The sequence below is a fragment of the Luteirhabdus pelagi genome (genome assembly GCF_016827595.1).
GTDB lineage: Bacteria > Bacteroidota > Bacteroidia > Flavobacteriales > Flavobacteriaceae > Luteirhabdus > Luteirhabdus pelagi.
Genome location: NZ_JAECMS010000001.1, coordinates 801,377 through 857,554, shown reverse-complemented (window position 1 = coordinate 857,554; position 56,178 = coordinate 801,377). Strand labels below are relative to the sequence as shown.

Annotated in this window: 43 protein-coding genes, 1 tRNA gene and 1 pseudogene (1 of these 45 running past the window's edge); 37 read left to right on the top strand and 8 right to left on the bottom strand. The window is 39.5% G+C overall.

Going from position 1 to position 56,178, the window contains the following annotated elements; genetic code table 11:
• The first annotated feature begins 72 nt into the window (after positions 1 to 72).
• Together I4Q58_RS03925 and I4Q58_RS03920 are read left to right on the top strand one after the other, a co-directional pair.
• Positions 73 to 146, top strand: a tRNA-Arg gene (locus tag I4Q58_RS03925).
• Between the two features lie 222 nt (positions 147 to 368).
• Positions 369 to 1,613 (top strand): site-specific integrase, encoded by a 1,245-nt coding sequence (locus I4Q58_RS03920; RefSeq protein ID WP_203293900.1) that lies wholly within the window; start codon positions 369 to 371, stop codon positions 1,611 to 1,613.
• A 156-nt stretch (positions 1,614 to 1,769) separates the two neighbouring features.
• Here I4Q58_RS03920 and I4Q58_RS03915 read toward each other — a convergent pair whose 3' ends face one another.
• Complete coding sequence (locus I4Q58_RS03915; protein WP_203293898.1) at positions 1,770 to 1,937, bottom strand: hypothetical protein; 168 nt, start codon at positions 1,935 to 1,937, stop codon at positions 1,770 to 1,772.
• 151 nt (positions 1,938 to 2,088) lie between these two features.
• On the opposite strand from I4Q58_RS03915, the gene I4Q58_RS03910 reads away from it, so the two are divergent.
• The 5 genes from I4Q58_RS03910 (at position 2,089) to I4Q58_RS03890 (ending at position 9,109) form a co-directional block, all read left to right on the top strand.
• Complete coding sequence (locus I4Q58_RS03910) at positions 2,089 to 2,487, top strand: helix-turn-helix domain-containing protein (protein ID WP_203293896.1); 399 nt, start codon at positions 2,089 to 2,091, stop codon at positions 2,485 to 2,487.
• Positions 2,488 to 2,914: 427 nt separating this feature from the next.
• Positions 2,915 to 4,183: a GTPase-associated system all-helical protein GASH gene (locus I4Q58_RS03905; RefSeq protein ID WP_203293894.1), complete on the top strand. Its 1,269-nt coding sequence runs from the start codon at positions 2,915 to 2,917 to the stop codon at positions 4,181 to 4,183.
• Between the two features lies 1 nt (position 4,184).
• Positions 4,185 to 5,156, top strand: a complete 972-nt coding sequence (locus I4Q58_RS03900) for a TRAFAC clade GTPase domain-containing protein (RefSeq protein ID WP_203293892.1) — start codon at positions 4,185 to 4,187, stop codon at positions 5,154 to 5,156.
• Positions 5,149 to 6,006, top strand: a complete 858-nt coding sequence (locus I4Q58_RS03895; RefSeq protein WP_203293891.1) for a TRAFAC clade GTPase domain-containing protein — start codon at positions 5,149 to 5,151, stop codon at positions 6,004 to 6,006. The genes I4Q58_RS03900 and I4Q58_RS03895 overlap by 8 nt, the downstream gene beginning before the upstream one ends.
• Positions 5,999 to 9,109 carry a GAP1-N1 domain-containing protein gene (locus I4Q58_RS03890; protein WP_203293889.1) on the top strand — a complete coding sequence of 1,037 codons (3,111 nt, stop codon included), beginning with the start codon at positions 5,999 to 6,001 and terminating at the stop codon, positions 9,107 to 9,109. Before I4Q58_RS03895 ends, I4Q58_RS03890 begins: the two co-directional genes overlap by 8 nt.
• A 213-nt stretch (positions 9,110 to 9,322) precedes the next feature.
• Here the strand turns inward: I4Q58_RS03890 and I4Q58_RS03885 are convergent.
• Positions 9,323 to 9,937, bottom strand: a pseudogene (locus I4Q58_RS03885) (IS110 family transposase); the annotation flags it as partial.
• 416 nt (positions 9,938 to 10,353) lie between these two features.
• On the opposite strand from I4Q58_RS03885, the gene I4Q58_RS03880 reads away from it, so the two are divergent.
• The 29 genes from I4Q58_RS03880 to I4Q58_RS03740 all read left to right on the top strand — a co-directional run bounded on the left by I4Q58_RS03880 (position 10,354) and on the right by I4Q58_RS03740 (position 45,931).
• Complete coding sequence (locus I4Q58_RS03880) at positions 10,354 to 10,827, top strand: hypothetical protein (RefSeq protein ID WP_203293887.1); 474 nt, start codon at positions 10,354 to 10,356, stop codon at positions 10,825 to 10,827.
• Positions 10,828 to 10,834: 7 nt separating this feature from the next.
• On the top strand, positions 10,835 to 11,032 hold the full coding sequence (locus I4Q58_RS03875) for a YodC family protein (protein WP_203293885.1): 198 nt from the start codon (positions 10,835 to 10,837) through the stop codon (positions 11,030 to 11,032).
• Positions 11,033 to 11,208: 176 nt separating this feature from the next.
• Entirely contained in the window at positions 11,209 to 16,089 is a 4,881-nt protein-coding gene (locus I4Q58_RS03870; protein ID WP_203293883.1) for an NACHT domain-containing protein, read from the top strand.
• 134 nt (positions 16,090 to 16,223) lie between these two features.
• Complete coding sequence (locus I4Q58_RS03865; RefSeq protein ID WP_203293881.1) at positions 16,224 to 16,799, top strand: hypothetical protein; 576 nt, start codon at positions 16,224 to 16,226, stop codon at positions 16,797 to 16,799.
• Positions 16,800 to 17,631: 832 nt separating this feature from the next.
• Positions 17,632 to 18,618 carry a type IV toxin-antitoxin system AbiEi family antitoxin gene (locus I4Q58_RS03860; protein ID WP_203293879.1) on the top strand — a complete coding sequence of 329 codons (987 nt, stop codon included), beginning with the start codon at positions 17,632 to 17,634 and terminating at the stop codon, positions 18,616 to 18,618.
• Positions 18,593 to 19,435: a nucleotidyl transferase AbiEii/AbiGii toxin family protein gene (locus tag I4Q58_RS03855; RefSeq protein WP_203293877.1), complete on the top strand. Its 843-nt coding sequence runs from the start codon at positions 18,593 to 18,595 to the stop codon at positions 19,433 to 19,435. The genes I4Q58_RS03860 and I4Q58_RS03855 overlap by 26 nt, the downstream gene beginning before the upstream one ends.
• Before the next feature lie 647 nt (positions 19,436 to 20,082).
• Positions 20,083 to 21,423: an efflux transporter outer membrane subunit gene (locus I4Q58_RS03850; RefSeq protein WP_203293875.1), complete on the top strand. Its 1,341-nt coding sequence runs from the start codon at positions 20,083 to 20,085 to the stop codon at positions 21,421 to 21,423.
• 7 nt (positions 21,424 to 21,430) lie between these two features.
• On the top strand, positions 21,431 to 22,630 hold the full coding sequence (locus I4Q58_RS03845; protein WP_203293873.1) for an efflux RND transporter periplasmic adaptor subunit: 1,200 nt from the start codon (positions 21,431 to 21,433) through the stop codon (positions 22,628 to 22,630).
• Complete coding sequence (locus tag I4Q58_RS03840) at positions 22,630 to 25,755, top strand: efflux RND transporter permease subunit (RefSeq protein ID WP_203293871.1); 3,126 nt, start codon at positions 22,630 to 22,632, stop codon at positions 25,753 to 25,755. Before I4Q58_RS03845 ends, I4Q58_RS03840 begins: the two co-directional genes overlap by 1 nt.
• A gap of 75 nt (positions 25,756 to 25,830) precedes the next feature.
• Positions 25,831 to 26,904 carry a 1,2-phenylacetyl-CoA epoxidase subunit PaaE gene (gene paaE / locus I4Q58_RS03835; RefSeq protein WP_203293869.1) on the top strand — a complete coding sequence of 358 codons (1,074 nt, stop codon included), beginning with the start codon at positions 25,831 to 25,833 and terminating at the stop codon, positions 26,902 to 26,904.
• A 98-nt stretch (positions 26,905 to 27,002) separates the two neighbouring features.
• On the top strand, positions 27,003 to 27,965 hold the full coding sequence (gene paaA, locus I4Q58_RS03830) for a 1,2-phenylacetyl-CoA epoxidase subunit PaaA (protein WP_203293867.1): 963 nt from the start codon (positions 27,003 to 27,005) through the stop codon (positions 27,963 to 27,965).
• A gap of 1 nt (position 27,966) precedes the next feature.
• Entirely contained in the window at positions 27,967 to 28,260 is a 294-nt protein-coding gene (gene paaB, locus I4Q58_RS03825) for a 1,2-phenylacetyl-CoA epoxidase subunit PaaB (protein ID WP_203293865.1), read from the top strand.
• Between the two features lie 44 nt (positions 28,261 to 28,304).
• A complete protein-coding gene (locus I4Q58_RS03820) occupies positions 28,305 to 28,658 on the top strand; it encodes a four helix bundle protein (protein ID WP_203293863.1) in 354 nt (117 codons plus the stop codon).
• Between the two features lie 33 nt (positions 28,659 to 28,691).
• Entirely contained in the window at positions 28,692 to 29,447 is a 756-nt protein-coding gene (paaC, locus tag I4Q58_RS03815; RefSeq protein ID WP_317194044.1) for a 1,2-phenylacetyl-CoA epoxidase subunit PaaC, read from the top strand.
• A 37-nt stretch (positions 29,448 to 29,484) separates the two neighbouring features.
• Positions 29,485 to 29,985 (top strand): 1,2-phenylacetyl-CoA epoxidase subunit PaaD, encoded by a 501-nt coding sequence (paaD, locus tag I4Q58_RS03810; RefSeq protein ID WP_203293859.1) that lies wholly within the window; start codon positions 29,485 to 29,487, stop codon positions 29,983 to 29,985.
• 197 nt (positions 29,986 to 30,182) lie between these two features.
• A complete protein-coding gene (locus tag I4Q58_RS03805) occupies positions 30,183 to 30,965 on the top strand; it encodes an enoyl-CoA hydratase-related protein (protein WP_203293857.1) in 783 nt (260 codons plus the stop codon).
• Between the two features lie 24 nt (positions 30,966 to 30,989).
• Entirely contained in the window at positions 30,990 to 32,189 is a 1,200-nt protein-coding gene (locus tag I4Q58_RS03800; RefSeq protein ID WP_203293855.1) for a 3-hydroxyacyl-CoA dehydrogenase NAD-binding domain-containing protein, read from the top strand.
• A 4-nt stretch (positions 32,190 to 32,193) separates the two neighbouring features.
• Entirely contained in the window at positions 32,194 to 32,571 is a 378-nt protein-coding gene (locus I4Q58_RS03795; protein ID WP_203293853.1) for a four helix bundle protein, read from the top strand.
• Between the two features lie 41 nt (positions 32,572 to 32,612).
• A complete protein-coding gene (locus I4Q58_RS03790) occupies positions 32,613 to 32,993 on the top strand; it encodes a PaaI family thioesterase (protein WP_203294370.1) in 381 nt (126 codons plus the stop codon).
• An 85-nt stretch (positions 32,994 to 33,078) separates the two neighbouring features.
• Entirely contained in the window at positions 33,079 to 34,284 is a 1,206-nt protein-coding gene (pcaF, locus tag I4Q58_RS03785; protein WP_203293851.1) for a 3-oxoadipyl-CoA thiolase, read from the top strand.
• A gap of 3 nt (positions 34,285 to 34,287) precedes the next feature.
• Entirely contained in the window at positions 34,288 to 36,798 is a 2,511-nt protein-coding gene (paaZ, locus tag I4Q58_RS03780; RefSeq protein WP_203293849.1) for a phenylacetic acid degradation bifunctional protein PaaZ, read from the top strand.
• A 113-nt stretch (positions 36,799 to 36,911) separates the two neighbouring features.
• Positions 36,912 to 37,223 (top strand): GIY-YIG nuclease family protein, encoded by a 312-nt coding sequence (locus tag I4Q58_RS03775; RefSeq protein WP_203293847.1) that lies wholly within the window; start codon positions 36,912 to 36,914, stop codon positions 37,221 to 37,223.
• A 165-nt stretch (positions 37,224 to 37,388) separates the two neighbouring features.
• Complete coding sequence (locus tag I4Q58_RS03770; protein WP_203293845.1) at positions 37,389 to 38,141, top strand: enoyl-CoA hydratase/isomerase family protein; 753 nt, start codon at positions 37,389 to 37,391, stop codon at positions 38,139 to 38,141.
• Positions 38,142 to 38,318: 177 nt separating this feature from the next.
• A complete protein-coding gene (locus I4Q58_RS03765) occupies positions 38,319 to 38,915 on the top strand; it encodes an acyltransferase (RefSeq protein ID WP_203293843.1) in 597 nt (198 codons plus the stop codon).
• Positions 38,916 to 38,946: 31 nt separating this feature from the next.
• Complete coding sequence (locus tag I4Q58_RS03760; protein ID WP_236002813.1) at positions 38,947 to 40,212, top strand: dihydrolipoamide acetyltransferase family protein; 1,266 nt, start codon at positions 38,947 to 38,949, stop codon at positions 40,210 to 40,212.
• 89 nt (positions 40,213 to 40,301) lie between these two features.
• A complete protein-coding gene (locus I4Q58_RS03755; protein WP_317194041.1) occupies positions 40,302 to 42,365 on the top strand; it encodes an alpha-ketoacid dehydrogenase subunit alpha/beta in 2,064 nt (687 codons plus the stop codon).
• Between the two features lie 21 nt (positions 42,366 to 42,386).
• The gene (locus I4Q58_RS03750; RefSeq protein WP_203293839.1) at positions 42,387 to 44,003 is read left to right on the top strand and encodes a tetratricopeptide repeat protein; all 1,617 of its coding nucleotides are present in this window, start codon (positions 42,387 to 42,389) and stop codon (positions 44,001 to 44,003) included.
• Positions 44,004 to 44,166: 163 nt separating this feature from the next.
• Complete coding sequence (locus I4Q58_RS03745; protein ID WP_203293837.1) at positions 44,167 to 44,316, top strand: hypothetical protein; 150 nt, start codon at positions 44,167 to 44,169, stop codon at positions 44,314 to 44,316.
• Between the two features lies 1 nt (position 44,317).
• Positions 44,318 to 45,931 (top strand): T9SS type A sorting domain-containing protein, encoded by a 1,614-nt coding sequence (locus I4Q58_RS03740; protein WP_203293835.1) that lies wholly within the window; start codon positions 44,318 to 44,320, stop codon positions 45,929 to 45,931.
• 72 nt (positions 45,932 to 46,003) lie between these two features.
• Here the strand turns inward: I4Q58_RS03740 and I4Q58_RS03735 are convergent, their stop codons facing one another.
• Positions 46,004 to 47,095, bottom strand: coding sequence for a T9SS type A sorting domain-containing protein (locus tag I4Q58_RS03735; protein WP_203293833.1), 1,092 nt, complete (start codon positions 47,093 to 47,095; stop codon positions 46,004 to 46,006).
• Between the two features lie 355 nt (positions 47,096 to 47,450).
• On the opposite strand from I4Q58_RS03735, the gene I4Q58_RS03730 reads away from it, so the two are divergent.
• Positions 47,451 to 50,834, top strand: coding sequence for a S8 family serine peptidase (locus tag I4Q58_RS03730; protein WP_203293831.1), 3,384 nt, complete (start codon positions 47,451 to 47,453; stop codon positions 50,832 to 50,834).
• A 55-nt stretch (positions 50,835 to 50,889) separates the two neighbouring features.
• On the opposite strand, the gene I4Q58_RS03725 is transcribed toward I4Q58_RS03730, so the two are convergent.
• The 5 genes from I4Q58_RS03725 to I4Q58_RS15715 form a co-directional block, all read right to left on the bottom strand.
• Entirely contained in the window at positions 50,890 to 51,429 is a 540-nt protein-coding gene (locus I4Q58_RS03725) for a DUF4136 domain-containing protein (protein ID WP_203293829.1), read from the bottom strand.
• Between the two features lie 12 nt (positions 51,430 to 51,441).
• Complete coding sequence (locus I4Q58_RS03720; protein WP_203293827.1) at positions 51,442 to 53,421, bottom strand: urocanate hydratase; 1,980 nt, start codon at positions 53,419 to 53,421, stop codon at positions 51,442 to 51,444.
• Between the two features lie 4 nt (positions 53,422 to 53,425).
• Entirely contained in the window at positions 53,426 to 53,608 is a 183-nt protein-coding gene (locus I4Q58_RS03715) for a DUF5522 domain-containing protein (RefSeq protein WP_203293826.1), read from the bottom strand.
• A gap of 360 nt (positions 53,609 to 53,968) precedes the next feature.
• Positions 53,969 to 55,165, bottom strand: coding sequence for a tail fiber domain-containing protein (locus I4Q58_RS03710; RefSeq protein WP_203293824.1), 1,197 nt, complete (start codon positions 55,163 to 55,165; stop codon positions 53,969 to 53,971).
• 195 nt (positions 55,166 to 55,360) lie between these two features.
• On the bottom strand, positions 55,361 to 56,178 hold the end of the coding sequence (locus I4Q58_RS15715) for a choice-of-anchor B family protein (protein WP_203293822.1). Its footprint extends 2,269 nt past the window's final position; only the last 818 of its 3,087 coding nucleotides appear in the window; the start codon falls outside the window, past its right edge — the gene reads right to left on this strand; it ends in the stop codon at positions 55,361 to 55,363.

The following is a 56,178-nucleotide window of genomic DNA, read 5'->3' as shown; positions in this document are numbered from 1 at the left end:
AAAAGAAGAAGCGATCCAACGCGAGAGATTTTTGAAATCAGGTGTTGGTAGAGAGTTCTTAAAGAAAATATTGGCCGTGTAGTTCAACTGGATAGAATATCAGATTTCGGCTCTGAGGGTTGGGGGTTCGAATCCTCCCGCGGTCACTTTTACTACCACAAAGTAGTACTAAAACCAAGCAATTTTTATTAACTGCTTGGTTTTTTGGTATTTAGGAGTTTCACGGTATCTGATATAATTTCATATTAAATGGTAGCTAATTGGTAGCTTTTCTTAAAATGGTAGCTCAGCTACCAAATAAAGAATTAACTTACCATTATTGTATTTGACTTTCGTCTTAAAGATTGTTTCATTTAAAGACGAAAATTATGCGTACTTCGAAAACATTTTCCATTCGCTTTTGGGCAGATGCGAAAAAAGCCCAAAACAACAGAGCGTTAATTTACTTAAGATTAACCGTGAATCAAAAACGATTAAGCCTTAGCTTAAAGAGAAGGATACCTCTCGATATTTGGGATTCTAAGATTCAACGCCTTCGGGGAAATTCCAATGAGGCTAGACAAATAAATCATTATTTGGAAGAAGTACACTCACAACTTTTTCAAACATACCAGGATTTAAAATTCAAAGGAGAATTAATCACTGCGCAAAAAATCAAGGCAAGCTATTTTGGTGAGGATGAAAGTTCAAGGACATTGTTAGAACTTATTGAATATCATTCTAAAAAAATAGAGAAAACTCACGCTTCTGGTTCTATCAGGAATTTTGCGGTTAGTGAAAATTACATCCATAAGTTTTTGAAAAATGAAAAGAAAACTTCCAATATTTATCTTAAACATCTCGACTATAAGTTCCTGTGCGATTTTGAACGATTTCTCCATGCATATTACCCAAAGGGTCATATTAGGGAAATGAGCCATAATACAGTTATGAAACACATTCAAAGATTACGAAAGATAGTTACACTAGCGTATCACTTGGAATGGATAGATAAAGACCCCTTTAGGCGATGGAAAATGACTTTCGAGAAAAAAGAACGAGATTTTTTGACTGCTAACGAACTTTCCAATATTGAAACGTATGAATTCCCTATAGAACGTTTGGAGCGGGTACGGGATCTTTTCCTTTTTAGCTGCTATACTGGAATAAGCTATGCTGATATTGTGAAGCTTACAGAGCAAAATATATTCAAAGGAATGGATGGAAATGACTGGATTATTACACATCGCCAAAAAACAAAAACTAAGGTAAAAATTCCATTATTGGAAACGGCCCAGAGACTTGTTGAAAAATATAAAGATCATCCAATGGCTTCACTTTCGGAAACATTGTTTCCAGTTATTACAAATGTAAAAGTAAATTTATATTTGAAAGAAATAGCTGACGCTGTGGGAATAAAAAAGAATCTTACTTTTCATATGGCGCGGCACACGTTTGCAACTACTGTAACTTTAAGTAATGGAGTTCCAATAGAGACAGTCTCAAAATTATTGGGTCACACAAAATTAGCAACAACTCAGATTTATGCCCGTGTATTGGAAGAAAAATTGAGTCAAGATATGAATGCCCTACAAGGAATTTTAAGAGCAAAAAAAGAATGTAATCACCTATAGATTTTGATGTGAAAATAGTGTTTAAAATAAGGGGTATTCATTTGACTTCTAAAGGAAAAATGAATAGCAAGAGGGTAACACGCGCTGCGGTGTTACGTGGACTCAAATTATCTGCCAAAGACAAGTAAGCAAAGGGATAAGGCAGTTTTAGGGTATTTAGCGATTTTGGGCCAATTCTTTCTTTTTTAACGTAAATGTGCTGCCAGCCCAGTAAAAACGTCCCATATTTAACGTAAAAATTAATTCGTGCCAGCCAGCCTTGCCGTTTTTCTCTATTTGTGCATCTTTGGTTTTTTGCTCCCTTGTCGTTTCCAAGAGCTCCAAGATTCCATGAATAAATCCGCGTTCCTCGATGGGGATGATCTATAGGGCAAGGACCAGAAGGTAGAAATAACAGTGTGACCGATACCGGATTATTTTTTACCCTAGAGGGTGAGCCGCCCCCTAAATTAAAAAAAATACGTACTTTTGAGATATGAGCACAACAGCAAAGACCAACCATATCGGAAGAAAGATCAGCCGTATCCGAGAGCTGCGTGGTATGAAACAAGAGACCCTTGCCGAGGAGCTGGGAATTAGCCAACAGGGCGTTTCGCAGTTGGAGAACAGTGAGACGGTGGAGGATGAGAAGTTGGAACAAGTTGCGAAGGCGTTGGGCGTGACGAAGGAGGCCATTGAAAACTTTTCGGATGAAAATGTGGTTAATTATTTCAATAGCTTTTACGATAACAGTTCTCCCAAAGGGAATAGTTTTAACCAAGGCTGGAATGCTACCTTCAATCCTTTGGACAAGGTGGTTGAGCTTTATGAGCGCCTGGTTGATGCTGAGAAAGACAAAGTAAAATATCTAGAAGAGCTTTTAAAAAATAAATAAGCGTAGCCCTTGCGCACTAATACATGTTAGCCCTATTCCCCAATTTTGGCTTGGATAGGGCTATTTTTACTGCGCGTAGTCAATCTTGGGTAGGGAAGTGGCATTTCACAAATAGTACCGTTTATTCGGTTGAAAGTAGCGAAAAATGGTAACTTTAAACATGAATATATTACGAGTCGCCATTAATTATTGAAAAAGTCAATTGGAGGAAACTGGATTAATAAGATGAACCGAATTGAAATAAAAGTAACAAACAAATACGGACCAATTAATCTGAATGCCCCCTATTCCACATTTTCATAATTTTTCTGTCAACCCGCATTTGGCATATTTACAAAGCCACATATGCCAACGCACAACCAAAGCTTTGCAAAAACAAATTTTGCCAAAAGATTAAACAGGATAACAACATTCAAAGAATATAATTATGGACGATAATTTCTTGCAGTCAACCCTCAAATCTGGCCTTTTTGATATTGGCGACAGTGATGAACGATTAAAATGGCTTAAACAATCGGTAGCCGCTTTGGTAAAGCTTTTGAAAAAGGATTACTCTCTATTACCAAATTATTCTTTGGTGGCGTTGGACCCAAATATTTCGGACAAAGAACCAATTCTAAATGATGTTGAAGAAATCGTGACTAAATATTGGAAAGCACTAAGAGGTAAATATCCGGATATGCCTAGGAATATTCATAGGGGTGTAATTCTAAATGCATTGATGGAATTGGGAAATGAAGATCCCATTGCCGCTAGAATAATATACTTAACATCAACGAATTTCTATCCTTATACAAAACTTGGCAAGGAAAAGGATATTGTCTCTACGCTCTTAACTGAGTTGGGGGAAATAGCTGAAGATCATGCTGTTGAAGAGTGGTCTTTAATTGAAGAAGAACCCAAATTAAGGCTTGGGAAATTAAAAATTGATAATCTCCAATTTGGGAAAATAGAGTTAGATGATGAGATCGTAAGAAGTAAGTTAAATGAAGCTTTGTCTAATGCACCTAGCGGTCATGGCCCTAATCATGGGTTACATAATCCTCAGTATAAAGAGCACTTTAAAGGAAAAACAACTGAGGCAATAACACAATCTTTTGATTCTGCATTTAGTGATTTGAATAAGGCTCTTAACTCTTCAGCTATTGAAGATCCGATAAACAAATTTTTAGCTACATTCAAAAAGTCATTGGATGAGAACTTAAAATCTTCATTTGATTCAATTTTAGCCGTTGAACGTAGAAGCAAGCTGCTTTGGTGGAAAGAAACCCTTTACTCTCCATCATTAAAGAAAAGCTACCGGGAAGTTTCAAAACCTATTCTTCCAATTTTGATGGGAAGTGATCTTAACGAGCAGGTTACTGAAATAACTCCAATAAGTGTAGACTATTTATTAAGAGATACCTTGTTAATTCTGAATGAAAACAAAGGTGAAAAAATAAAGTTTAAAGACTTCTTTGACTCATTAACTAAAGATTCAACTAAATCTGAGGTAACCAGCCTTTTACCCGAAATAATTGAATCAGAAGGAAGAATTAGTGTAACTGATTTTATCGTCCTGTTCCTAAATGATAAGGCTAAACTTAAAGACTTCACCGATAGAACTGGAATTAAACTAAATGATGAAGTTTTTATTGAAGATTTGTCTGTCACTATTTTCCATGATTTACTCACCAAAAGATTAAGCTCGAAGTAATATGGCTGGAAATTGCTCACAACCTAAATGTTACCCCGAGGACAGTGGATGCAATATTGAAGGATGTATAAATCTTTCAGAATGCAAATACTATGGCAAAAAGGATACTCCTAAAAAGGAAAACAAACAAGAGTTAGGAAATGAAGGACATAGAATCTCTTGGACAGGAAATACAATGGGGCTCTATGACCTCAATTTCTTAACAGCATCAAGGAAGCCAATTTTTATAGGAGTTACGGGAGTTGCAAGTGCGGGAAAAACTACGTTTTTAGCCACACTATACTGTCTTATTAGACAGGGTGCTAAAATAGGTGAATATAGTTTTGCTGGTTCTCTTACTCTTAATGGATGGGAAGACATTGCATGGTATCTCAGTTGGAAGAGCAATGCAGAAATTCAGTTCCCAGACCATACCACAAATAACTCAGGGAGAGTTCCAGGATTACTCCATTTAACTTTAAAAAATAAGGCAGGTTCGAATATTGACCTAATTCTCACGGATGCACCAGGTGAATGGTTTGATCACTGGAGCAATAATATCAATAGTGAAAATGCGATTGGTGCTCAATGGATATATGATAACTGTGATGGTTTTTTACTTTTTGCAGACAGTGATATGCTTTCTGGTAGCCAAAGAGGAAATGCTAAACGACAGCTCAAACAAGTCGCAGATCGGCTAATTGAAAACATCAATGATCGACCAATTGGCCTAATATGGTCTAAATCAGATTTAAAGTTACCACCTCAGACTAAACAACAAATTATTACACATATAAAAGCTACTCCATTTAAACACTTCAAACAATTTGAAACCAGCGTTCAAGAGGGTGCTAAGGGTAAATTTCATAACGCAATTTTGGGGTCAATTAACTGGATAATTGAAGTATTGAGCCAAAATTGTAATACTCTTCCAAAGATCTCAGTAGCCAAACCTGAAGATATGTTTCTTTCAAAACGATCGATCAATGAATGATATGGAAAAACATAATATTTTGATAATTGGAGGTCCAAATACAGGGAAAACTCATTTTGGTATTCAATTGTACGAACGTATAAACAGTCGTCAATTCGAATTTAAAATCGATCCTAAAAACCGACCCTCTGATTTGTCAATTTTTGAAGACGGATTAAAAAGTATTTACAATGGTAAAAGGGCCGCACATACAGAAACAGGAGCTAATCGAAGTATTGAACTGATAATAACGGATGAAAATAACTCTGAGGTCAAATTTGCCTTCCCAGACTATGCAGGTGAACAAATCACCTCAATTGTAGATAATAGAAAGGTTAATGATTTATGGAAGGATTATATTGAAAATAGCACATCATGGGTATTGTTCATTCGACTAAATGAACTAACTCAACTAGAGGATATTGTAAATAAGGGAATTCCAAGTGCCGAAGAAATTCAAAAAAGGAATAGTAAGCCGCCCCCTGTAAAGGTGTCGGAAGCGGCCTTCTATGTAGAATTACTTCAAACATTAGCATATATAAAAGGACTTTCAACATTCTCTCCAATTGGCCAACCTAGCTTAACCGTGGTTTTATCCTGCTGGGATGAACTAGAAATACCTGAAGGTCAAGTTCCATCAACCTTACTTCAAGAAAGACTACCTATGTTTTTTGATTTCTTGAATAATAACTGGCAAAATGAATCTTTTTCAGTTATAGGCTTATCAACAATAGAGAAATCTCTTACAGATGAGCCGGATGATGAATTCATCGATAAAGAACCAATCAATTTCGGTTATTACATAAATAAAAAGGGTGATTCTCATCGAGACTTAACTCTTTCCATTAAGTATTTCATCGGACATGAGTAAAATTGTCATCCATCAAGCATATTATGGTGAAGTCAATAAGTCTCACTCTAAAATTTATCAAACTTTAGATGATTCAGAATTGACGTCATTTTTAATACAGTTCACAGATCGACCAGGCCCACTTCCTCCTGGAGTTTTACTCAAACCATATTTATCAGGCTCTGCTTTTAAAAACTATTACGTGTTCTCTAAAACCTTTCCAGACCTACAAGCTAGTCGTTCTGGCATGGTAATAACACATGTTTTAATAGCGGACCTATCAACACTTGAAAACATTGACGACTTACAAGACATCCTAAAACTATTGATATTAGAAGTTCCAGTTGAAAGAACCAATTTGGAGCCTATTGAACTTAACATTAAGCATTCTGACCACTCCTATGAATTAACACAGCCAGTTTTTATTCAAAAATCTCTTTCATCACTTATTAAAGGAGATTTACCTATTCTGTTTACAGGTGATTTAGGCTCTTTTGAGGAGATCCTTAAAAAATTATGGAATTCTCCAATTGGTGGTTTTAGAAAACAACTTAAGTATAGAGCTAGTTTTTCACCAAACGACATTGAAGATTCGTATGATATAACCTTAGTATTTATTCAAAATGAATTATTGTCAAAGTGGAATACTAATAAGATGATCAGTGGGGTGGAGAATGACGTAATTGAAATCACATCCCCTACAGAAGCCATGTTTCTAGGTAGGCAAAAAGAAAACCCATTATATGATTTTCTTAAAACCATTGGTGCCAATCTTGACGATCTAAATACATATACACAAGGTGATATATTATTTGAAGATTATGCTGATTTGGACAACCTGAATGATCCGGACCTTATTAGGCGTGACTTAAGGATTCTTTCAAAACTTTCACCAAAAAAGAACCTAGGCGCTTCCGTTAAAGAAGAGTTTGTTGAAAAGTACAATGGCCTAATCAAGAGTGGTTTAGAGTCTAATGTTAAAGGGCTAAGGAATATTTCTTGGAACGCCTATACTAATGGAGTAGAAAAAGGTAAAAAACTTGTAAATGCCATTCTAGAAGAGGCAATCAAAGATTCAAAATTTAAGCATATTGAAATGCTTTCAGAAGTATCCTCTACGGCTGTAAATGAAACAAATAAAACGTGGTGGCATAAAGCAATAGTTGAATCATTTAAAAAGAATGTCTTAGAGAATGAAGAGGCCATTCAGCAATCAATTTGGAGGCTATTACTTTTTTCAAAGGATTGCTCCAAATCCATCTTTTCAGTTATATCTTCTCGCAAAGACTCAGAATCACTTCTAATTCAACATTTGCCTAAAGAAGTTCCAACTGAAATTGGGAAGACTGTCTTGGTCGAACTACAAAAAAGAAAATGGTATTCGTTGCATGCGGAAATATTGTTAAAACTCTACAAACCATTAGAAGCAGTTAAAAAGCAATTGTCTTTTGAGGATTCAATAAGTTATGATGGATCAATAGGATTGAAATTGATTCTTAAAACACTTTCTGATAATGAGGTCTTAGCAATAACCTTAAAACTGTGTAATGATAAATTGATTCAAGGATTAATCAAAAGAGCAGTAAAAAATGAGACTATACTTATGTCTATTGATCTTCAAGTTTCCTGTTGGTTGAATATTTGGGCAGCATTACTCGATGAAGAAATGCCTTTTAATTATGGGATTAAAGGCAAAGAACGAGCCCTCGTTTTCAGTGTGTTTGATTTGACACTACAGGGTAAGCAAATTGATAACGTAATATTTGAAAAAATTGCTAACACGACTTACTCTAACATTTCAGGCTATAAAAATCGTCAGAAAGTTTGGGGTCATATTCCTGAAAGTCATCAAGCCAAGTTTGTTAAATCAACAGCAGATGCAATATTAGAAATGATTGTGAGAGACGAAATTGATGGCTCCTCAACTGAAAAAATCTTAGCTGATCATATCAGCTCAAAATCTGGCATGACTTCATTTCTAAGTAAATACAGAAGTGATATAGGGCCTGTATTAAAGATATTTGAAAGCTTCCCTTCTCTCTCTGATAAATTTCTTAGTGATTACACTTCTCACTATCAATCTCAAATTACTGAAAATCAATCAAGGCGTCTCGGCACACTCATTTTGTCAAGAAATTACACAAACTCTGCGAGGGCTGTCTATGATAAATCTCGTTACTATAAATCATTTACATTGGCATATGACGTTTGTAAATCTCTAGTAAAATTGAATTGGTGGGAATCCTCATGGCTAAGCCCATTTAAGAAACCAATGCAACAATATTCTTCTATGGAGCAACCTAAGAATAATTCAAAAAACCATTTTGAATCTCTTCCAACTATTGTCATTTTAACCGCGATTGAGGAAGAGTATAATGCCGTTAGACAATTCTTGAAAGAAGTGGTTGAAGTTGATCGAGATGATACAACATATGAGGCTGGAATTTTCTCATTGTATGACAAAAATGTTGCTAAGGTAATCATTAGAGAATGTGGGGCTAAAAACACAATTGCTGCTCAAGAAACCGAAAGAGCCATCAGTCATTTCAAACCTGATGCAATCTTTTTCGTTGGAATCGCAGGATCTCGTAAGCCCAATGATTTCTCAATAGGAGATGTAATTTTCCTAAGAGAAATTTACTCCTATGAATCAGGTAAAGCGGAAAAAGACAAGTTTATGGCTAGACCAGACTTAGCATCTTCAACGTATGCGCTTGCAGAAATTGCAAAAAAAGAAAGAAGAAAAGATGAATGGAAGATATTAATAAAGAATGGTTGGGATACAAAAGTGAAAGCGAATTTGGGCATAATTGCTTCAGGTGAACAACTTATTGAAGATTATGAATCTGAAGTAGGAAAAATTCTCACCGAACATTATAATGATACCTCAGCTGTTGAAATGGAAGGCTTTGGATTTGCGAAAGCGGCTGTGAGGCAAGGAAGGAGTTCTGGTAGTATGATGATAGGCGTAGTAAGAGGTATTTCTGATATACTTAAGCAACCTGGAATAAAGAAAAATCAATCCTCTAGTGATAGTGATAGAAGACCGGATAATACTAAACAATTAGCATCTGATACAGCCGCAGCTTTTGCATACTGGTTGATATTTAAAGCGTTTCCATAATCAACGCACACTTGTAAGCACATTTGCAGGTCGCTGAACGTCAACGCTTGTCCAAAACCTGCAAAAGTGTTTCCAAATCCCTGCCAGTGAAAAGAGAAATTTAAAAAACGCACTATCATACAAGTGAATATGAAAATTATAATAAATACGAAAGAAATTAAAGCACGAAAGCACGAAAACACAACAAAGAACTGAGTTAAAAAACAAGTCTTTTTAGGCTAATTTTGATCTATAGTCCTCATCGTATGGTCTTCCAGATTTTGCAATTGTAAAAGCCTGTTTTAAGAGCTTGTTTGCAACAGCGATCAGTGCTAGTTTTTTACTCTTTCCTTTGGCTACAATCCGATGGTAGATTTCTTTATAAGCCTTGTTGTATTTTGAGGCTGAGAACGCACATAAGAACAGTAAATTCCTAAGCTTTTTATTCCCCACTTTGCTGATCCTGCTCCTACCTCTCACACTACTCCCAGATTCTCGTATTGTGGGTGTGATCCCCACATAACTGCACAACTGTCCGGCACGTTCAAACTTCGAAAAACCTTCTGTGGATACAATCAAAAACCACGCTGTCTTCTCTCCCATACCAGGAATACTTTTGAGAAGCGTAAGCTGTTCCTGCTGGTCTCCCTTGACGAGTTCGAGCAAACGACCTTCTATAGCCTTTATCTCTTTTTTAAGGTGCTTCAGGTCTCTTTTCAATGAACGGTAGACAAATGGTGAAGGGATCCCTAAAGTCTCTTCACCGTGCATCTTATTCTTTGTCGCAGTGCTCTTTTTTAGATAACTATCCAGTAATCTGAAAAGCTGGAGACATTCTGCCTGAACATCTTAGAATACTAATTTAACTAGATTTCAAACTTAAGATGTATAACCCATAGCTGGCCTTGTTTGTTAATCGAATTTGAATTCCTACAAAGCAAACCCCAAACTAAACTGAATAATCCGTAAATTGAATAAGTGTCAAAAGCGAGGCCTTCTACAAAACCCTTCGGTTTAAAATAAAAGTTTTATATTTAATCCAGAGTTTTTCATAGACTTCCACAAAAATGGAGGTTCCCAATACAGTTTTAATAGCCCTCTCCCCAGTTTAGGCTAGGAGAGGGCTATTTGTATTTTGGGACACCGTAAAGGAATGGATTGGGATTTGAGATGTTTGGAAAAATTTATCTGTTTATCCGAAAGTGGAAAGCTGGAAATAGTGATTTTATTGAATATATAGCAAGTTACCACACATTTGAGAAAAAATGCAAGAGAATATAAATGAACTTATTGATATTAATTTAAAACTTCTAGCTGAATCTAAATTTGGAAAATTATTTAGAATTGACTTTGTTGATGAGAATAATAAGCGATTAAGAGATTCTAAACGCTTTGCGGAAATTCTCGTGAAAAAGAATTTAATTGACCTTGAACCTACTAAAAAAATGCGTTGCGATATAACCGAATACGGATTTAATATCGCTCAAAATGGTGGCTGGTTAAATTTTATCTCTACTCAAAAAGCAGAACGCAAAAAAGCGGAACAGGAAAATCGAGAAAAAGAAAACTTAGAATTGGAATTGGCTAAATCCAATTTAGAAGCAAACAAATTGAATAAAAAAATTGCAAAACAAAACGCTAAAAACGAAAAGAACAACAGAATAGCAACTTGGATTAATGTTGTAATTGGAATTATAAATATTGGACTTCTAATATGGCAAATATTAAAAAACAAATAATTTAGTTATGGAACAAAAATTTAAAATTGGAGATGTAGTAATCTTAAAAAGTGGAGGCCCTTCAATGACAATCACAAGTGACAAAACTGGAACTGATTTTCATAAAGGAAAAGTGTGGAATGGACGATATGATTGTAAATGGTTTGATGGGGATGAAATGAAACAAGGTAGATTTCCACAAGATGCATTAGAATTAGATGAATAAAAACGTGTGGTAACAACGTATAACGCAAATTGCTCGGTTGATTCCTACTGGGGGATCATCCTCGCCGTATGGTTAGCTGAAATGGAATCCCCACAAAATAATGTAAATTGTCCTCGCAACATTGCGTTATACAATACCGTTGGCGGTCATTGCAGCATCTCGTACAAATGAAATAAATGAATTTAAATTATCTACATACACCCATTCAGAGCGTAGTTGACCCGCCGATTGACCCGAAAATACATGAGCTTCCATTAGAAAAATTATCATGGGAGGACTTTGAAAAACTATGTTTGGCTATTGTAGAAATAGACTTTTCTATAAATGATTGTGATATCTATGGTATAAAGGGGCAAGCACAAGAAGGAATAGACATTTTTGCAAGACAATCCAACGGAAGGTATAGCTCCTACCAGTGTAAAAGATACCAGCAGTTTGATTCGAGCGATCTAGATAAAGCTGTCAAGTATTTTAAAGCAAAGAAATTCTTTAGTAAAAGTGACAACTTACATTTATGCACATCTTGCGAATGGAATAAAACACAAGTTCAAGACAGATTTGAGGAATTAAAAACAGAATTTGAAAAAGAAGGAATAACTTTAATCAAATGGGATAAAGTAAAACTTTCTAAATTTCTTAAAGACAAACCTCAAATAGTGTTTGACTTTTTTGGTATAGAATGGGTGAGAAAATTCAACGGGGAACCTTCGTTACGAGAGCTTTCGACTACAAAAAAGCTTGATGCAAAACAAATTTCAACCTACAGATCTGAACTATACGATTTTTACTCTACGATTTTTAATCAACAAGATTTAGGGGTTCCAACAATAGAATTAAATAGCCCTTTTAATTTACAAGAAAGATTTATTATTCCTGATATTCATTCAAATGTAAAAGAGGATGACTTTAAATCAAAAGAAGAAAATTCAGAATCAGCTGTAACTCAATATGAATATTATTATTACGATTATAGTTATCAGCTGTCTGAAAATGAGTTTAGTCGTAGAAGTCTGAATAACTATAAAGATGCAGAAGAAAGCAATATTGAAATTCGAATAAAAATTGATGATGCATTAGTCAATAGCAATAAGAATATAATAATCGGGGACCCTGGAGCAGGTAAAAGTAGTTTACTTAGATATATTGCTTTAGATATTTTAAGTTCAAACCCACAATTAGCAAATACTTCTCAAAAATACGGCAGAACATTACCTGTTTGGCTACCCTTTGCATTCATAACAAAACATCTAAGTCAAACTGATTCATTGAGCATTTCGGAAATACTAAGACTTTGGTTTAATGGCTTTGGTAAAAGTTATTTGTTTGATATTGCAAAAGAGGCATTGGAAGATGAAAGGTTATTTTTAATAATTGATGGAATTGATGAATGGAGCAGTTTTTCTTCAGGCCAACAAGCAATAAACCGCATAGAGACTTTAAGAGAGCTATATGACTGCAAAGTCCTCTATTCAAGCAGACCATACGGTTTTAAATTACTAAAAGACCTTTTTACCAATCTCAGTATATTGAACCTTGCTGGATTTACCAAGCTGCAACAAAGAAATTTTGTAGAGAATTGGTATAACAAATGGGTTACTTTACAGAAAGAATTAAGTGACTCCGATTTTGCAAACAATCAGACAAATAATTTTTTTAGAGAATTAGAACTTTCCGTTGATTTAAAAAAATTAGCTGAAACGCCGCTATTACTGAGCATACTAGTGTTGCAAAAAATGCAGGATTCTGTATTGCCAAAAAACAAACTTGAAGCTTTAAGACAAATAACTAACTACCTAATTAATAAGCATCCTAAAATTAGAATCAGTAGTGCCGCAATTGTTGAAGAAGAAACATATGATATTGACTTTAAGGATATTTTCTGTGAATTAGCGATTAATATTCAAAAAGATAGCAGCGATGGTGTTATCTTAAAAAGTGAGGCACAAAAAATAATTGAAAAATATCTGATTACTTATGCAGAATATGATAGAGCAAAAGCACGAGTTCAAAGCCAGAAATTAATAGAAGTCGGAGCAAACAATTTTGGACTCATAATTGAAAAGTCGAATAATGAAATCGCCTTTGGTCATAAACAATTTCAGGAATTTTTGTCAGCCCAATATCTATATGAATCTGATGAGGATTTAGCTAATGAATTCATTAAAGAATATGCAGCTAACCCAGCTTTTCATCAAGTAGTCCTAAGCTTTTTTGGATTAATTCCTTTAAAGCAGGTGAAAAAATTTAAGAAGCATTTTGAACTTTTAAAAGAGTCTGTTAGAGAGAAATATCAGGAAGATTATCTAACCCTTATTTCATATGAGATTGCTATTAATTTGGACAACACGCCAAGTGAAATTATGAATGAATCATTTCATTCTTTAGTCAAGTGTTTTGTGTACGAAACAGATCCAACATATAAAAAAGCATTACTTAAACGAATCACTAGTGCTCTTCAAAATGGCAGATTAAAAGAAAAAGTTCAGAATACTCTATTACAGTTTTTTCCTAATCAATACAAGTACAGAGATTATCGTGTTAATGCACTACGAAATACTAACCAGTTAAACGAATTGCAATTTGAATTTCTAAAGAAAGCGTTTATTAATGGAGCAATAGAGTTACGACTTGATGCTTCTTACGCCTTTAAAAGACACATAAAAAATGGTGATGTTTTTAAGTTTATAAAGGATATTATTTTAAAATGCTCAAATCCAGATATTCTAGCTTTTGCAATTAATAGTATTATCACAAACGACATCGCAGAACCAGAAAGAGAAGATTTAATAAAATTTATTGAAGTTGATGATTCTGTAGTTCAACTGTATCTATTTAAACATAAAGTTTTCTCGAAGAAACAAACTCAGGACGACTTAAAACTGATATTGCCAGTTATAAATCAAGTGCCTTATCAATTAAAACAAGAAGCAGTTAGTTTGTTAATAGACGGCTTTTACAAAGACAGTTTTCTAAAAGAAACATTAATAAAGTCCGTAGAAAAGAAACACTTTTTTGACGAACGTGAAAACGTAATTGATAATGGGATTGCTTGGAAAGTACTTTTTCATTGCTTTAACAAAGAGCAAGATGTAATCAAACAAATAAAGGCTCAATTTGAAAATGAAGAATTCCCTTTTATTTCTACCGAAATGCACGAAATGTTTCAGCACTTAATCTCCTATTTCAAAGATAATAAAGAGTTAATCCCAGCGGTGGAAAAATGGTTAGAAAGACGTTTGGAAAAATACAGTCACATAGACCCCGAAGTTGCCTTTGCTAGTATTTTTATTCATACCAATAAAGCAAAAGATATACTTCTTCAAGAACTGCCAAAAGAAAGTTTTGGTCCTCATTGGAATGTTAGGGCACTTTTAGACGGATGGAAAGAAGATAAAAAAATAAGAGAAAAACTTAAAGAGTACTTCAGAACTGCTGAAAAAAACAAAACTTCTGCTTCTGCGCACTTAATTTATAGAGTTTTTGACAGTAATGAAAAGCAAGAAGCTATAAAAATACTTGAAGAAATTTTATTTGATAATAGATTAACTTTTAGAGAAAGGGCTATTAATTCATTTATTGAAATTGATAAAGATTATTTTGAAAAAAATATTTTAAAAAGACTTATTGATGAACTTGATTCTTTCCCTAAAGATATATGGAGTCAATATTATACTACACTTGATGTAATTGTAAAGAATTTTCATTCAAATAAAATTGTTCAAGAATATGTGTCAGAACGAATAGAAAATGATACTAACCTATATGTTTTATCAGTTCAGTATTTTCCAACATTAATAAAATCAGAAGAAAAGCTACTCAAAAAATCAATTCCTTTATCAAAGGAGCTTAGATTATTGATTATTGAAGCATTTTCTGATTTACCATTCCTACCTAATAATATAGAATCAACTCTAAGCAGTTTCGAAACAGAAGCTGAAGAAGAAATAAAGGCTGATATGGCAATCTGTTTATTCAACGATATTAAAGAAAAGAAGGACAATAAAATTATAGAATTAAGTAAGCCTTTAGTATTTGCAAGGGGATTAGATTATGAAGTAAAAAGAAGTATCGCTTTTACTGGATTTCTAATCACGAAAAAATTAGATGAATACTTCACAATAGAAGATACTGAAAATAAAAGCAAAGATAACTCAAGACTACTTGACATTTTTAATGAATATGCTTACAAAAAATCTTCGAGTGGGATAATGATAAGGTGTATGATTGAAAACTTTGATTATCTAATTTCTTATACCGGGAAGGATTTTGGTTCAATCGTTGGGCATTTAAAACACACTAAAGACATCGAAGGTATTTGGGGCTTTTTTGCAAGACACTCTTCGAAATCCTCACCAACTTACAGTTACTTAATGGAATACATATCGAAACATTCTGCGACAATTAAAAACAATTCGATTATCAGTTTTCTAAACCGAACAAACCCCCAAAGCCCAATTTTAAAGGAGATTTTATTACGCCTAATTAGCAATAGAGAAGGAAACAATGAGATTCTTGCAGGTAGATTACTAGGCAAAAATTTCCAAAATGATAGTCAAGTATATCATGAGGTGAAAGATGCTACTTTGAATGGTAGTTATGGCAAAATTATGGCATTATGTGGAGGATGGCCAAGCGATCCCATTCTTAAAGAAATGTTTGATGATATTGTTAAATATCAATATCACGTTGATTATTATGTAGGATTCAATCTTAAATTTTTATTTAGAGAAACAAACGATTTGACAGAGTTCCTAAAAGGAATTTTCACTAATACGACTGACATTAAACGCTATCATAGGTATTTTTTTATTCCGATGATTGAAAGAATGAAAAGAGATAAGAATTTCAGTTTAGCAATAAAGGGACTTTTGTTTTCGAGTAACTCAATAAGTGAAAAGATATCATATTACAATTTGCTATCACAAGTTAATATGGTAGACGAAGATGTTACTAAATGGAAAAACAGTATAACTGATTTCAAAATTGACTACGGATATGACATAGTTTCAAACAAAACTGTTCGATTGAAAGACATATTGCACGACTATTATTATTAAAAAATGAAAACATAAGAAAACATCGAACCTCCAACAAGGTATAAAATGCATAACCATCCTGCGGGGTGGCTACGATACCTTATACAGACTGTTATCAATAACACTGAAAAAATACAGCAATAAATTGGATAGCTATGAATTGGAATTATACTCCGAAACTAATAAGGGATAGCCTAGTGAAGAAACAATTATTAGCAATATTGTTTTTAATTGGTCTAACAATCATGGCCGGTTGTCAAAATAACAGAAATAATACAGAAACAAAAAATAGCCGTGTTCAAGATTCAATTTTAATTTTTAAAACTGATACAACTAAATTTTATTCACTTACTTCCATCAACCCAGAAACTGGAAAGTGGAAACCAGTGATTAATCAAAAAGTAAATTATCATAAAATAGATACAAAAGAAAAAAGTCTTACATTCTTTTTTCAATTAAAGAATCAAACCGATTGGGGAATAAGAAAAATGAACTATGATTCTCTATCTGTAAATGAGAATGGAATATCATTTTATTATAATTCTGATTATTTTATTAGTTCTTTTTTAGACACCCTTAATTCTAAAACAATTGCTCACGTCTTAGATAATGACCACTATATACGTTTCACTAATTTAAAACGAGTAGAAAATAGTGAGTTGGAAAGTCTTAAACTTAAAAAAGAGACAATCGATTCGTACCAAAAATACCAAGTTTATTCGAATCAATAAATCCAATCTGATGACTTCGAATATTCTGATTAATAGCATACTTTTATTTTTAGCATAATCATTAACGTATTATAAAAGCACGTGTTCAGCTATTTTGATAAGATTAAGCACTATAATTTGAATACGTGTTTTAAACTTTGCTCTACTTTCCAAAGAATTTGAATTAGTATTTTTAAAACTTACAACTCATACCATGCCTTGAACTATCCAATAGAACAAGCGTTTCCTTTTCTTCAGAAGAGTAAAATTTAGGATTGAGATGCTTTGCATAAAACGGGCTTCTAGTTCGCCCTATTTATAAAAGCTTTACTCACTCCTAAATTTTAAATTGTAATATCCGAAAAGGAAACGCGTACAGCTCTATGGGAAGTAAATGGAAGCAAAATAGAAGTTGATATTCGTTTTGATCAGCAAGAAGCATAGGAACAAAACAGGGTTTCTTTATTTTCTAAAAGGGAAGACGCCCCAGATATAATAAGTAAATGGTTTTTACTCATTTTGATGGTAGTATTTTCTTTCAGAATTAATGATGCTTTTAAACCTATTCCATACAAGAAAAAGTTCAATTTGTTCCGCGAGCGGTTGAAAAATTGATTTGACTATATCAAACTTACCGGAATTTCGTAATGCTTGTCTTAGTATTGGCAATGAGTCATACCATTCACTTTTGATTTTGATAGACTTTATAAGATAATTTAAAATTTGTTTAAGAAGCACTGAAGTTCATGTAACATGAACAAGGGATAAAAATGAACAATTAATGGTGAAATCTAGATATGTTCATTATATTTGAATGTTCATGTAGCATGAACATAACTTAATAGATGAACATATGGACGCTTATATTAAAAGTAAAGACTTTCTTGATGCACTGGATATAGGGCTTTTAATTAAGCAAAGTACCAAGAATAATGAACTTGCTGAAACTCGATTCACTGTAAATGGAGAGGCGATATCTGCTATAACCAAAAGAGATACACGCCCACAACATATTTCTTTGATAGAGAATTTAGCAATTAATATAGATAATTTTTTATTGGTATCAGATTATATAACACCCAATGCAAAAAAAGAATTGAAAAAGCGAAATATAAACTATGTTGATAGTTTTGGAAATGCTTTTTTGAATTTAAAAACCACTAAAGTATATATAGAAAAGGGGAATGCAAAACCCGTATTTAATCAATATTCCAAGGTATTTACCCAAGCTGGCGGACAAATATTATTTCAACTTTTGCAGGATCCAGACAAAATAAATGAAACTTATAGGAGACTAGCTGAAATAAGTAAGGTCTCACTGGGGAGTGTAAGTAAATTTATCAATGGTTTACATGATGAAGGATATATTGTACAGTGGAACAATGATAAAAAATATCAGCTTGTTAAACGCGCAGAGCTTCTAGACAGATGGATCATATTGGTAAACGAAAAGATTTTACCGGCTTATAGAATTGGTACTTTCCATTTTAGAGGTCAAGAAAATCTAGTGATAAAAGAGAACGACCAGGAATTTGAAACACGGTGGGGGGGAGAAGCAGGCGCGGCATCAATAACGAACTACCTTAATCCAACCGTCTATTCATTATTTACCAATAGGCAAAAAAAGGATTTAATAAAGAATTTCAGACTGATTCCAGATAACAACGGGGAAATCACGGTATATAACCTTTTTTGGAAGCAAGGATCCATTAATTATGATTATGATGATGTTGCGGCCCACCCATTGCTTATTTACGCAGAACTAATGTATAGTGGAAACGAAAGAAATATAGAAACAGCACAAATACTATACAATGAGTACATCGCCCCAAAACTTTAAACAGTATTCCTTTGCCCATCACGAAGAGGTATATATCATTTTAGAAAATGTTTTTAGCATATACGATATCAAATATTATTTGATTGGTGCAAATGCCCGAGATGTTCAACTATATAAAAAGGGAATCAAACCAAGTCGTGCAACGGGTGATATTGATTTTGCTATAATGGTCCCGGATATTGAAACGTATGATTCCTTATTTACCGAATTATGTGACCGTGGATTTTTAAAAGCCAAAGAACCGCACCGTTTGTACTATGAAAAGACAAATACTGCGATAGATTTATTGCCCTATGGAGAGATTGAAGAGGCATATACCGTAAGTTTTGTGGAAAGAAATCTCGTTCTGTCAGTTTTAGGATTTAGAGAAGTAGGGGATAGTGCCGAAGTATTTCCATTACCAAACTCGGGCTCAACAATCCCCGTTACACCAGTAGAAGGGATCTTTATTCTGAAGTTGGTCTCATGGAGTGAAAAACCGGCTCACAGAATAAAGGACCTTGAAGATATTTCATATTTATTGGAACATGCCTGGGATTTGTACGAAGAGGATGCCTATAATGATCATCTTGATCTTTTTGACGATGATGATTTTGAAGTGACAAAAGTTTCGGCAAGAATTATTGGAAGGAAGATGCGTCCAATTTTGGATGAAAACCCAACATTGAAAGATACCATAGTTTCTATTTTGAAGCACAGTATTCGGGATAAAGAAAAAGCGGAAAACCCAGAAGTCACATTAGCGCAGGAAATGAATAAAACAATTGATGAGATTCAAGAAATCTTGCATAAAATCCTTATCGGAGTACACGATTAAGGGAATAGAATTTTATTTTTTTACTATTTCAGAAACTTTTACTTTCCTTAAAACCAATCAAATTGTATCTTTACGTTAGAATGAAGGTCAATTAACTATAATTTCTATCATTTAGAATGGTAGCTATTCGGTTACCTTGAACCGTCAAAATTTCGATACAGCTAATAAAACTAAAGCTACGGGGCAAAGGTTTGAATCCTCCCGCGGTCACGAATAAACAAAAATCCCGTACGGCAAATCAAGCTTGCTTGAATTTGTAAGTACGGGATTTTTGTTTTCAACGCGGAGCGTTGTGAGGATGGCTGAGCAATCCTGTGTCTTTCACGCAGGGCGTGATGAGGATGGCGGAGCAATCCTGTTTTTTCACGCGGAGCGTTGTGAGGATGGCGGAGCAATCCTGTGTTTTCAACGCGGAGCGTTGTGAGGATGGCGAGGCTATTAAAAATCTATGGCCCCCGTCAATTGTTTGATTTTACGCTGCTTTCAAAATCTTTTAACCAAATTTTAAAGAAATATCGAACGCCTTATTCCTATCTTAAGGCGATTTATAATTTGGATAGATTATTAAAAGCATTCGGTTTACTGTAAAAAAGGTTTCAAAACCACTACAAAGCGTACTTTTCCTTATTGGTACGCTACTGCTTTTTATGGTGGGATGTACCCCAAAGATTTCAGAGGTTTCACCACCTATTGAAGAAGCCGATCCATTTTCTTCAACAACAGGAGAAGTTACATTAGAGGATAAATGGTGGACGGCCTTCAATGACCCGCAACTCAATACCCTTATCGATTCTGCCCTTCAGCAAAACTTAAATTTATTGACAACCTGGGAACAGGTAAAAGAAGCAAAGGCTATTCGCCGTACACAAGCCTCTTTCCTCTGGCCTGACCTTAGTGCACAAGCCAGAACGGCGATTAGTCGACCGGAACCAGATTTTGCAGGAGGTGAAAATGTACAGGCAGGTTTGGCGGCTGCTTATGAAGTCGATTTATGGGGAAGGCTTAGCGCGAACAAACAAGCGGCGGCCTATCGATTTCAGGCATCCTATCAAGATTATCAGGCTGCAGCACTTTCACTTTCAGCAGAAATAGCAACAACTTGGTTTCAGCTGTTGACTGCCAAGGAACAATTAGAGCTTACCGAGCAACAAATCAATACAAACAAAGATATCATCAAGCTCATTAGGGCTCGGTTTGGTAGCGGACAAATACGTGGGGTGGACATTCTTCGGCAAAATCAATTATTGGAAGCCACAAGAGATCTTAAGGTTGTTTATGAAACCGATGTTGCCTTGCTAAAAAATCAATTGGCTGTCCTACTAGGAAAGCCACCGCAAAATTTTATCAATCCCGAAGTGGCAGATACATTGCCCGCCTTACCGCCAAAACCTTCAACCGGATTACCATTAGAATTGGTCCGTCGCCGGCCGGATGTGCAGAGCGCCTACAGTCAATTGTTAGCAGCCGATCGCGACATGGCTGCTGCGGTTAGGGCAAAATATCCACGTATTTCACTGGATCTTTCAGTACAGTCACGATCAAACACCTATGACGGATTGTTTAAGGATTGGGCGTATACCTTGGCGGGTAATATCGTAGCACCGTTGTTATATGGCGGACGATTACGTGCCCAAGTAGAGCGAACGGAAGCCATCAAAAACCAGCAGTTGTATCAGTATGGGCAAACGGTTTTAACAGCGTTTCGAGAAGTGGAAGACGCCCTCATTCAGGAGGAAAAGCAAAAAGAACGAATCGCCATTCTGGAAAAGCGACTCGATATGGCCGACAAAACCAATCGGCAATTACGGATTGAATTCATTAACGGTTTAAGCAACTATCTCGACGTCCTATTAGCATTAGACGAAGCCCAACAGTTACGGAGGGATATGCTGGTGGCAAAACAACAACAGTTGGAAATACGGATTTCGCTTTACCGAGCTTTGGCAGGAGCGTTTGATACGGATAGGGAAGAAGAACTTTCTGAATAAAAGAACTATGAGTAAGAAAAAAATTGTCATTATTAGTTTGGGTATTTTGGTAGCAGCAGCGCTCGTTACCTTTCTCATCTTTATGACGGAGCCAACCGCGAAAAGTGAAGGTGCTACTAAAGAAACGGCCATGCTTGTAAATTATGTAGAGGCCGAAAAAGGAACCTTCACCCCAACCATCGTCGCGACTGGAACTGTTCAGGCGGTGGAAGACGTTATGATTAGTCCGTTGGTGAGTGGTCAGATTATCCGTCGTGCCGATGGATTTGTTCCCGGTGGAAACGTGAAAGAAGGGGAAGTGCTACTTCAAATTGATCCTTCCGACTATCGAAATACCGTTGCCTTGCGAAGAAGTGAACTATCACAGGCCAAAACCGACCTTCAGGTGGAGATGGGTCGACAAAAAATTGCGGAACAAGACCTTCAGCTCATCGGAGGCGATTCCCTTTCATCACAACAAAAGGATTTGGTATTGCGGCAACCACAATTGGAAGCAGTGCGCGCTACTATCGAATCGGCTGAAGCAGGGCTTTCACAAGCACAACTCAACTTAAATAGAACCACAATCCGCGCACCTTTCGATGCCCATATTATCCGTCAGAATGTGACGATAGGTTCACAGGTAGCGCCTGGCGATAACCTTGGACGATTGGTAGGGACCGATTACTATTGGGTAACGGTAACGGTTCCAATTGGAAAATTAAAATACTTGCAATTTCCGGATGCGAATAACGATAAAGGAGCTTCCGTTCGCATTCAAAATACATCCTCTTGGGAAGAAGATGAATACCGAACGGGCTATTTGGATAAGCAAGTTGGAGCATTAGACAATCAAACGCGATTGGCAAGAGTGTTGGTAAAAGTGCCCGATCCGTTAGGATATGAGTCCGGTAATAGTGAAAAGCCTATAATGATAATCGGGGCCTTTGTAGAAACCCAGATTGAAGGGAAGCCTATCGAAAATGTAGTCCGCATCGATCGCGGCTTAGTACGAAGTAATGAAACGGTCTGGGTGATGCAAGAAGGGAAGCTTTCTGTACGTGATGTGAACATTCAATTACAGGATTCTAAATATGCATACATCTCCGAAGGATTAAACGATAAGGACAAAATTGTAACGACCAATCTAAGTACGGTTGCCGATGGTATTCCACTGCGAACAGAAGGGTCGGATTCGACGCAGGTGAAAAATAGCAGACAAGAATAATGGCAGAAGAGAAAAAAGATACCACTCGAAAGGAAGGTGCCATTGGGTATATGGCGCGAAATTCTATTGCAGCCAATCTACTCATGATTGTGCTATTGGGAGCGGGTATCTATACCATGTTCAATATCCAAAAAGAAGTATTTCCACAATTCCAGTTGGATTTTGTGAATGTAAGTGTGGTGTATCCGGGTTCTTCGCCAGAGGAAGTGGAACAAGGAATTTTGATGCCTGTTGAAGAAGCGGTCCGAGGCATTCAAGGAATAAAGGAAATCGTTTCAACCGCGAATGAAGGAAGCGGAAGTATTTCCATAGAGTTGGTTGCGGGTACCGATAGAATGAAGGCATTTCAGGATATCGATCAGGCCGTAAACCGTATTCGGACGTTCCCTGACGATATTGAAGAACCAGAAGTTGTATTGCAGGACCGTCAGCGCGATGTAATGCAAGTGGCTATTTATGGTGAAGTGGATTTTTGGACACTTCGGAAATTGGCCGAGCGCCTCAGAAACCGACTGCTTAGCAATCCCGAAATCACACAGGTAGAACTGGGGAATGTACCCGAATACGAAACACGGGTTGAAATTTCACGACATAATCTTCGTCAGTACCAACTCACCTTAGGTCAGGTAGCCGATATCATAGCAAATTCAAGTGAAGATGTCCCCGCGGGTGCTGTTGAAACCCAATCGGGGGAAATTCTTTTGCGGATGCAGGAACGCAAGCAGTGGGCGCGCGAATTTGCCGATATCACGATAATTTCTTCACCCTCCGGTGCACAAGTGAAGTTGAGTGAAATCGCAACCATTACCGATGGTTTTGAAGAAACAGGCTTCCATGGGCAGTTTAACCAAACGGCTTCCATCGATTTGGAAATCTTCAGAATAGGAGACCAATCACCTTTAGAAATTGAAGAAATTGTACTTCAGCAATTAGACGAATTTCAGTTACCACCAGGCGTGAAGTTTAGGGTGGATAGCAATCGGGCAGAGGATTACCGCGAGCGACTTTCACTCCTCACCGAAAACGGGATTATGGCAATTTTCATCGTGTTGGTCATCCTCACGCTATTCTTGGAGTATCGATTAGCCTTTTGGGTGATGATGGGAATGACGATATCATTTGTGGGAGGTGTCATCTTCTTGCCGATGATTGGGGTTAGCGTGAATATGATATCCATGTTCGGTTTTCTCGTAGTGCTAGGAATCGTGGTGGATGATGCTATTGTGGTAGGTGAAAACATCTATGAATACCGTCAAAAGGGTCATACTTTTATGGATGCAGCGATCAAAGGAACACGCGATGTGGCGAAGCCAGTAACTTTCAGCATTATAACGACCATCATTGCTTTTGTTCCTTTACTGTTGATGCCGGGTGAAACAGGGAAGTTTTGGCAACCCCTACCAGCAGTGGTCATCGTAATTTTGGCGGTTTCTCTCTTGGAAGCACTTTTCATCCTGCCTTCACACTTAGGCCATTTAAAAAAGAAAAAGAAAAGCGGTATTGTTCAAAGACTCGAAGGCTGGCAAGAACGCTTTGCCCAAGGGTTTAATAGGGTTATTGACAAATACTACCGACCATTCCTTGACTATTGTTTGAAATATCGATACATCACGCTTAGCGCAGCAGTAGCCTTGTTGATAATGGTGGGCGGTTATGGGTATAGCGACCATATGGGAATGATCATGATGCCCGAAGTGGCAGCAGACGAAATTGAAGCGGGGGTGCGATTGCCAGTTGGAACGACGCCAGACCAAGCCGCAAAAGTGGCGGAGGAAATTACGGCCTCTACACAACGTATGTTCGAGGAACATAATTTATATGAAGTAGCCGAAGGAATAAAGACCAACGTACGCGGACAAAATTTTATCGATGTTGAAATCGTAATGCTCCCACCAGACGAACGCGATATGGGTGCCCGTGAAGTCATTGAGCTTTGGCGTGATAATATTGGTGATATTGAAGGGGTCGACCAGATTACCTTTGAAGCGGAACGTGGACCAGGTGGCTATCAACAAGATATCAGTGTCGATTTAAGTCACTCAGAAATTGAAGTATTGGAACGTGCCAGCCAAGCGTTTAAGTCACGAATGGAGGCCTTTAATAATACCCGTGATGTTAGCGATAATTATAACAAAGGGAAAATTCAATACGACTTTAAATTATTACCGGCTGGAAGAAATCTCGGGCTGACCTCCAGTGAAGTGGGCAGACAAGTGCGTGACGCGTTTTTCGGAGCCTTGGCAATGCGCCAATTACGTAACACTAATGAGGTAGAAATTCGGGTGAAGTTGCCGTACGAAGAGCGAAAGGACATGCAAAACCTTGAGAACTTCCTGATACGAACGCGCGATAGTGTGGAAGTTCCGTTGCTGGATGTTGTTGAGGTACGTCAGAAGGAAGCGTTTACGTCCATTAACCGACGCGACGGACGAAGAGTCGTGAACGTAGGCATGGATGTAGAACCAGCCAATACGGTCGGCCAAGTGTTAGCGAGAGTTCAAAATGAGGTCTTGCCACAGTTACGAGCAGATTATCCTGGAATTACCTGGACGTTTGAAGGAAGTCAGGCCGATATGCGCGAATCGACCCAAAGTTTATGGAGTGGTTTTTCCATTGCGATGATGCTTATTTATGCCTTATTGGCGATTGCTTTTAGCAGTTATTCGCAACCACTGATTGTAATGATGGCCATTCCCTTTGGAATCGTTGGGGCGGTAATCGGGCATATTTTATTAGGATACGACCTATCGCTGGTGAGTTTAATGGGAGTTATTGCGCTTTCAGGAGTAGTGGTGAACGATTCCCTAATTATGATCGATTATGCGAACAAACAGCGAAAAGAAGGGAATTCCATTTATGATTCGATTCATGAAGCAGGCCTCCGACGTTTTCGTCCGATTATGCTAACGACTCTTACCACTTTCGGTGGTTTAACGCCTATTATTTTAGAAACTTCAAGTCAGGCGTTTTACCTGATTCCGATGGCGATTTCACTTGGATTCGGAATTGTATTCGCGACTTCAATCATTCTGATTATTGTTCCATGCCTATATCTGTTGTTGGAAGATATTCGCCTAATGATTCAGAAAGGAATAACGGTGACTCCTTCAACAGAAAGTGCCTGATTTTCAATAATTCATCATTATTGCAATTTTAACTAACAATTGTTAGTTTTGTGTCTCTAATACGACTAAACATACGTGGCAGCATTTCATCCCATTACCGTTAAGGAGGTTTATAAGGAAACCGATGATTGTTCGGTTATTACCTTCAGTGTTCCAGAGGAACTACGCGAAAATTTCAAATTTCGCCAAGGACAGCATTTAACCTTAAAAAAGGATATCGATGGCGAGGATATTCGTCGGAGTTACAGTTTGTGCTCCAGTCCGGAGGATGGTGAATGGAAAGTAGCCGTGAAGCAAATACCCGAAGGGAAGTTTTCAACTTTTGTCAACGAAACCCTAGAAGCTGGTGATACGCTGGAAGTGATGGAGCCTAGTGGGATGTTCGGCGTAGATGTTTCACCAGAGAAAGAAAAAAATTATCTTTTTTTTGCAGCCGGTAGTGGAATTACACCTGTTTTATCGATGATCAAGACGCATTTGGCCATGGAGCCGAATGCTACCTGTAAGCTGTTCTATGTGAATAAGACAGCGAAATCCATTATCTTTAAGGAAGAATTGGAACAACTTCGAAACCGCTATTTTGGTCGGTTGGAAATCTATTATTTCCTTACCCGTGAAAAGCGCGATATCGAGTTGTTTAATGGTCGGTTTGATGATGCTAAAATGGACGTGTTGACGAATACGTTTATCGATATTCCAGACACTAGTGAAGTATTCCTCTGTGGACCGGAAAAAATGGTTCACTTCGTAGCCGATTATTTGGAAAAGGCTGGATTGCCGAAGCGTTTGATTCATTTTGAATTGTTCGTGACAGGGCTTTCAGAAGAAGATAAAAAACGAGCCGAACGATTGGCCAAGCAGAATGTTGAAGGGGTCGATTTAACCATTGTCGATGGCGGAAAGGAATTCAATTTCACCATGACCAAGGATTTCGACAATATATTGGATGCCGCTTTAAGCGCGGGAGCCGATTTGCCCTTTGCCTGTAAAGGAGGCGTTTGCAGTACCTGCAAATGTAAGATAGTGGAAGGTAGTGTTGAAATGAAAATCAATTATGCCTTGGAAGAAGATGAGGTGGCACAAAATTTTGTATTGAGCTGCCAAGCAGTACCGACCAGTGAAAAAGTAACAGTAGATTTTGACGTTTAACAGCTCGCTCCCCTCTCCTTTTTATGGCCTCCGACGACGGAGTTTCGAAGGAGAGGAAGGCCAAAAAGTTGGGGTGAGGATGTAAAAAAACATATAATATGAGTGATACCGAAGTAAAGAATTTGGAAGAGTTGTTTGAAGCACGCATCGCGCGTGATGAAAAGATCGAACCTAAGGATTGGATGCCGGAAAAATATCGGCAGACCCATATTCGTCAGATTTCCCAGCATGCCCATTCCGAAATTGTAGGGATGTTGCCAGAAGGGAATTGGATTACGCGAGCACCTTCCCTTAGAAGGAAAGCCGCTTTGTTGGCAAAGGTTCAGGATGAGGCAGGACATGGATTGTATTTATACTCCGCATGTGAAACCTTGGGAATCTCCAGGGAAGAATTGTACGAGCAGTTGCATTCAGGAAAAGCGAAGTATTCTTCAATATTCAACTATCCAACAATTACATGGGCCGACATCGGCGCTATTGGTTGGTTAGTAGATGGCGCAGCGATTATTAATCAGGTGCCACTTTGCAATACATCCTTTGGTCCATACGCCAGAGCCATGGTAAGAGTATGTAAGGAAGAAAGTTTCCACCAACGCCAGGGGTATGAAATCATGTTGACTCTTTGCAATGGTACCGAAGAGCAAAAAGCGATGGCACAGGATGCCTTGAATCGCTGGTGGTGGCCAAGCTTGATGATGTTCGGACCTACCGATGCTGAAAGTACGCATACGGAACAATCGATGAAGTGGAAATTGAAGCGTAAGACCAATGATGAATTGCGTCAGCAGTTTATCGACCAAACCGTTCCGCAAGCGGATATTTTGGGAATCACCGTTCCCGATCCCGACTTGAAATGGAATGAAGAAAGCGGTCATTATGACTTTGGTGAAATCGACTGGGATGAATTTTGGCAAGTAGTAAAAGGCCATGGCCCTTGCAACAAAGAGCGTTTGGATGCCCGAGTGAATGCATGGGAAGAAGGAGAATGGGTTCGCGATGCAGCGATGGCCTATGCCGATAAACAAGAGAAGCGAAAAGCAACGACCAAAAAAGCAAGCTAATATGAGCGATAAAAAGAAAAATTGGCCTTTATGGGAAGTGTTTGTCCGAAGTAAAAATGGATTGGAACATCGCCACTTCGGAAGTTTACATGCCGCCGATGCCGAAATGGCCTTGGAAAATGCCCGTGACGTGTATACAAGGCGAAATGAGGGCGTCAGCATTTGGGTTGTGGAAAGTAAGCATATTACAGCTAGCAATCCTTCCGACAACGGCGAGCTATTCGAGCCAGCACAAGATAAGGTGTATCGTCACCCGACATTCTACGACCTTCCCGATGAGGTGAAGCATATGTAGAAGCTGTAGAATTCAAAATCGAACTTGAACTTGAATCTGAAGCTATGGGAGGAGATAAAAAATATGATTTAAGTGAACGTTTGGAAGATTTTTCCGCTGAAATTATTCAACTATACAACGGAAAAGCAGTTTCATTTGCAGAACGTTATTTAGCGGAACAATTAATTCGCTCTGCCTGTTCAGCAGCACTGAATTATGGTGAAGTACTTGGGGCAGGGACGAACAAGGACAAGATAAATAAATTGAGAATTTGCTTGAAAGAATTGCGTGAATCGCTGCATAATCTGAATATACAAACAAAAGCATCCTTAATAGACGAGAGTCTGTTAATTGGGCTAAAAGATGAAAACGATCAGTTGATTCGAATTATCGTTACAAGGATCAAAAATCTGGGATAACATTCGATTTCAATTTCAATTTCGAATTCAAAAATTATGAACCAAAACTTATATCACTATATACTTACAATCGCGGATACGAACCTAATCCTCGGGCAGCGTTTGGGAGAGCTTTGCGGACACGGACCGAGTCTGGAGACCGATATCGCACTAACAAATATTTCCTTGGATCTTATTGGACAAACCCGTAGTTATTTTCAATACGCCGCAAGTCTATTTGATGAAGAGAAAACAGAGGATGATATTGCCTTTCTAAGAAAAGAACGGGAATATCGTAATGTGCTGTTGGTAGAACAACCCAATACGCATTTTGGATATGTGATGGCACGACAATTTTTATTCGATGTCTTTCACTTGATGTTTTTAAGAGAATTGGAAATCAGTAAGGACGAAACGCTAGCAGCCATTGCCAAAAAGGGAATCAAGGAAGCAAGCTATCATCGACGCTTTTCCAGCGATTGGATCAAACGCTTAGGCGATGGAACGGAGGAAAGTCATACTAAAATTCAAGAAGCTGTGAACAATCTATGGCGCTATACTAACGAATTATTTCAGATGACAGAAGCCGATGTGGCGATGGTGACGGAAGGTGTTGGTGTCGATTTGGAAGCCTTAAAAGAACCCTATTACGAAGCTGTTTCCGAAGTATTGAAAGAGGCAACCCTTGAAGTACCCGAACGAAAATATTTTCAAAAAGGAGGAAAAGAAGGCATCCATACGGAACATATGGGGTATTTGCTTTCAGATCTTCAATATATGCAACGCGCCTTTCCAGATATGAAATGGTAGCTACTGTCTCCCCGAGCGCAGTCGAGGGGTTTTTATTATGACCGAAACAAAACCAAACATACAAACAGATTTAATTCCGATCCTGGAGTCCGTCTCCGATCCGGAAATTCCTGTGTTGTCGGTATTGGATTTGGGTGTAATACGTGAAGCCGTTGAAGAAGATGGTGTAGTGCGCATAAAATTGACACCAACCTATTCCGGCTGTCCGGCTATGGACGTAATGAGCGACGATTTAAAGACAGCTTTTCGGGAAAAGGGAATACAAGTGAAAGTTCAATTAGTACTGTCACCTGCATGGACCACGGATTGGATCAGCGAAGCTGGAAAGCGAAAGATGGAAGAATATGGTATTGCTGCACCACTTGAGGAAACAGCCGACAAGGATGCTTTATTGGGTGAAAAAAAAGTGGTGAAATGTACTAATTGTGGCAGTACCAACACCCATTTGGTCAGTCAGTTTGGATCTACCGCCTGTAAAGCATTATTCAAATGTGATGACTGCCAAGAACCGTTCGATTATTTCAAATGCCTAAAATAAGAACAGAATTGTTTTAAAAATGGAATATGTCCTTTTCCCAAGAATAGTTTTCAAAAGCTTCGAGATCCAGGAGCAAAGCTCCGCGAAGTTTTGAAAACGGTTTTCAGTTTTACTGAAAAATTCCTAGGAAAAGGTGTCTTTTTCTTTGATTCGTTTCTTTTGGACAAGCAAAAGAAATGAATGATAAAATATAAATTATGAGCCAATCAATCACCAACGAAATAAAAAACAACATAGCGACCCTCCGCTTAAACCGTCCCAACGTTTTCAATAGCTTTAATCGTGAAATGGCATTAGCGCTTCAGGATGCTTTAGATGAAGCAGAAAAGAATGATGAAGTAAGAGCAATCGTCATCACTGGAGAAGGAAAAGCATTTTGTGCCGGACAGGATTTAAAGGAAGTTACCACTCCAGAATTAAATCCCGGCTTCAAAAAAATATTGGAGGAACATTACAATCCTATTATTTCCAGAATTCGTTCTATTGAAAAACCTATTGTGGCCGCTGTGAATGGCGTAGCTGCTGGTGCGGGAGCGAATATTGCATTGGCTTGTGACATTGTGCTTGCTTCTGAAGGAGCGAGTTTTATTCAGGCCTTCAGTAAAATCGGATTAATTCCCGATAGTGCTGGTACATTCTTTCTGCCACGATTGATCGGTTTTCAAAAAGCTTCTGCCTTGATGATGTTAGGCGATAAGGTTTCTGCCGAAGCGGCTGAGCGGATTGGGATGGTATATAAGGTGGTTTCAGCTGATACCCTTTCAGAAGAAACGGAAAAAATAGCGTCAACGCTGGCCAATATGCCTACCAAAGCATTGGGTATGACAAAGCGATTGTTGAACCAGTCGATGACAAATGATTTAGGGGCACAATTAGATATGGAGAGCAAGTTGCAGATTGAAGCGGCTCAAAGTGAAGATTATGCCGAAGGGGTCGATGCATTTGTAAACAAACGAAAACCTAATTTCAAAGGAAAATAATAAAGCAAAAGCCAATAGAAGTATATGATTAAAAACGTTGGAATTATCGGTTCAGGAACCATGGGAAGCGGTATCGCACAGGTAGCAGCAACTGCTGGTTGTACGGTAAAGATTTTCGACAAAAACCCTGAAGCACTGGAGAAAGCTGAAAAGGCATTAGATAAAATCCTGAATCGACTAATCGAAAAAGGAAGAATTGATTCAGAAGAAAAGAATAGAATTCAAGGGAATATCGCTTATGTCGATTCACTCGAAGAACTTTCAGATAGCGAACTGACGATTGAAGCCATCATCGAGGATCTCGACATAAAAATGAAGGTGTTTCAGGAGTTAGAAAGCTATGTTTCCAAAAAATGTATCATCGCTTCAAATACGTCATCGTTGTCGATTGCCTCTATAGCAGCTTCACTCAAAAGACCAAAACGATGTGTTGGGATTCACTTTTTCAATCCCGCACCGCTTATGAAATTGGTAGAGGTAATTCCGGCGGTTCAAACATCAGATAAAGTACTTCGAAAGGTTCAAATGAACATTTCAAACTGGAAAAAAACTGTTGCGATCGCTAAGGATACGCCTGGCTTTATCGTAAATCGTGTAGCGCGTCCCTTTTATGGTGAAGCGCTTCGTATTTATGAAGAAGGCATGGTAGGGGAAGGAACCGAAGGTTTCGCGACCATCGACTGGGCCATGAAATCGATTGGAGGCTTCCGAATGGGACCTTTCGAATTAATGGATTTTATCGGGAACGACGTGAATTATACCGTAACTGAAACGGTTTTTGAAGCCTTCTATTACGATCCGCGCTACAAACCTTCCTTCACCCAAAAGAGAATGGCAGAAGCCGGTTGGCTAGGCCGAAAGTCAGGTCGTGGTTATTATAAATATAAGGATGGAAAACCTGTTCTTCCGGAAAATTTGGAGGATACTTTTGACACAGCCTTGGGGCAGAAAGTATTCGATCGGATATTGGTGATGCTTATCAATGAAGCGGCAGATGCCCTATTTTGGAACATCGCCTCGGCCGAGGATATTGACAATGCAATGACAAAAGGGGTGAACTACCCCAAAGGATTGTTGCAATGGGCCGACGCGCAAGGAATCGATTGGTGCGTTAAAAAATTGGATGGACTGTATGATAAATATCGGGAAGATAGGTATCGCTGTTCGCCGAAACTGAGAGAAATGCAGCGCAAAGGTGATAGGTTTTTTGGTAATAGGGAATAGGAAAATGGATTCAAAATATACGTTTCGTTTCGAGGATTTGAAGATTTACCAAAAAGCTATAAGTTTTGGTGAATCGGTAAATTTTATTGCTAAAAAGTTTCCCAAGGATGAACGTTTTGAATTGACTTCACAATTTAAGCGAGCGGCAGATTCTATTGCGCTTAATATTGCTGAAGGTTCTGCTGGTAGTAATGCTCAATTTCATAAGTTTCTGGGGCTTTCTTGGTTTAGTTTAAATGAATGTGTAAGCTGTATAACAAAAGCTTTTCTAAGAAATTCTATTTCTGAAATAGAAAGTGAAGAATTGAGAAAGGAATGCTATGAACTTTCAAAAATGATATCGACGCTAAGAGCTAAAATTAAAAAGAGAATTGAATTGTGAGTAACCTAAAACCTATAGCCTACGACCTAATACCAAAGCGAATGCTTTCATTAGATCCATTTAGTAAGTGGCTAGGAATCGAAATTTTGGAAGTGGAACTAGGCCGTTGCAAAGTTGGAATGACCATCCGAAAGGAAATGTTGAACAGTATGCAGAAAGCACACGGCGGAATCAGTTACTCCTTGGCCGATACGGCTTTCGGTTTTGCAGCCAACACCCACGGGAAGTTTGCAGTTTCTATTGAAACAAGCATTAATCATATTGAAGCCTTGAATGAAGGAGACTATTTGATAGCCGAAAGTGTCATCGAAAAGGCGAATCGAAAGCTAGGCTTTAATGTGGTGGAGGTGAAAAGAGGCGAAGAATTGGTAGCTTTGTTTAAAGGTGTGGTATACCGCACCTCAAAAGATTGGGAAGAATAAATAGCACCCTGCTCCTTCCCCTCGAAGGGGAAGATGTCAGTCTTTGACTGACGGAAGGGGTGAAGATTGAACTAAAAAATTAACTATGAAAGAATCATATATAATCGACGGCATCCGAACGCCCATCGGGAACTATAAAGGTACGCTCAGTACCATTCGAACCGATGATTTGGCGGCGCATGTCATCGCCGAAATCGTAAAACGAAATCCGAACATTCCAAAAGAAGCCTTTGACGATGTTATCATGGGCTGCGCCAATCAGGCGGGTGAAGACAATAGAAATGTCGCTCGTATGGCGCTGCTGCTGGCAGGACTGCCAGTCACCGTGCCCGGTGAAACAGTCAATAGACTGTGCAGCAGCGGCCTTTCCGCTATGATTCATGCCAATCGCGCTATCAAGGCTGGCGATGGTGATCTGTTTATCTCAGGCGGTGTCGAGAATATGACACGCGGACCCTACGTCATTGCAAAACCATCTTCAGCCTTCGGTACCGATGCCAAGATGTATGATAGTAGCTTCGGGTGGCGATTCGTCAATAAGAAAATGCACAATCTATACGGCACCGACGGCATGGGTGTTACTGCCGAAAACTTAGTCGAAAAGCACAACATTACCCGTGAGGACCAGGATGCCTTTGCCTATCACAGTCAGATGAAAGCGGCAAAAGCACAGGAAAATGGTCGACTTTCAGAAGAAATCGTGCCTGTTGAGATTCCGCAGCGAAAAAAAGACCCCATCATCTTCTCCCAAGATGAATTTATAAAACCAAATACCACCAAAGAGATCTTGGCAAAGTTACGCCCTGCCTTTCGGAAGGAGGGAAGCGTCACCGCTGGTAATTCCTCTGGTTTGAACGATGGTGCAGCAGCTACGATTATCGCGTCGAAAGAAGCCGTGGAAAAATATAGTTTGAAACCAATAGCGCGCTTCGTGAGTTCTGCAGTGGTGGGAGTGGAGCCCAGAATCATGGGAATCGGACCAGTGGAAGCTTCAAATAAAGCCTTAGAAAAAGCGGGGTTAACGATGGATGATATAGATGTAATTGAACTAAATGAAGCCTTCGCTTCCCAAGCCTTGGCCTGTATTCGTGAATGGGGATTAAAAGATGATGATCCGCGCATCAATCCAAATGGCGGTTCCATCGCAATCGGTCACCCACTAGGTGTTACCGGAACGCGAATTGCCTATTCCGCCGCCTTGGAACTTCAAAAACAGAACAAGCGGTATGCGTTGGTTACCATGTGTGTAGGGGTCGGACAAGGGTATGCAGCGATAATCGAAAAAGTATAAGCGATGACGAAAACACAACATTACGTTTTAGGAAATTGGACCGATGGTCAAGGGGAAGGTCGTCCTATAAAGGATTCCATTACCGGTGAAGTCTTCACCAGTGTAACAACTGAAGGGTTGGATATTCCTTCCATTCTTCAATACGGAAGGGAAAAAGGTAATGCCCTTCGCAAAATGACCTTTCAGGAACGAGGCCTGCTATTGAAAAAGCTCGCACTTCACCTTACCAAAAAAAAGAATAAATTTTATGAGATAAGCTATCGTACGGGTGCGACCAAAATCGATAGTTGGATCGATATTGAAGGTGGCTTCGGAAACGTTTTTGCCAATGCTTCCCTTCGAAAATTATTTCCCAATAAACCTTTTCATGTGGAAGGTGATCCCATCGACCTATCGCGTGGCGGACGCTTTATGGCACATCATATTATGGTGCCAAGAGAAGGAGTGGCAGTTCACATTAATGCCTTTAACTTCCCAGTTTGGGGAATGTTGGAGAAATGTGCCGTGAATTGGATGGCCGGAATGCCGGCAGTGGTATTGCCAGCACCTCAAACGGCGTATTTAACCGAAGCGGTGGTAAAGGAAATCATCGCTTCAGGTATCTTACCGGAGGGTTCCATTCAACTTATATCGGGTACCGCTAAAAATATTCTCGATACGGTTCAGTCGCAAGATGTGGTGACCTTTACAGGTTCTGCTTCCACCGGAAAAATGCTGAAGAAGCATCCACAATTATTAGAAGAATCGGTTCCCTTCACCATGGAGGCTGATAGTCTGAATGCCTCTATTTTAGGTGAAGATGCCGCTCCAGGAACACCCGAATTCGATTTATTTATCAAGGAGGTTCGAAATGAAATGACCGTGAAATGCGGACAAAAATGTACCGCTATTCGACGCATCATTGTTCCTGAAAAATTGGTTGAAGATGTACAGATTGCACTTGGAAAGGCGCTTGATAAAGTCACAATTGGCGATCCACGCCTGAAAGAAGTCCGAATGGGAAGTTTGGTCGATACCGAACAACGAGAAGCAGTGAAACAACAGATTCAAAAGATTTCTGAAACCGCTAACATCGTGTATGGCGATTTTGAAGATGTGAAAACGATTGGAGCCGATGCCGAAAAAGGAGCGTTCTTAAAGCCGATCTTACTTCGTGAAGACAATCCGCTTCAAAATGAGGCCGCACATATAACGGAAGCCTTCGGGCCAGTAAGCACACTAATGCCCTACAAGTCGCTGGAAGAAGCAATACAGCTTTCCAAAATGGGGAAAGGTTCTCTTGTCAGTTCCATAGTAACTAATGATGATACCATCGCTTCAGAATATACGGTATCCGCAGCCACACATCACGGTCGAATCTTAATTCTAAACCGAGAAAGTGCCAAGCAAAGTACCGGACATGGTTCTCCTTTACCAAACTTGATTCACGGTGGTCCAGGACGTGCCGGAGGCGGCGAAGAAATGGGAGGTGTTCGTGGTGTGAAGCATTACTTGCAACGCTGTGCCATTCAAGGGTCGCCTACCACGTTGACCGAGGTAACGGGTATTTATCAGCCGAAAGCAGCCTACAAGGAAGCAGAGAAACATCCGTTCGCCTATCATTGGGAAGACATCCAAGCGGGAATGTCGATTGAAACCCATAAGCGTACATTAACAGATACTGACATTATCAACTTTGGTAATTTGACATGGGATCATTTCTACGCCCATACCGATATCACATCGTTGGAAGGAAGTATTTTTGAAAAACGAACGGCGCACGGCTATTTTATTATTTCGGCGGCAGCAGGATTGTTTGTCTATCCGAACAAGGGTCCCGTCGCAGCGAACTATGGGTTGGAAGAGATTCGTTTTCTTCGTCCCTTATATCATAATGACACGATTTACGTGCGACTTACCTGTAAAGAGAAAGTCGATCGTGAACAAAAGGGTACAGAATTACCATCAGGAATTGTGAAGTGGTTTGTAGAGGTTTTCGATGCTGAACCAGATGAAGACCAGGAACCATTGGTGGCCATCGCAACCATTCTAACGATGGTTCAGAAAAAGCAGGACACCTTTGTGGAAATGACTTCTGAAACTATCGATAGTTATCTCGAAAAACTTTCAGAAGATACGAAGCCAAAATGGGGTGCCATGACAGCGCAGCAGATGGTGGAGCATTTGGAGTACACCTATCGCATCGCCTCTGGAGAGATTCAGGATTTTGATATTGCAACCCCGGAAAAAGTACTCGACAAGGTTCATGCAACCTTATATAATTATGAAAAGATGCCAAGGGAATATAATTTTCCGTTGTATGAGGAAGGGAAGATGCCGAATCTGAAACATGAATCCTTAGAAGACGCTAAAAAGAAATTGAAGGAAGCACGTGAAGAATATTTAGAATTCTTTAAAAATAATCCGGACGCAAAGAACAAAAACGCAGTTTTTGGCAGTATGAATAAATACGAATGGTATTTGCTGGAGCGAAAGCATCTCAATCACCATTTTGAGCAGTTTGGATTGCTGTAAATAATGTATAATGAAAAAGTCTTTGCGCATTTATTGCGCAAACGTCTGAAATTAAGACAAAGTCCTCGCGCCTGTCTGCCGCAGGGAGAGCGCTTAAAACAAAAAGACAAAAATTGAAATACTACACCTACATACTAACCCATGATCGAAATCATATTTTTTATGTTGGTGTAACGAACAATATGTATCGCCGAATGAGTGAGCATAAAAGGGCAACTTTTGGAACCCATGTTGGTCACTATAACATTAAAAAGTTGGTATATTATGAAATTCACCGTGATGTGAGAATTGCCATCAGAAGAGAGAAGACCATCAAAAAGTGGAAGCGGGAATGGAAGATAAATATCATCAATAAGATGAATCCTGATTGGGTTGATTTGAGCGCGGAGTGGGATTTGAAGAAATATGAGAGGAGCTATGATTGAAGCGGATGCGGAACAAGTCCCTGCCCCGCCGCCTGCCTGTCGGTAGACAGGGCAGGCGGGCGTATCGACCAGAGAAAATATATCGAATGCGCAACAAGTGCGCATTGAACATATAATTAAAACGGATGCGGAACAGGTCCGCATCGACCAGAAGAAATAAAGTATATGAACGAAGCATACGTAAAGGAAACGATAACCAAAGGAATTGCAACAATAGAGTTCTTTCACCCAGCGCATAACAGCCTGCCCGGTGACATCCTCGCAAAATTGGCAAACACGATTACCGATGTCGGTCAGAAGGAAGAAGTGAAAGTCATCATCCTGAAAAGCGGAGGCGACAGAACCTTCTGCGCGGGAGCCAGTTTCAACGAGTTGATCAATATTGAAGATGAAACAACCGGAAAGAAATTCTTTATGGGATTTGCCAACGTCATCAATGCCATGCGAAAATGTCCGAAGTTTATCATCGGAAGAGTGCAAGGTAAAGCTGTTGGCGGCGGTGTAGGCGTGGCTTCTTCAGTCGATTATTGCATGGCAACAAAATATGCGTCCATAAAACTTAGCGAATTGAATATCGGGATCGGTCCGTTTGTGGTTGGACCAGCGGTGGAACGAAAATTAGGACTGACCGGTATGAGCCAAATCGCAATCGATGCCAATACCTTTTACGATCCCGAATGGGCACGTCAAAAAGGACTGTATGCACAGGTATACGATTCAACAGAAGAACTGGATAAAGCTGTTCAGGAATTTGCTGAGCATCTGTGTACTTATAATCCAGAAGCTATGAAGGAAATGAAGAAAGTGTTCTGGAGCGGTACTGAAAATTGGGATGAGCTCTTGGAAGAACGGGCTGAAATATCTGGGCGTTTGGTTTTAAGTGAGTTCACCAAAAAAAAACTAGAACGATTTAAGTAATATTTAATTATTGAAATCCTTTTCTGAAGAATATGGCTTCAAAAGCTTTGAGATTCAGGAACGAAGTTCCGCAAAGTTTTGAAGTCGGTTTTCAGGATACTGAAAAATTCCTTAGAAAAGGCGTCTTTTTCTTTGGTTCGTTTCTTTTGGACGAGCAAAAGAAATGAACATAAAATTATGATATACTCATTTAAAAGTCATATTCCCGTAATTCATGAAAGCAGCTTTGTGCATCCATTAGCAGCTGTAACCGGTAATGTTATTATAGGAAAGAACTGTTATATCGGTCCAGGCGCTGCCATCCGTGGCGATTGGGGTGAAATAATTTTGGAAGATGGGGTAAACGTGCAAGAGAATTGTACTGTACATATGTTTCCTGGAAAGAGTATCGTTTTGAAGGAAAGTGCCCATGTCGGACATGGTGCTATCATTCACGGTGCCAATCTTGGAAAAAATTGCTTGATTGGGATGAATAGCGTTATTATGGATGATGCGGAAATAGGCGATGAGTGTATTGTTGGGGCAATGGCCTTTGTGAAAGCAGAAGAAAAGTTTCCCGCTCGCAAATTGATTGTTGGGAATCCGGCCAAAGCGATTAAGGATGTTTCCGATGAAATGATCGATTGGAAAACAGCTGGCACCAAACTATACCAACAATTGCCATCCGATTGCCATGAGTCGCTTCGAGAAGTGGACCCATTGCGAGAAATACCAGTCGACCGACCGATACAAGAAGATTTTTATAAAACATTACAGGAGATAAAGAGAAAATAAAGAAATGTCGCAGGAATTTAAATTGCCCCGAATGGGCGAAAGCATAACTGAAGGAACCATTATTCAATGGATGGTGGCCGAGGGCGATTCGTTCGAGGAAGGAGATATTTTAGTTGAAGTGGCTACCGATAAGGTCGATAATGAAGTTCCGGCTCCCGCCGATGGTAAGATGGTCAGTCATAAGGCTTCAGAAAATGATGTCGTGAAAATTGGAGCCACCATCGCTATCCTAGAGCTTCAAGAAGGCGGTACGAAGAAAAAGTCGGCGTCACCTTCTTCATCTAAAAAAGAAAAGTCTGCTAAAAAGAAGAAAGCAGCACCGAAAATAGCGTCTCCTACTGAAATTACTTCAGCAAAAACCTTTAAGGTAAATGATAATGTCTTCATTTCACCATTGGTGGAAGCCATCGCACGGCAGCACCACATTAGTTTTGAGGAATTGGCCCGAATTCCTGGAACTGGAAAGGACGGACGAATCCGTAAAAGTGATGTCATGCAGTACCTTGAAGAAGGTAGGCCGTATAAGTATGCACAGCCTGTACCAGAAGTTTCAGGATTTCAGGTGCCGGACCTGAAGTTCGATAAGGGAAGGGGCAAAATCGTGGAAATGGATCGCATGCGGCAGATGATTGCCGATCATATGGTGTTCAGTGCGAGCACAGCACCTCATGTCACCGCTTATGTGGAAGCCGATCTTACCGAAATGGTGCAATGGCGAAACAAAACCAAAAAGGCATTTCAGGAAAAACATGGCGAGAAACTGACCTTCACACCCTTATTCATTGAGGCTGTTGCGAAGGCTATTCAAGATTTTCCGATGATTAACTCTTCCCTTGATGGTAAGAATATCATCGTAAAAGAAGACATTAATATCGGAATGGCTACAGCGCTTCCTTCCGGAAACTTGATCGTTCCGGTCGTACATGAAGCTGATAAAAAAGATTTAAAGGAATTGGCTACCACCACAAACTTGTTGGTGGATAAAGCGCGAAACAATAAGTTGAAAGGTGACGAAACCAAGGGGAGTACGTTTACGATTAGTAACGTGGGTACGTTTGGTAGTTTAATGGGTACCCCGATTATCAATCAGCCAGAAGCAGCCATTTTGGCTACAGGAATTATCAAAAAGCGTGCTGAGGTAATGGAGCGCGAAGAGGGCGATAGTATTGAAGTCCGTCATATGATGTACCTATCCCTTTCCTTCGACCACCGTATCGTAGATGGTTTCTTGGCAGGATCCTTCTTGCGAAGAGTAGCCGATTATATGGAGCAATTCGACACTAATCGGAGCGTTTAAATAACTGAAAAAGCCTGCCGGTCAGGCAGGGGAGTTGGCAATCACCTCCGTGATTGACGGAGGTGATTAAGAAATTAGAAATTAGCAAAGTGAAAAAGATAGACAAAGACATACTTGAAAAAGCATTTAAAAACTTGGTGACTGCTAAGACGCTTACGGAAGTATATGAAGAGAATTTTAAGGTGGTTTCCAAATACGTGCATGCCACATCGCGCGGACATGAAGTGATTCAGACCGCTGTTGGAATGCAGCTCAAACCACAGGATTATGCATTTCCGTATTATCGTGACGACAGTATGCTATTGGCAATCGGGATGAAGCCATACGAATTGATGCTTCAGGTATTGGCCAAAAAAGATGATCCTTTTTCTGGCGGACGCACCTATTATTCGCATCCTAGTTTACGTGATGATGATAAACCAAAAATTCCACATCAAAGCTCCGCAACCGGAATGCAGGCAATTCCCGCGACTGGGGTTGCTATGGGTTTTTGGTATAAAGAGACAATGAATTCAGAATTCAAAATTCAGAATTCAGATTTACCATTGGTGGTCTGTTCCCTAGGCGATGCCTCCGTTACCGAAGGTGAAATAGCCGAGGCGTTTCAAATGGCGGCCTTAAAACAATTGCCAATCCTCTATCTGGTTCAGGATAATGGATGGGATATTTCAGCAAATGAAGAAGAAACCCGTGCCCAAAATGCTGCTGAATATGCCGCAGGCTTTCATGGACTGGAAGCCGTGACCATCGATGGAACCGATTTTGAAGAAAGTTACAACACCCTTCAACAGGTAATTAACACCATTAGAAAGGAACGTCGACCGTTTTTGGTGCATGCAAAAGTGCCACTATTGAATCACCATACCTCGGGTGTACGAATGGAATTTTATCGCGATGATTTGGAAGAAGCCAAAACCCGCGATCCCTATCCGAAGTTGAAGAGGCTTTTATTTGATAATGGTTTTGTAGAAGAAGCGTTGGCGAGAATGGAAAGCGATATCAAAAAATCAGTACAACAGGATTACGAAAAAGCTATTGAAGCCGAAGATCCTTCACCTGAAGATTTATTTACCCACGATTTTGCCCCTACCGAAATTACCGAGGAAAAAGGGAATCGATCTCCTGAAGGCGCCGAAAAGGTAGTCATGGTAGATTGTGCGCTTTTCGCTATTGAAGAATTGATGGAAAAGCATAAGGAGTGCTTGCTATACGGTCAGGATGTAGGGGGTCGTTTGGGTGGTGTTTTCCGGGAAGCGGCAACGCTAGCACAGAAATTCGGTGATAACCGTGTTTTTAATACGCCGATTCAAGAAGCATTTATCGTCGGTTCTACCGTTGGGATGAGTGCCGTAGGGTTGAAGCCCATCGTTGAGGTTCAGTTTGCCGATTATATTTGGCCAGGATTGAATCAACTCTTTACAGAGGTTTCAAGAAGCTGCTATCTTTCCAACGGAAAATGGCCTGTTTCCATGATACTACGCGTACCTATCGGAGCGTACGGCAGTGGAGGTCCGTATCATTCTTCTTCCGTAGAAAGCGTTGTAACCAATATTCGAGGGCTTAAAATTGCCTATCCGAGTAATGGCGCCGATCTTAAAGGACTGATGAAAGCGGCTTATTACGACCCAAATCCTGTCGTTATTTTTGAACATAAAGGTTTGTACTGGAGTAAAGTTCCAGGAACCAAAGGTGCTACGTCTATCGAACCTGATGAGGACTATGTTTTACCTTTTGGAAAGGCTTGGCTGCTGCAGGAAATCTGGAAGCAGGAAGAAGAGGAAACCGCTACCATTATCACCTACGGAATGGGTGTGCATTGGGCGATGAATGCTTCAGCCGAACTTGGGCTCCAGGATCAGGTTGAGGTTGTCGATTTACGAACGCTTCACCCTTTAGATTACGAAACCGTCTTCAAAAGCGTAAAAAAATGTGGTAAATGTCTGGTGGTAACCGAAGAACCTTCAGAAAATACGTTTGCCAGAGCGTTGGCGGGGAAAATTCAGGAAGAATGCTTTCAACAGTTAGATGCGCCCGTAATGGTAATCGGTAGTGAAAACATGCCAGCTATTCCGTTAAATTCAACCTTAGAAGAAACCATGATTCCTTCAACAGAAAAAGTGAAAGCGAAGCTTCAACAGTTATTAGATTATTGATTTTCTGTACCTTGTCTTTCTATGACATCGCCGATGGTTTTTCGAATAATCATTCTCTTACTTTGCTTTCAAACCCTATATTCACAGCAGGTTGATAACCTTATTGATAGTCTTGCGGATACTACTCCTTCAGCAAAGAAAGCTTCGTTAAGTGTTCAAATTGCTTCAGAACTGGCTATTTCCGATTGGGAACGAGCCCTCTATTATCTTGATATTGCGAAGGAAAATGCCATTGCTTCAGATGATGCTATAGTGCTGGCGGATTTTTACTATTCAACCGGAGAGATTTATTACGCAAAAGATGCGGTGGATATTGCGTTGGAGAATTATCTTAAAGCGTATGAATATTACTCGAAACAACCTGCTTCGGATCGTTTCAAGCTTGAAAATAATTTGGCTATCGTATACGCCCGAAGTGAAAATAAAGAACAAGCCCTTCACTATTTTCGAAAGGTATACAATTTTCAAAAAAAGCAGAAGGATACCGTGCTATTAGCATCCATCCTAAATAATATGGGAACGCTTTATTTGGATGAAGAAATAGATTCTTCCCTTGCGTATTACAACACGGCGCTGGCGCTTTCCAATAGCCTCAATGATAGCAATCTTAACCAATACATATATACAAACTTAGGTCGCGCCTATGCTATAAAGAAAGATTTTGAAAAGGCGAAAAGCTTCTTTTCGAAAGCTCAATCAGTTGGAATTAGAAACGAAAACCTTGGAAATGAAGCGTGGCTTTATACAGAGTTGGCAGGTATGTATATGGAACAAAATCAAGCAGATTCTGCAGCCTTTTATGCTAAGAATGCTGAAGAATTGTTGGATAGTGTAGCTCCTCTCACCTTTCAGCACCAGCGTGCTACACAACTTGCGTATAAAAGTTTGTTGGAACAAGGTGCGTTTGAAGAAGCTTCCATCTATTTTGAAGAATACGCTACCATTACGGATTCACTTAACTTGGAAGATAAACGGGTGAATGTGGAGCGACTTTTGGTTGAAGAAGAGTATCGAAACCGTGAAAAAATTCGTCAGTTGGAAGAAGCGAAGAAGGAATCACGGAACTATATCATTCTTTTGGCATTGCTTGTGGCATTGTTGCTATTAGGAATAATTGTAGTGCGCTATCGAAACAAATGGCAAAAGGTTCGTTTGGAAAAGCAATTGGCGTTAGCCAAACAACAAGAGTTAAATGCTAACTTAGAGTTGAAAAATAAAGAACTCATTGGAAAGGCGATGGTGGAAATGCATCGAACGGAAATCGTTAGCGAGATACTTCAGGAGTTAAAGGAAGTGAAACGAAAGGCTGCCAAAAAGGAAACCCAGTACGCCATCGATACCATTGCCAAACGATTAAAACGCGATACTTCCACAAATCTTTGGGAAGAATTTGAAACGCGCTTCGAACAGGTACATGAATCCTTTTACCAAAAGCTTTTTCAAAAACATCCTGAACTTACTTCAAAAGATAAACGGCTATGTGCATTGTTGAAGTTAAACTTAACAACCAAGGAAATCGCACAACTCACCGGTCAATCGCCAAAATCGGTTGAAAATGCTCGTACGAGACTTCGTAAAAAGCTGGAGCTCACCCATTCAGAAACAGATTTATCACTATACCTAGCTAAATTTAATTAATTTCAAACTACTTCAAATACTTGTAAATCAGTTTTTTAATTCTAAATGAGTGCTAATAAAAGGGTGTGATTTCACCTAAGAGTGATTTTGGTTGGGTGAAAAATTAGTGAGCTGCTTGTCTTCACATTACTTTTGAAATGAATTCAAAATTGGAATCCTTTCCGTGAGCAAGAAAGAAGAAAATAAAGAAGGTTCGGAAAACATCCTCGACGATCTATTGGATGCCAACACCGATAAAATTAATGCCTTAAAAAAATTACTCAAGGAGCTAGGTTCTGATAATGAGAAGAAAACTTCAACTAAAAACAAATAGTATGAAAACAATTAGTACCCTATTACTTTTATTAACGGTTGTCATTGCAAATGCGCAATGGACTGCAGAAACTGATGTAAATACCTTAGTAGCTGATGCTGAAGCCCTGGATTTGCAAGCCAAAGGCACTTCCGATGGAATGACGTATATCGTATTCTGGGAAGATGTCGGGGCACCGGAAAACATTCAGTTGCGATTGCAAATTCTGGATGCTGATGGCAATCAAACACTAGGAACCAACGGTATGCTGGTTAGCGATCAAATTCCGATGGGAACGTTTACGGTGCTCTGGAATATGGAAGTCGATGCCGATGATAACCTTTATATCGGAGTAACCGGAACAGGTGGTGGCGATCCCGTATTTGTATTTAAAATGGATAGTGATGGAAACCACCTGTGGCCTTCCGATGGTGTGAATGTGGGAAGCGGACAAGTAGCTACAATAGCACCCATGTCGAATGGCGGCGCAGTGGTAAGCTGGTTGGCATCTAGCGGAGCCGTAATGCAAAAATACGATAGTAGCGGAACGGCAATTTGGCCATCGGCACAGCCTATTGAGAATGGCAGTGATGTCACCGCTCCTGCAGCGTTGTTTGAACTTAGCAACGATGAGGTTATGGCTGTTTTCCACGTATTGACGGGCGGTATCAATTCCAATTTGTATGCTCAGCGATATGATGCCGATGGAAATGCAGTATGGACTGAAAACGCGCAGCTATCAGATAAAGCTACTGCTTTTAATAGAAAGTATTCTTTTACACAGGATGGTGATACGGTATTCGTTGGATATTTTGCGGCGACCGGTTTACGGTTCGATTCGTTCTTACAAAGGGTTAACGCGGATGGTTCTTTACCATGGGGTATTAATGGATCTGATTTTGATGTTAATGAAACGGACTATGAGACGGATTCTGCAATAGCCTTTGAGGAAGGTTCCGATGTGGTTTGGTCGGTTTGCAATTATACCGATGATACACAAAGCATGCTTGGTGTTTTTGTACAGAAATTTAATAAAGATACCGGAGATAGACTACTCACCGAAAATGGAAAGGAAGTGTATGCTCTAGGTTCGGACAAAGCACGAATGGGAGCCTTGCAGCTGAAGGAAGATAGTCCCTTATTTATAATTGAGGATGGTGTTGGTAATGGTGCTACGCCATCGGAATTACAAGCTGTCTATTTAGATGAAAATGGCGATTTTGCTTGGGACGATGAAGCAATGCCAGTAGCGACATTTGCGGCTAGCAAATCACGAATTCAATATACTACGCCGGTAAATAATCAAAGTGTAGCCGTTTTTGTTGAAGATAAGGGGGATGGTCCGAGAGTATTTGCTCAAAATGTAATAGATGAAGAACTTTCTATCGATAACATAGCTATTGCTTCGGATATTAACTTTGTAAATCCTGTTGATGATCAATTACAAATATGGAGTAATGTAGCTATTACAAAAGTTGAAATCTATTCCTCACTTGGTCAACGGTTGAAGGTTTTGGAAGGAAGTGAACAGAAGAATTTGGTATATGATGTTTCGGAGCTCTCTTCAGGAATATACTTTTTGAAAATCGAAACCAACAATGCTATTTCGAAAGGGTTGAAAATGATAAAACATTAGTTGGAATAAGTGGTTGGAATGAAAAAGAGGAGCTTATAGTGGCTCCTCTTTTTTATGGTTTGGCATTACAGATTAATTCTTGATCAGTTTAATGCTTTGCATAGCAGTATCCGTTTCAATTTTAGCGATATAGTTCCCCGCTGCAAGATCGCTCATATCTATTGATACAAATTCGTTGCTTGGAGCTACTTCCATCATCTTTAGACCTAAAATAGTATAAATACTGATTGTTTGAATAGCTTCAGTAGCTTGAACCGTAATGATGTCGCTAACTGGGTTTGGCGCATATGTTAAGCCTTCAATAATGTTCTCTGAGGTATTAAGTGCTGGATCGAGCATGATTAAATCGAATTCTGCATTTTCGGCAAAAGAACTTTGGTCTTCGGTATAAATTGCCCAATTTGTTCCAGTATACCAAGCTCCCAGAGCTTTGTCCATAAGGACATTAGCGCTAGAGGGGTCTTCTCCCCAATTATGAAAGAAAACAAAGCGAGCGTCTGGATTATTGTTCAACATTGGGTGATCAATAGTAGTCCAATTTCCTGAAATAGTTCCTGCAGAGGCCACATGGCGCATTCTTTCTGTTGAAGTGGCGCTGCCATTTATTGCTACGAAGAAAGTATCACCTAATTCAATAGGATCCCCGCTTTCTGTGAAAAGAATCCAATTACTTCCATCATACCAAGTTCCATAATTGAAATCATTCCGAGAATTGCCACCGTTATAATAGGTAGAAACAACTACCTGAGCCTCTGGATCGCCATTGATATCGGGATGATCTAAAACCGTATAGGAATTTGAACCACCTTGGTTATCAACGGTTGCAGTGTGCATATACACTTCACCACCTTGTTCTACATAAACAAAATAGGAAGAGCCTTCAATCATGTTGGTTGCGTTTTCATTATAAACACTCCATTTTTCTTCCACATCACTATAGTAGACACCCGTACGATTGTTGTTGTAAACACCACTTAGACCTGGTGGATTCCAAACATGGCTCACTACCAATTGAGCGCCTGGGTTTTCATTCAACAACGGATGATCTATAAAAGAAGCATCCCCTGAAATGTTGCTTGCCATAGCGGTATGAACAAATACATGCGCTTGTGCGAACGACAGTAACGATAATAACATTAATAAAAGAGTAAAAATTGTTTTCATAATTATAGGATTATAGTTTCGTGTCACAAAAGTATATGAGCAATGCGCTGTACCCTAGAGTTATAAGGCTGAATTTTTAGAGGGGATTTCCCCTATCTTCTACTGTTTTTACCCTGGGTTGGCGGTATTAATCTCGATAATTAATTGGCTTCAAATACATCAAGCGTATGATCGTGAAAAATCAATTATAACGGTTTAATGGAGTTTCGGGAAGAGTTTAACTGCTATAACCGTGTATTTTAGCGAAAAAAATAGCTGAAATGTTTGATATTATCGATAAAATACTATTTTTACCATCTATATATGTTAAAATTATTAACATTAAAAATACTAAGCCCCTAATTTTTATTGTATTATGAAAAAATTCAACATGTTAAAAGTGCTATTGTTAAGCGCTATTATTTTCATTTCATCGAACGCAATAGCTCAACAAACTAACCATGATGATACTATTTCTTCTTTGAAGGTTTTTAAAAAGACAAGTGGAAAGCGTGCGAAGTCCTATAATAAAATTATTGATAAAAACGATACAGAGCGGTTATCGCAACTATACGTAACGTTTCAAGAGCAAGAAATTGCTGCTAAAAGGAAAGCAGAGCAATACGCCTTGATTCAAAATATTCCGCTTCAGCGTAGTAATGATGATGGATCTTACGATGAATTGATGGCAATTAGCGATGACGGATTTCCGCTTTATTATTCACTGCATAATGTTGCTGCAGCTGTTTCTACCCGAGCTAACTATTTGAACTCTGGTGGGGGGTTAGGTCTTAATTTAAATGGAGACGATATGACTGCCCATGTTTGGGACGGTGGGCCAACAAGAACTACGCACCAGGAATTTGATGGTGCTGGTGGAACAAATAGGGTTGCCGTAAATGATGGCGTTACAACATTAACTGGGAATAGCTATCATGCTCAGCACGTTACTGGGACTATCGTAGCCTCTGGGGCTTACTCGCTTTCAAAAGGTATGGCGTGGCAGGCAGATGCCCTAACGCATGAGTGGAACAACGATCTTTCGGAAGCTACGACGGCAGCCGCTAACGGGATGTTGTTATCTAACCACTCTTATGGTTATATAGCCGCAGATCTTCCCGATTGGGCCTTTGGAGCATATTTAACTTCTACGGCCAACTGGGACAACTTGATGTATAATGCCCCTTATTATCTGATGGTTGTATCTGCTGGAAACGATGGGAACGACAATTCATCCAATGCCTCTCCAATGGAAGGATTATCCGCTTATGATAAATTATCTGGAAATTCAGTAGCAAAGAATAATTTGGTGATTGCAAATGCCCAAGATGCCTCGATCGATGGAAGTGGAAATCTGATTTCGGTGTCGAGAAACGGTAGCAGTAGCGAAGGTCCGACAGATGACTATAGAATCAAACCAGATCTTACTGGTAACGGTACTTCATTACTCTCTTGTTTGGATGGAAGCGATACACAATATGCCAACTTAACAGGAACCTCAATGGCAGCTCCTAACGTAACAGGAACTTTGTTGTTGCTTCAAGAACACTTTGATAACCTTAATGGGTCTTTTATGAGGGCAGCGACTTTGAAAGGGTTAGCGCTACATACTGCCGACGATATTGCCGCTTCTGGTCCCGATGCGCAAACCGGATGGGGACTCTTAAATGCGAAGAAAGCCGCAGAAACTATCTCTGCTGCTGACCTCGATGGAAATGCTGAAGTAGAGGAACTTACCTTGACGAATGGTCAAACATACCAAGTGGTAGTCGATGCATCAGGGACAGAGGATTTAATGGCGTCAATTTCATGGACAGACCCTGCTGGGACTGCAGTAGGAGGGACCAACACAACTACGGCAATGCTGGTAAATGATCTTGATATTGAAATTACGCAAAGTACTACTACATACTTACCTTGGCGTCTAAATAGTGTCACAACTAACGGAACGGGCGATAATTCTGTCGATCCGTACGAAAGGGTCGATGTTTCTGGAGCCTCAGGAAGCTATATTATAACAGTCACCCATAAGGGGAGTCTTTCTAGCGGTTCTCAGGATTTTTCACTGATTATCACTGGAGGTAAACTTGCTACCTGTCCTTCCATCACTACTTTTACTGGTGGATCATGGAATAATGGCGCCGACGATATTGCAAAGAGAGTTGTTATCGATGATGATTACAATACGTCTTTGGATGGCGACATCGAGGCCTGTAGCTTTACGCTTAAAGCAGGGAATACACTTCGTGTTACCAGTGCTGATCATCTCCGTGTAGATGGCGATATTACAGTTGAAAGTGGAGCAACTCTTATAATCGAACACGAAGGAAGTTTAGTTCAGATAGACGATAGCGCTATTGTAACGAACAACGGTACTATTGAGGTTCAGAAAACAACTCCATTCTTAAATGCGCGCGATTTCATGATCATGGGAAGCCCAATGACTGCCGAAACACGAAACGGAGTTTATACCGATGCGATTATGGTTAGAAATCATATTACTACGAATTTTGTTCCCAATCCTAGTGTAGCGTCGATGTTTCCATCAGCAGAAAACTTTGCAGATGACAATGGCGATAACTGGACTAATTACTCAGGTGCTATCAACGCTGGTGAAGGATATTTGGTTCGACCGCAAAATACACCGACAGAAAGTGGTAGTTACGACCTGACCTATACACAGGGAACATTAAATAATGGAATCGTTTCATTTTCTATTACTTATAATGGTAATTCAAATGCCAGTCCGAATATTCTCGGAAATCCCTATGCTTCAGCAATTGATGCCGATGCATTTTTAGCGCAAAACAGTATGATAGATGCTTTGTATTTCTGGGAACATGTAACGGCGCCTAATCCGACTTACCCAGGATATAATGTCAATAATTATGATATGGGTGATATTTCAATGTACAATTCATTGGGGGGAGTACCAGCCGCGAATGGTGGCGCAACTCCTACGCAATATATAGCATCTGGACAAGGTTTTGGAGTGAAGGCAACCGCTGCAGGAACAGCAGTCTTTAACAACTCAATGCGTATTGTGGGTAATAACAACACCTATCGCGCGCCTGTCTCTGAAGCTAATAGACTATGGCTAAATGTTTTCAACGATAACCATGAGCTAGGAAGCACGATGCTCGTAGGATATACTGAAGACGGAACCTCAGGATATGATTCGCAATATGATAGCAAGCGTCTGGCAACCGCAGTTTCCCTTTATTCTTTTAGTGAAGGAGGGAAGGAGTTGGCCATTCAAGGTAGAAGCACTTTTGATGAAATGGATGAAGTTCAGCTTGGTTTCTCAACACAAATTGAAAGTGAAGAGGAATACCGCATAGCTATCCGTGATGTTATGGGAGATGACATCTCTGCCGCTAATATTTGGATTATTGATCATTATGCAGGTGAAGTAGTGAACCTATCAGAAGCTGGTGAATACACATTTATAAGCCATGAAGGAACGTTTAACGATCGTTTCACCTTGCTTTATCGTGAAAAATCCTTGGATGTAGCGGAACTTTCTGCTGAAAATGCTATTATGGTACCGAACCCGTCTTCAAAATATGTTTCGATAATGGTGCCGCAATCAACTATAGAGGAAGTAACTATTTATGATGTTATGGGACGCGTAGTGTTGAAGGAAAAGACTAGTGGTTCTCAACACCAAATGGATATTTCAAACCTTCAAGCGGCAACTTATTTTGTACGAATTAATACTGCTATGGGTTCTGTTACCAAGCAATTGCTAAAAAAGTAATGTTAATGGTAATCAATAAAAAAACCTCCCAAATTTGGGAGGTTTTTTTATGCTCTTATTTTTTATCTCGGTTAGGAGGGTATTCCGCTAAAATTTCGCTAACAATTTCGCGAATGCGCTGGTCTTTTTTGTCGATATCACCTGAGGTAATAAGCCTTGCGCTTCCGATTCCTTGCCACACCAGTTCGTTTGTCTTGGCATCAATAAGGTCGATATATAAACTGCCTTCAGTAGAACGAGAAACGGTATTTCCAAAACCACCGCCATACCACCAAGGGTTCCAGCCCCAACCCCAGCCGAAATTATTGTTGTATACATTTACGCGTTCGCGTTCTTTGGTAAAAATGCTCACCAATAAATCTGGCGACTCTGACTTGTTAAAGCCTTTCGCATTCAACTCTGCATCGATAGCGCGCAGAATGCGTTTCTTGTCCAAATCGCTAATTTGGGCTTGGTCGATTCCAGGCTTGTAGAAAGCGAATGAATTATACGTTTCAAAACTCGCTTTGCGATCATAATCTGTTGCTACACGTACCGTACTACAGGAGGTAAGAGCAAGCAGTGCTACTAAGGGTAAAAATCTAAGGACTTTCATAGGTGTTATCTTTTATAGTAAATCTTCACTCACGAAATTAGGAAGGGTCACTTTCAGCTGAGGGTTCTCTTTCATCGCCCTTTTTATAGCGAAAATAGCCTCGTTATTTCGTGCCCAGCTCCGACGTGCAATTCCGTTATTCACATCCCAGAAGAGCATTTGTTCTAGTCGCCGCTGTGCATCCTTACTACCATCAAGAACCATACCGAAGCCGCCGTTTATTACCTCACCCCAACCAACACCACCGCCGTTGTGAATGCTGATCCAGGTAGCGCCCCGAAATCCATCCCCAATAACATTTTGAATAGCCATATCTGCGGTAAAGCGACTTCCGTCATAAATATTTGAGGTTTCTCGATAAGGTGAATCGGTGCCTGATACATCATGATGATCTCTACCTAGCACCACCGGACCGATTTTGCCTTCAGAAATCGCCTTGTTGAATGCAGCAGCTATCTGAATCCGTCCGTCGCTGTCTGCATATAGAATTCTAGCCTGCGACCCTACAACCAACTTGTTTTCCTGTGCTCCTTTAATCCATTGAATATTGTCCTGCATCTGTTGTTGGATTTCGGACGGTGAATCCTTCATCAACTTCTCTAAAACCTCGGTAGCAATAGCATCCGTTTTCTGAAGATCTTCTTCTCTGCCAGAGGCACAAACCCAACGGAATGGACCAAAGCCGTAATCGAAACACATTGGCCCCATAATATCCTGTACATAGGAAGGATATTTGAACTCCTTTGTTGGATCTTCGGAGGTGACGTCGGCCCCAGCTCGTGACGCTTCTAAAAGAAAGGCATTGCCATAATCGAAGAAATAGGTCCCGTTATCAGTGTGTCTATTAATAGCTTCAGCATGGCGACGTAAACTTCGCTGTACCTCTTTTTTAAATTGCTCCGGATCTTTCGCCATCATTTCGTTGGATTCTTCGTACGTTAGCCCTACTGGATAGTACCCACCCGCCCAGGGGTTGTGAAGAGATGTTTGATCGCTTCCCAAATCGATATGGATTTGTTCATCTGCAAAATGCTCCCAGACCTCTACGATATTTCCATCATAGGCAATCGAGATAGTTTCGTTGGCTGCTACCGCCTGCTTCACTCGGCTAGCCAACTCGCTTACATCTGAAATAACCTCATCTACCCAGCCCTGACTATGACGCGTATGGGTTGCTTTCTTATTCACTTCCGCACAAACCGTTACACAGCCTGCAATATTACCTGCTTTTGGTTGCGCGCCACTCATTCCGCCGAGTCCTGAGGTAACAAAGAGACCTCCTTTGGGAGTTTTTCCTATTTTTCGAAATCCATTTAAAACCGTAATTGTAGTACCATGTACGATCCCTTGCGGCCCTATATACATATAGCTGCCTGCTGTCATTTGGCCATATTGTGTAACCCCAAGTGCATTGAATTTTTCCCAATCGTCAGGCTTGGAATAATTCGGAATCATCATTCCATTGGTTACGACTACTCTTGGCGCATCTTTATGAGAGGGGAAAAGCCCCATTGGGTGACCAGAATACATCGCCAATGTTTGCTCATCGGTCATCTCGGAAAGATACTGCATAGTAAGAAGGTATTGTGCCCAATTCTGAAAAACAGCCCCATTTCCACCATAGGTGATCAGTTCATGCGGATGCTGTGCCACCGCAGGATCAAGATTATTTTGAATCATTAGCATGATGGCCTTGGCTTGTTCGCACTTGCCTGGATATTCGGTGATGGGCCGGGCGTACATGTCGTAATCAGGACGAAATCGGTACATGTAGATACGACCATGCGTCTCAAGCTCCTTTTTAAATTCAGGAAGTAATGTGGCATGGTGTTCTTCTTTGAAGTATCGAAGGGCATTCTTTAAGGCCAACTTTTTTTCCTCTTCTGAAAGAATCTCCTTACGTTTTGGAGCATGGTTAACCTCTTCCTCAAAGGGTTTAGGGCTTGGAAGTTGCGTTGGGATGCCTTGGGCGATCGATTCCTTAAAAGTCATATTTTTATTGTTTTCGTCTGTCTTGTGTTCCGGTTTTTTTATTGAACCCATACGGGCAATGGCGGCAACCGCTTTCGCAGCAATAGCCGCGCTTTAAATGATATTGTTCGGTAAAACATTTATAGCCTTCTGGAGTGAGATAGTAATCGCCATCTTCCAATTCCGGTTTTTTTCGGTTGAACCACATGTTACAAAAATACCAATTTCTTATCTTGTCTGTATGATTGTGCTGGTAAACCGATACTTATTTCGAAGACGTTTTGTGGGCTTAGCCTTTTGGCCCTTTGTTTTTGTTGGGAATCCTATGTTGAAGCGAGACCTAGTTTTCCTGAATCACGAGCGTATTCATCTTAGACAGCAGCTGGAGCTATTGATTGTTTTCTTTTATGTATGGTACGGGATTGAGTTTCTATGCCGATGGATTTCAATTGGCAATTGGTATAAAGCCTATCGGAATATCTCATTCGAACGAGAGGCGTATAGAAATGAAAAAGACCTCCGTTATTGTAAAAAGAGGTCTTTTTGGGCATTTCTTGCGTTTTGCTGATCAGTCCTTACCCGAGAGAACCATTACTTCTAATGTCTGCAACCGCTGTTTCAGGTCTTCTATTTCTGTTTGTTGTTCTTGAATTGCTTTTGTTAAAACTGGAATAAGGCCAATATAATTAACTGAGAGCAACTCTTCAATATCTGAATTCGCTAGGTTTATCTTTCGTTTATGAACTAATTGAGGAAAAACTTTTTGCACATCCTGTGCGAGAAAGCCTATTTCTGCAATGGAATTGGAGTCATATTTTTGTGAACTATTGTCTCTTAATGGTTGAGATTCAATTTTTGATAAATTGGAAACACCACTGTCGTTTTTCGTTACACTAAATGCTTTATCATATGTTACTGGAGTTAATTGATTTACTAAACTAATAGCATTGATAAATGGAGAAATGTTGCTCTTTATTCTTGAGTCGGACCATATGAAATAATTGGTCGCATAACTGTCATTATTTATGCCAATATCTCCAAAAAAATACCCAGCCCAATCTATTATGGGGTCTACTGGAATTCCCTCGACTCCAACGAAGCCATAACCTGATATGCCTGTAGCTCCGTCAGCTACAATGCCAGTAAAACCGATGCCGTACATGCCAGCACCTCCAGAGATATTCGCGTTATAACCCTCAACCGCCGACCAATTTGATGCAGTATTAGTAATGTGTGAATAGATTGAGCCTTGTAGAGCACTTCCTTCGGAGATTTCTAGTCTAGAAAGTGTAGACGGGGCATTGATGCCCATATTTCCTGTTGAAGCTATTCGCATAGCTTCTGAGCCATTAGTGCCAAATATCAAATCCTGCAGGTCGCTCGTTCCGAAATAGTCTTGGCCAGCAGCAGTTCCCGGTAGGGTTCCGGAATTTCCACGCTTAGACCAATTTTTATCTCCGTCAATGGTGATCCAACCTGAGCCGTTCCAAAAGAAAAAACCGGGCCCTGTGGTGGTATTGGTATTGTACACCATCAAACCGTCGGCGTTTGGTAAATTGATAGGGGAGATTCCTGTAATTGGAGCAATGGTTGAGAGGTCGGTGATGTCGACTTTTGGTATAAAAACCCCTTTCTCAGAACTTTGGACATCCAATAATGATCCAGGTGAAGGTGTAGTTGTGTTAATCCCGACTTGAGCGAAAACTGGAGCTTCGAAGAATAAAAGTGAAAGAATAATGCCCTGTAAAAGTATAGCCTTTTTCATAATTAATAATCTTAAGGTGATACATCTGTAATTGGGGCAAATCCATAACAATTATACTATATAGTTGTTTAATTATCAATATTTTAAGTATTTACTTAATGAAAATACGATAGAAAGCATAAAATATCGATGAATTGTTAAAAAATAAAAAGCCCTCATTATGAGGGCTTTAAAATTTTAAGATAGGATGCTGCGTTACTTCTTAACCATTTTTTTGGTTACTGAACCATTGTCCGTTTTTATCTCTACAAAATAGATGGCGGTCTCCAAATTCGATACATCGATAGAATGCTGATTGACATCGCCCTCTAGGGTTTCGTTAATTCGTCGTCCCATTATATCGAATACGGAAATATTTCGAATGTAAGTAGCGGGACTCGCTATTGTCAAGGTGCTCTCTGTTGGGTTTGGGTAGATCGTTATAAAGCTAACGCTATCTTCTACGCCCAATATCTCTGGCGCCTTGAACTGTAAGATAAATCGATCGTTAAAGGTGCCGGCTTCGCTCTCGAACTCATAAAAACTCTCATTCAGATTGGTAGTGGTGTTCAAATAGGTGTCCACGAGCAATATCTTCGCATCTACCATATTTTCGCCCATTACGTTGCTTAATGAAATTCTATAGCGGCTCATTCCTTCCAACTGTGAGCTGAAACCCATTGGTACTTGTGCTTCATCTTCAAATGCTTCTCGTCCTTGAATCGCCAATTCTTCACCTGAAGGTAAAACAGAATAGAACGATACTGGAGTAGCCATTCTCTTGGTGTCGAATTGGGTATCGATGCCATTAGTAGCAGCATCTGAAAATCCGATTAGCGATTCACTTCCTAATTCATAGTTCATAGAAGTAGCCTTTACCCAAGCTCTGTCGCTTTCAAATGAAGTGGAACGGTAACCGTCGTTGTTTCCGGTAACGCGCATTTCATTTGTAAAAACGGCTGTTCCGCTTGCAGACGCTTTCACACCAAACCCTTGTCCGGAGGCAATATAGCCATTAGGAGTTGTTGAGGTGC

Excerpts from the sequence above, each read along its gene's own strand:
- I4Q58_RS03920 (WP_203293900.1), top strand. The coding sequence starts at position 369 with ATGCGTACTTCGAAAACATTTTCCATTCGCTTTTGGGCAGATGCGAAA.
- I4Q58_RS03910 (WP_203293896.1), top strand. The coding sequence starts at position 2,089 with ATGAGCACAACAGCAAAGACCAACCATATCGGAAGAAAGATCAGCCGT.
- I4Q58_RS03905 (WP_203293894.1), top strand. The coding sequence starts at position 2,915 with ATGGACGATAATTTCTTGCAGTCAACCCTCAAATCTGGCCTTTTTGAT.
- I4Q58_RS03900 (WP_203293892.1), top strand. The coding sequence starts at position 4,185 with ATGGCTGGAAATTGCTCACAACCTAAATGTTACCCCGAGGACAGTGGA.
- I4Q58_RS03895 (WP_203293891.1), top strand. The coding sequence starts at position 5,149 with ATGAATGATATGGAAAAACATAATATTTTGATAATTGGAGGTCCAAAT.
- I4Q58_RS03890 (WP_203293889.1), top strand. The coding sequence starts at position 5,999 with ATGAGTAAAATTGTCATCCATCAAGCATATTATGGTGAAGTCAATAAG.
- I4Q58_RS03880 (WP_203293887.1), top strand. The coding sequence starts at position 10,354 with ATGCAAGAGAATATAAATGAACTTATTGATATTAATTTAAAACTTCTA.
- I4Q58_RS03875 (WP_203293885.1), top strand. The coding sequence starts at position 10,835 with ATGGAACAAAAATTTAAAATTGGAGATGTAGTAATCTTAAAAAGTGGA.
- I4Q58_RS03870 (WP_203293883.1), top strand. The coding sequence starts at position 11,209 with ATGAATTTAAATTATCTACATACACCCATTCAGAGCGTAGTTGACCCG.
- I4Q58_RS03865 (WP_203293881.1), top strand. The coding sequence starts at position 16,224 with ATGAATTGGAATTATACTCCGAAACTAATAAGGGATAGCCTAGTGAAG.
- I4Q58_RS03860 (WP_203293879.1), top strand. The coding sequence starts at position 17,632 with ATGGACGCTTATATTAAAAGTAAAGACTTTCTTGATGCACTGGATATA.
- I4Q58_RS03855 (WP_203293877.1), top strand. The coding sequence starts at position 18,593 with ATGAGTACATCGCCCCAAAACTTTAAACAGTATTCCTTTGCCCATCAC.
- I4Q58_RS03850 (WP_203293875.1), top strand. The coding sequence starts at position 20,083 with ATGGTGGGATGTACCCCAAAGATTTCAGAGGTTTCACCACCTATTGAA.
- I4Q58_RS03845 (WP_203293873.1), top strand. The coding sequence starts at position 21,431 with ATGAGTAAGAAAAAAATTGTCATTATTAGTTTGGGTATTTTGGTAGCA.
- I4Q58_RS03840 (WP_203293871.1), top strand. The coding sequence starts at position 22,630 with ATGGCAGAAGAGAAAAAAGATACCACTCGAAAGGAAGGTGCCATTGGG.
- paaA (WP_203293867.1), top strand. The coding sequence starts at position 27,003 with ATGAGTGATACCGAAGTAAAGAATTTGGAAGAGTTGTTTGAAGCACGC.
- paaB (WP_203293865.1), top strand. The coding sequence starts at position 27,967 with ATGAGCGATAAAAAGAAAAATTGGCCTTTATGGGAAGTGTTTGTCCGA.
- I4Q58_RS03820 (WP_203293863.1), top strand. The coding sequence starts at position 28,305 with ATGGGAGGAGATAAAAAATATGATTTAAGTGAACGTTTGGAAGATTTT.
- paaD (WP_203293859.1), top strand. The coding sequence starts at position 29,485 with ATGACCGAAACAAAACCAAACATACAAACAGATTTAATTCCGATCCTG.
- I4Q58_RS03805 (WP_203293857.1), top strand. The coding sequence starts at position 30,183 with ATGAGCCAATCAATCACCAACGAAATAAAAAACAACATAGCGACCCTC.
- I4Q58_RS03800 (WP_203293855.1), top strand. The coding sequence starts at position 30,990 with ATGATTAAAAACGTTGGAATTATCGGTTCAGGAACCATGGGAAGCGGT.
- I4Q58_RS03795 (WP_203293853.1), top strand. The coding sequence starts at position 32,194 with ATGGATTCAAAATATACGTTTCGTTTCGAGGATTTGAAGATTTACCAA.
- I4Q58_RS03790 (WP_203294370.1), top strand. The coding sequence starts at position 32,613 with ATGCTTTCATTAGATCCATTTAGTAAGTGGCTAGGAATCGAAATTTTG.
- pcaF (WP_203293851.1), top strand. The coding sequence starts at position 33,079 with ATGAAAGAATCATATATAATCGACGGCATCCGAACGCCCATCGGGAAC.
- paaZ (WP_203293849.1), top strand. The coding sequence starts at position 34,288 with ATGACGAAAACACAACATTACGTTTTAGGAAATTGGACCGATGGTCAA.
- I4Q58_RS03770 (WP_203293845.1), top strand. The coding sequence starts at position 37,389 with ATGAACGAAGCATACGTAAAGGAAACGATAACCAAAGGAATTGCAACA.
- I4Q58_RS03765 (WP_203293843.1), top strand. The coding sequence starts at position 38,319 with ATGATATACTCATTTAAAAGTCATATTCCCGTAATTCATGAAAGCAGC.
- I4Q58_RS03760 (WP_236002813.1), top strand. The coding sequence starts at position 38,947 with ATGGGCGAAAGCATAACTGAAGGAACCATTATTCAATGGATGGTGGCC.
- I4Q58_RS03750 (WP_203293839.1), top strand. The coding sequence starts at position 42,387 with ATGACATCGCCGATGGTTTTTCGAATAATCATTCTCTTACTTTGCTTT.
- I4Q58_RS03740 (WP_203293835.1), top strand. The coding sequence starts at position 44,318 with ATGAAAACAATTAGTACCCTATTACTTTTATTAACGGTTGTCATTGCA.
- I4Q58_RS03735 (WP_203293833.1), bottom strand. The coding sequence starts at position 47,095 with ATGAAAACAATTTTTACTCTTTTATTAATGTTATTATCGTTACTGTCG.
- I4Q58_RS03730 (WP_203293831.1), top strand. The coding sequence starts at position 47,451 with ATGAAAAAATTCAACATGTTAAAAGTGCTATTGTTAAGCGCTATTATT.
- I4Q58_RS03725 (WP_203293829.1), bottom strand. The coding sequence starts at position 51,429 with ATGAAAGTCCTTAGATTTTTACCCTTAGTAGCACTGCTTGCTCTTACC.
- I4Q58_RS03720 (WP_203293827.1), bottom strand. The coding sequence starts at position 53,421 with ATGACTTTTAAGGAATCGATCGCCCAAGGCATCCCAACGCAACTTCCA.
- I4Q58_RS03715 (WP_203293826.1), bottom strand. The coding sequence starts at position 53,608 with ATGTGGTTCAACCGAAAAAAACCGGAATTGGAAGATGGCGATTACTAT.
- I4Q58_RS03710 (WP_203293824.1), bottom strand. The coding sequence starts at position 55,165 with ATGAAAAAGGCTATACTTTTACAGGGCATTATTCTTTCACTTTTATTC.